The organism is bacterium (assembly GCA_030685015.1).
Taxonomy (GTDB): Bacteria; CAIWAD01; CAIWAD01; order CAIWAD01; family CAIWAD01; genus CAIWAD01.
In genome coordinates this window covers 1-44,369 of record JAUXWS010000050.1, presented here as the reverse complement: position 1 = coordinate 44,369, position 44,369 = coordinate 1, and the positions used below count along the sequence as shown (strand labels likewise).

At 69.9% G+C, this 44,369-nt stretch carries 37 protein-coding genes; 5 read left to right on the top strand and 32 right to left on the bottom strand.

Annotated features, from left to right (window positions below):
- Positions 1–48: 48 nt before the first annotated feature.
- From Q8O14_06855 to Q8O14_06820, 8 genes are all read right to left on the bottom strand, one after another.
- Positions 49–2,769, bottom strand: a complete 2,721-nt coding sequence (locus Q8O14_06855; GenBank protein ID MDP2360456.1) for a zinc-dependent metalloprotease — start codon at positions 2,767–2,769, stop codon at positions 49–51.
- 48 nt (positions 2,770–2,817) lie between these two features.
- Positions 2,818–3,183: a response regulator gene (locus tag Q8O14_06850; protein MDP2360455.1), complete on the bottom strand. Its 366-nt coding sequence runs from the start codon at positions 3,181–3,183 to the stop codon at positions 2,818–2,820.
- Entirely contained in the window at positions 3,158–4,930 is a 1,773-nt protein-coding gene (locus tag Q8O14_06845; protein MDP2360454.1) for a HAMP domain-containing sensor histidine kinase, read from the bottom strand. Before Q8O14_06845 ends, Q8O14_06850 begins: the two co-directional genes overlap by 26 nt.
- Positions 4,931–4,995: 65 nt before the next feature.
- Complete coding sequence (locus Q8O14_06840) at positions 4,996–5,775, bottom strand: hypothetical protein (protein MDP2360453.1); 780 nt, start codon at positions 5,773–5,775, stop codon at positions 4,996–4,998.
- Entirely contained in the window at positions 5,772–7,328 is a 1,557-nt protein-coding gene (locus Q8O14_06835) for an oligosaccharide flippase family protein (protein ID MDP2360452.1), read from the bottom strand. The genes Q8O14_06840 and Q8O14_06835 overlap by 4 nt, the downstream gene beginning before the upstream one ends.
- Positions 7,325–10,036: a hypothetical protein gene (locus tag Q8O14_06830; protein ID MDP2360451.1), complete on the bottom strand. Its 2,712-nt coding sequence runs from the start codon at positions 10,034–10,036 to the stop codon at positions 7,325–7,327. The genes Q8O14_06835 and Q8O14_06830 overlap by 4 nt, the downstream gene beginning before the upstream one ends.
- Positions 10,030–10,491 (bottom strand): type II 3-dehydroquinate dehydratase, encoded by a 462-nt coding sequence (locus tag Q8O14_06825; GenBank protein ID MDP2360450.1) that lies wholly within the window; start codon positions 10,489–10,491, stop codon positions 10,030–10,032. The genes Q8O14_06830 and Q8O14_06825 overlap by 7 nt, the downstream gene beginning before the upstream one ends.
- Entirely contained in the window at positions 10,488–11,582 is a 1,095-nt protein-coding gene (locus Q8O14_06820; GenBank protein MDP2360449.1) for a 3-dehydroquinate synthase family protein, read from the bottom strand. The genes Q8O14_06825 and Q8O14_06820 overlap by 4 nt, the downstream gene beginning before the upstream one ends.
- A 163-nt stretch (positions 11,583–11,745) precedes the next feature.
- On the opposite strand from Q8O14_06820, the gene Q8O14_06815 reads away from it, so the two are divergent.
- Both Q8O14_06815 and rpmB read left to right on the top strand, forming a co-directional pair.
- Positions 11,746–11,976: a hypothetical protein gene (locus Q8O14_06815; GenBank protein ID MDP2360448.1), complete on the top strand. Its 231-nt coding sequence runs from the start codon at positions 11,746–11,748 to the stop codon at positions 11,974–11,976.
- 123 nt (positions 11,977–12,099) lie between these two features.
- A complete protein-coding gene (rpmB, locus tag Q8O14_06810) occupies positions 12,100–12,285 on the top strand; it encodes a 50S ribosomal protein L28 (protein ID MDP2360447.1) in 186 nt (61 codons plus the stop codon).
- A 51-nt stretch (positions 12,286–12,336) separates the two neighbouring features.
- Here the strand turns inward: rpmB and Q8O14_06805 are convergent, their stop codons facing one another.
- Positions 12,337–14,574, bottom strand: coding sequence for an AAA family ATPase (locus tag Q8O14_06805; GenBank protein MDP2360446.1), 2,238 nt, complete (start codon positions 14,572–14,574; stop codon positions 12,337–12,339).
- A 343-nt stretch (positions 14,575–14,917) separates the two neighbouring features.
- On the opposite strand from Q8O14_06805, the gene Q8O14_06800 reads away from it, so the two are divergent.
- Positions 14,918–17,740: a TIGR03960 family B12-binding radical SAM protein gene (locus Q8O14_06800; GenBank protein ID MDP2360445.1), complete on the top strand. Its 2,823-nt coding sequence runs from the start codon at positions 14,918–14,920 to the stop codon at positions 17,738–17,740.
- Positions 17,737–19,275 (top strand): ATP-binding protein, encoded by a 1,539-nt coding sequence (locus Q8O14_06795; GenBank protein MDP2360444.1) that lies wholly within the window; start codon positions 17,737–17,739, stop codon positions 19,273–19,275. The genes Q8O14_06800 and Q8O14_06795 overlap by 4 nt, the downstream gene beginning before the upstream one ends.
- An 11-nt stretch (positions 19,276–19,286) precedes the next feature.
- Here Q8O14_06795 and Q8O14_06790 read toward each other — a convergent pair whose 3' ends face one another.
- From Q8O14_06790 to Q8O14_06685, 22 genes are all read right to left on the bottom strand, one after another.
- Positions 19,287–20,273: an LD-carboxypeptidase gene (locus Q8O14_06790; GenBank protein MDP2360443.1), complete on the bottom strand. Its 987-nt coding sequence runs from the start codon at positions 20,271–20,273 to the stop codon at positions 19,287–19,289.
- On the bottom strand, positions 20,273–21,670 hold the full coding sequence (locus Q8O14_06785; protein MDP2360442.1) for a GWxTD domain-containing protein: 1,398 nt from the start codon (positions 21,668–21,670) through the stop codon (positions 20,273–20,275). Before Q8O14_06785 ends, Q8O14_06790 begins: the two co-directional genes overlap by 1 nt.
- 11 nt (positions 21,671–21,681) lie before the next feature.
- Positions 21,682–23,001 (bottom strand): 30S ribosomal protein S12 methylthiotransferase RimO, encoded by a 1,320-nt coding sequence (gene rimO / locus Q8O14_06780; protein ID MDP2360441.1) that lies wholly within the window; start codon positions 22,999–23,001, stop codon positions 21,682–21,684.
- Positions 22,998–23,933 (bottom strand): signal recognition particle-docking protein FtsY, encoded by a 936-nt coding sequence (gene ftsY / locus Q8O14_06775; GenBank protein MDP2360440.1) that lies wholly within the window; start codon positions 23,931–23,933, stop codon positions 22,998–23,000. The genes rimO and ftsY overlap by 4 nt, the downstream gene beginning before the upstream one ends.
- Positions 23,934–23,937: 4 nt before the next feature.
- The gene (locus Q8O14_06770; protein MDP2360439.1) at positions 23,938–24,858 is read right to left on the bottom strand and encodes an NAD(+)/NADH kinase; all 921 of its coding nucleotides are present in this window, start codon (positions 24,856–24,858) and stop codon (positions 23,938–23,940) included.
- On the bottom strand, positions 24,851–25,102 hold the full coding sequence (gene xseB, locus Q8O14_06765; protein ID MDP2360438.1) for an exodeoxyribonuclease VII small subunit: 252 nt from the start codon (positions 25,100–25,102) through the stop codon (positions 24,851–24,853). The genes Q8O14_06770 and xseB overlap by 8 nt, the downstream gene beginning before the upstream one ends.
- On the bottom strand, positions 25,099–26,484 hold the full coding sequence (xseA, locus tag Q8O14_06760) for an exodeoxyribonuclease VII large subunit (GenBank protein ID MDP2360437.1): 1,386 nt from the start codon (positions 26,482–26,484) through the stop codon (positions 25,099–25,101). The genes xseB and xseA overlap by 4 nt, the downstream gene beginning before the upstream one ends.
- A 211-nt stretch (positions 26,485–26,695) precedes the next feature.
- On the bottom strand, positions 26,696–26,986 hold the full coding sequence (locus Q8O14_06755) for an HU family DNA-binding protein (GenBank protein MDP2360436.1): 291 nt from the start codon (positions 26,984–26,986) through the stop codon (positions 26,696–26,698).
- Positions 26,983–29,244 carry a LysM peptidoglycan-binding domain-containing protein gene (locus tag Q8O14_06750; GenBank protein MDP2360435.1) on the bottom strand — a complete coding sequence of 754 codons (2,262 nt, stop codon included), beginning with the start codon at positions 29,242–29,244 and terminating at the stop codon, positions 26,983–26,985. Before Q8O14_06750 ends, Q8O14_06755 begins: the two co-directional genes overlap by 4 nt.
- Before the next feature lie 243 nt (positions 29,245–29,487).
- The gene (locus Q8O14_06745; protein MDP2360434.1) at positions 29,488–30,222 is read right to left on the bottom strand and encodes a hypothetical protein; all 735 of its coding nucleotides are present in this window, start codon (positions 30,220–30,222) and stop codon (positions 29,488–29,490) included.
- Between the two features lie 354 nt (positions 30,223–30,576).
- On the bottom strand, positions 30,577–31,857 hold the full coding sequence (locus Q8O14_06740; protein MDP2360433.1) for a cystathionine gamma-synthase family protein: 1,281 nt from the start codon (positions 31,855–31,857) through the stop codon (positions 30,577–30,579).
- A 136-nt stretch (positions 31,858–31,993) separates the two neighbouring features.
- Complete coding sequence (locus Q8O14_06735) at positions 31,994–33,040, bottom strand: glycosyltransferase family 9 protein (GenBank protein MDP2360432.1); 1,047 nt, start codon at positions 33,038–33,040, stop codon at positions 31,994–31,996.
- A gap of 191 nt (positions 33,041–33,231) precedes the next feature.
- Positions 33,232–34,113, bottom strand: coding sequence for a lysophospholipid acyltransferase family protein (locus Q8O14_06730; GenBank protein MDP2360431.1), 882 nt, complete (start codon positions 34,111–34,113; stop codon positions 33,232–33,234).
- A complete protein-coding gene (locus tag Q8O14_06725; protein MDP2360430.1) occupies positions 34,113–36,323 on the bottom strand; it encodes an adenylate/guanylate cyclase domain-containing protein in 2,211 nt (736 codons plus the stop codon). The genes Q8O14_06730 and Q8O14_06725 overlap by 1 nt, the downstream gene beginning before the upstream one ends.
- The gene (locus Q8O14_06720; protein ID MDP2360429.1) at positions 36,320–37,732 is read right to left on the bottom strand and encodes a sigma-54 dependent transcriptional regulator; all 1,413 of its coding nucleotides are present in this window, start codon (positions 37,730–37,732) and stop codon (positions 36,320–36,322) included. Before Q8O14_06720 ends, Q8O14_06725 begins: the two co-directional genes overlap by 4 nt.
- A 169-nt stretch (positions 37,733–37,901) precedes the next feature.
- Positions 37,902–39,125, bottom strand: coding sequence for an ATP-binding protein (locus Q8O14_06715; protein ID MDP2360428.1), 1,224 nt, complete (start codon positions 39,123–39,125; stop codon positions 37,902–37,904).
- Positions 39,122–39,589, bottom strand: a complete 468-nt coding sequence (locus tag Q8O14_06710; GenBank protein MDP2360427.1) for a response regulator — start codon at positions 39,587–39,589, stop codon at positions 39,122–39,124. The genes Q8O14_06715 and Q8O14_06710 overlap by 4 nt, the downstream gene beginning before the upstream one ends.
- Positions 39,586–39,855: a hypothetical protein gene (locus Q8O14_06705; protein MDP2360426.1), complete on the bottom strand. Its 270-nt coding sequence runs from the start codon at positions 39,853–39,855 to the stop codon at positions 39,586–39,588. The genes Q8O14_06710 and Q8O14_06705 overlap by 4 nt, the downstream gene beginning before the upstream one ends.
- Positions 39,852–41,312, bottom strand: a complete 1,461-nt coding sequence (gene purF, locus Q8O14_06700) for an amidophosphoribosyltransferase (GenBank protein ID MDP2360425.1) — start codon at positions 41,310–41,312, stop codon at positions 39,852–39,854. The genes Q8O14_06705 and purF overlap by 4 nt, the downstream gene beginning before the upstream one ends.
- Positions 41,309–42,700, bottom strand: a complete 1,392-nt coding sequence (locus Q8O14_06695) for a sodium-dependent transporter (protein MDP2360424.1) — start codon at positions 42,698–42,700, stop codon at positions 41,309–41,311. Before Q8O14_06695 ends, purF begins: the two co-directional genes overlap by 4 nt.
- Before the next feature lie 28 nt (positions 42,701–42,728).
- Positions 42,729–43,244 (bottom strand): DUF5683 domain-containing protein, encoded by a 516-nt coding sequence (locus tag Q8O14_06690; GenBank protein ID MDP2360423.1) that lies wholly within the window; start codon positions 43,242–43,244, stop codon positions 42,729–42,731.
- Entirely contained in the window at positions 43,244–43,636 is a 393-nt protein-coding gene (locus Q8O14_06685) for a RidA family protein (GenBank protein MDP2360422.1), read from the bottom strand. Before Q8O14_06685 ends, Q8O14_06690 begins: the two co-directional genes overlap by 1 nt.
- A gap of 206 nt (positions 43,637–43,842) precedes the next feature.
- Between Q8O14_06685 and Q8O14_06680 the strand changes: the two genes are divergently transcribed.
- A complete protein-coding gene (locus Q8O14_06680; GenBank protein MDP2360421.1) occupies positions 43,843–44,055 on the top strand; it encodes a hypothetical protein in 213 nt (70 codons plus the stop codon).
- 101 nt (positions 44,056–44,156) lie between these two features.
- Here Q8O14_06680 and Q8O14_06675 read toward each other — a convergent pair.
- Positions 44,157–44,369 (bottom strand): group II intron reverse transcriptase/maturase (locus Q8O14_06675; protein ID MDP2360420.1); only part of this gene is annotated, 213 nt, incomplete at its 5' end.

The window sequence follows — 44,369 nt, the reverse complement described above, 5'->3', positions numbered from 1 at the left end:
GGTCGGCTGCATCCGCCCGTGGCAGTGCCGCGCCCCGCGCCGGCCCTGCTAGAGCTTTTCCCGCTCCCGCGCCAGGGCCAGGCTGATGCGCTCGCCCAGGTCCTTCTGGTGCTGCGCCAGCAGGGGATCGGCCACGCCTCTCTGCCAGCCGGCCAACTGCTCGCGGATGCGCTCCAAGTCGGAGCGGGCCAGCAGGCGGGCGTCCGCCGGAAGCTGGGTGAGGCGCTTGTCCAGCAGCAGCTCGGTCAGGAGTCCGACGTGGATGCGCTGCAGGTCGCGCTCCTCGAGCCGCGTGGCCGGCCCGGTCCAGATGCGGTCGCGCACCCCCGTGAAGACCTCGGGCAGGGCGATTCCGGCGCCGGGGCGGCGTGCGTTCAGCTCCGCGGCGCGGGCGAGGCGGGCCGGGCAGAAGAGTTCGCCCAGCAGCAGCTCCCGCTCGCGGGCCAACATGGCACGCAGAGGCATGTCCTGGCGCGGGGTCGAGCGCGAGGCGTCGAAACTCCAGCCGAAGCCGGGTCCGGCCTGGCTGAGGCGCTCATCCGCCTCGGCCCAGGGGGCGGCATCGAGCGCGTTCTCAAGCAACAGTTCCAGCATGGCGTGCTGCTCGGCCGCCGGCCAGGGGCTGAGGGGCACGCCGCCGGCGCCCCAGGGCTGCCGGTTGAGACGCATGGCGCCCAGATAACGGGCGAGGGGTTGCAGACTGCCCCACCAGGTGGAGAAGGCCCGCTCCCAGGCCCGCCGGTAGAGCAGGTGGTCGTCCCCCGTCTTCAGCACCAGGTCCGGCGCCACGGCCATCTGGGCGCGGGCCAGGCGCAACTGGTGCCGCGTCCAGGCCTCCTCGTCGGAGGACAGGTCGAAGACGCGGATGGTGGGGTCCAGGGCGCTGCCCCAGCCGCGCACGTCGTAGGCGTCCTCGTCCGTGCCGTAGCGGAGGGCGGGGTCGCTGGCGCTGCGCTCCAGGAGTGGTCGCAGGGCGAGGGCGTCGGCGGCCGGATCCGCCGCCCCGGTGGGCGTGTAGCCCCACTCGATGGCGTAGAGGTCGTAGGGGCCGAGGGTGCGCGTGTGGTAGTCGCCCTGCCGCTCCGGCTCCACGGCCACGCAGGCGGGGTCGTACTCCATCACCGAGGAGACGAGACCCATGCGCGCCGTCAGGCTGCTGTCCCACAATTGCTCGAAGCCGTGCAGGGCGCTGGCCGCGAAATTGTGGCGCAGACCCAGGGTGTGTCCCACCTCGTGGGCCACCAGGGAGACCAAATATTGCTCGACAATGGGCCAGGGCAGGGGGTCGCCCGCCTTGAGCCGGCCCTGGGCGGCCAGTTGCGCCCCCGCCAGGGCGGCGCTCTCGGTCAGGAAGCGGGCCGCTTGGCAGCCCTGCCGCAGCTCGGGGTCGCGCCAGGCGGCGGCCAGGGCCTCGCCCTCGGCTTGCAGGGCGGCCAGCAGCCCCTCGCCGGCGGCGGGATGCTCCGCCTCCTCCAGCCGCGGCTGCCCATCGGCGCGGTGCCCCAGCGGCGCGATGCCCACCCGCCGCACCATGTCCGCCTCGATCAGGATGTCGGCGTTGAGGATCTCCCCCGTCCAGGGGTTGACCTGGCTGGGGCCCATCGCCCCGAAAGAGGGCTCGGCCGAGGAGATCCAGCGGATGACGTTGTAGCGGATGTCCGCCGGGTCCCACTCGGCGTCGTCGGGCATCTGCTTCACGACAAAGGCGTTCCGGAAGCCGGCCCGCTCGAAGGCCAGGTTCCACAGCTCGGCCCCGCGGCGCACGGCGTCCCGGTAGGCGGGCGGTATGGTGTTCTCCAGCCAATAGACGATGGGCTTGACCGGTTCCGACAAGGCGGTGGCGGGGTCCTGCTTCTCCAGGTGCCAGCGGTTGGCCACGCGGATCATGGGATCCTCCAGCCCGTCGTCGCCCCACAGGCGCCAACCCGTCTCGAAGTAGCCCACCCGCGCATCGGCCAGGCGCGGCTGATAGCTGCTGGCCGGAAGTTCCGACAGGCTGGCCCGCAGCTCCACCTCCAGGAAGCGGGGATCCTCCATCAGGTTCCAGCCGCTCTCCGCTTTCTTGGTGCGGAAGCCCGTGATCGTGCCCAGTTCCAGGTTGGCGGGATAGGCCTGCAGCCGGGTCCAGCGCGCCATGCCGTCGGCCGGGGCGTAGTCGGCGCCCAAGATCCGCTTGAGGCGCTGGGCCGTGCCCAGGGGATCGTCGAAGAACCAATCATCCAGGAGGACCAGGCAGGAGCCCCGCTTCGGTTCAGGCTGGGAGACCAGCTTGAAGGCGGTGAGCGGATGGTCGCTCACCGAGCGCTCCACCATGCGCCCGGCCGCTCCGTCCTCCGTGGCACGGAACATCAGGTTGCGGCGGACGAGCCGCAGGCGCTGGCCGGTCATCTCGAAGCGGACGACCATGTGGCCGGCCGGCATGCCAGCGACCAGGCCGCGGCCGCCCGCGCCCGTCTCCTGGGTGAAGGAGAGCAGGTAGTCCCGGTCCAGCTGAGTGGGCAGCACTTCCAGCCAGCACTGGTCGGTCTTGGGCTTGTGGTATAGCGTGAAGAGGCCGGAAAGGGTGTCCGCCCCCTCCACCACTTCGGCGAAGGGGGGCTTCTCGTCCTTCCCCTTCTTTCCCTTCTCCGGCGCCCCGCCACCCGGGATGCTGACGGTGAAGAAGGCGTCGTAATCGCCGCCCTGCGCGGCCGGATGGGCCTTGACGCAGGCGGCCGGGCCGGCCAGCACGAGGAGGGCCGCCAGCCAAAGCCGGCAGATGGTGGTCATGACATGCCTTTCTGGTAGGGTCTGGCTGCTTGTCGGGGCGGCGGGCGATCAGCGCCGGCCACGCTCGCTCAAGGTTCTCTCAATGGTCCGCTTCAACTCGCCCAGGTCCATGGACTTGACCAGGTAGGCGTCCGCCAGCCAGCTGGAGAAATCCTCCTTGTGGTGCGGAAAGGCGCTGTAGATGATGACGGGGACCTCGTTGTCCTCGGCCACGATGCGCCCCATCGCCTCCAGGCCGTCCATCTCCGGCATGCGGATGTCCATCACGATGAGGTCCGGTCGCACCTGGCGGGCCAGTTCGACGGCCTCGCGCCCGGTGGCGGCGAAATGCAGCTCGTGGCCTTCGGCGGAGAACTCTTCCTGATAGAGCAGTCTCAGCGATTCGTCGTCATCCGCGATCAGGATCCTGGCCATGGCTCCTCCCGTGCAGAGTGGTGATGAACTCCGCGCCCCCCAGCCGGCCAGGCTGGACGAGCCGGATCTCCCCCTCGTGCAGCCGGGCGATGTCCCGGGCCTGGGCCAGGCCCAGGCCCAGGGCGCCGTCGCGCCCGCTGACGAAAGGTTCGAACAATCGGTCAAGCAGGGATGGCGGAACGCCGGGGCCGTCGTCGGCCACGGCGAGCCGCAGTTCGCCCTCGTGGCAGGACAAGCCGACGGCCAGGCGCGTGCAGCGCTGGCCGTTCTCCCGGCGGGGCTCGTTCAGGTCCAGGACGTTCTGCAGCTGGATGTGCAGCAGCTGGTCCAGGCGCAAGACGTCGCCAAAGGCCCAGCAGGGTTCGGCAGGCAGGTCCAGCTCGAGGGTGATGCCCCGCTCGCGGAAACTCTCCTCCAGGCGCTCCGCCAGCTGCTCCACCCGTGAGCGCAGATCCACCCGGTCCCGCCGCAGGATCTGGGGCGCGCCGTAGTCGAGCAGGGCCTCGAGGATGCGCTCGATGCGCCGGCATTCCTTGAGCACCAGCTCGGCGTGCTCCCGCGGCTTGTCCAGGCCCTCCAGCTCGCGAACGAGCAGGCGGGCGAAGCCGCCGATGGACATGAGCGGCGTCTTGATCTCATGGGCCAGGTTGCCCGTGACGCGGCCGACGGCGGCCAGTTTCTCGGCGCTGAGCAGCTGGGCCTGACGGCGGTCCAGCTGGACGTTGGCCTCCTGCAGCTCCTTGACCCGCTCGTCCAGCTCGCGGTTGAGCCGGGCCCGCTCGATGGCGAAGCCCAGGTGGCGCGCGCAGCTGACCAGGGCGTCCAGATGCTCGCTGGTGGGCGGCCGCTGGGTGATGGCATTGTCGACCAAAAGGAAGCCCCGCGTCTCCTCCGGCTGCCCGGCCTCGCCCGAGATGGGGACGCGCACGGGCGCCAGCCAGCTCTCCTGGCTGCCCGTCATCTCCAGCAGGCAGACCGAACCCGGCTCGCGCAGCTCCGGCATGTGCAGGCAGGTGCAGCCCGGACGCTCGAGGGCCTGGCGGAGCTGGGGAGGGGCGGCGGCCAGGTGGAAGCGCAGGCTTTCCACGTGGCGCTGGATGGGCCGGTCCGCATCCTGCTCATCCAGCTGTTGGAAAAGCTCGGAGAGGCTGAGCAGGTTGAGGTCGTGGCGCATCCAGATGCGGGAGGCCTCCTCGCCGCTCAAGGGGCCGACCGCCAGGCGGCCGACGATCTCGTCGCCCTGGCGGTGGAAATAGAAGGCGCGGTTGAATTCCAGCCCCTTGCCGAAGGTGAGGCCGGCCAGGATGATGCGCAGGATGCGGTCCAGGTCGCGGCTCTGCTGCAGGGCGGCCAGCACCTGGTTGAGGATGTCCAGCTGCCGCAGCTGCCGCTCGAGGTCCACCTCGGTGCGGCTCAGTTCGAGGTTCGACTCGTCCAGATTCCGCTCGACCACCAGGACATGCCCCGCCAGTTCGCCCTTGAGGGGCAGGATGTCCAGGTCGATGCCATGCTCGCCGCCGCAGAGATGGGGAGGCAGCCGCAGATGACGGCGCCGGCCGTCGCGCAGGCTGAGGCGGATGGGGCACTCTTCATCGCTCAGCGTGCAGAGGTGGCAGTCGCCGTCATGGATCGCCCCCGGCGTGGGCAGCGGCTTGCCGTCCAGGCCCACCGCGTGGTGGTGTTCATCCACGATGGCCAGCCGCAATGGCAGGCGGACCAGAAGTTCCTCGGATGGCGGCAGCGGCATGGGCGGTACCCGTTGGGACTGTGGCTGCAAGTTATCCAGACTGGTCGGGATGGGCAATGGCCGGCTCAGTCGGGCTCCGCCGGCGGCGGGGCGGCGAGGGCGGGACAGCGGGCCAGCATCCAGGCCAGGGTGAGGGCCAGGGCAAGGAGGGGCAGGCCCCGGGAGAGGCCCAGCAGCATGGCGGCGCTGACCAGGGCCGTGGAGGGCAGGAGGCCGAGCGAGGCGAGGCGCAGGCGGGCCGCCCCGTCCAGGCCCAGGCGGTAGAGGAGGTTGGGCACCAGGGCGAAGAGGCCGGCCAGGCCCAGCTCGGCCGCCAGCAGGGCCAGGCTCAGCACGTAGAGGAAGGGGAGGGAAAGGACGAGGCTGGTCCAGCGCAGACCGCTGGCCAAAGCAAGCAGGTCGCCATGGTCCAAGCGGGACTCGCCCTGGCCCGTCCCGCCCAGGGGAAAAGCCTGGATGCGCCCCTCGGCGCCCTTGACCAGGACCCGGGTGCGCGTGACCATGAGGAGGGCGGCTCTCTCCTCCAGGCGGGTGCGTCCCTCCAGATCGATGATGGCGAACTCATGGCCGCCTCGATCCAGCAGCACGAGGGGCTCGCTCAGGGGCGGCTCCGTCCACAGCTTGCCGTCCCGCAGTCCGAGCAGAGGCAGCTGCTCCACCACGACCGGCGCCTCGGCCAGGAGGCGGTCCAGGACCTTCATCACCATGAGGTTCATGGCCAAGGTCAGGATCAAAGCCGCCAGCAGCACCCGTCCCAGCCCGATGCCGCGCCCCGAGCGCACCTCGTCCACCGCCCTTTGCCGTTGCCAGGACGGCACCACCAGACGCCGCAAGCCCCCAATCATGTGACACCTCCCCCGCCGCGGATGGCCCGGGAGCGATCCCGGCGCTCCTTGATGAACTGTCCCAATCCGGCCCGCCAGGCCAGCAGCAGGAAGACCGCGCCGTGACTGAGGGTGCCCAGCAGGATCATCTCCCAGGGGCCGCGGCCGGCCAGGCGCCCCCCCAGCGCCGCCAATCCGGCCACCAGCGCCAGGCGCGCGATGCGCCAGAGGCGGCCGGGCACGAACACGCGCGTGACGGGCAGTCCCAGGCCCCGCCCCAGCAGCCACCAGAAGACTGCGACTTCGGCGATGGTGGCCAGAACGGTGGCCAAGGCCGGACCCGCCCAGTGCAGGCGCACCAGCCAGAGGGAGAGGGTGGCATTGAGCAGCAGGTCGCCCAGCGCCGTGCCCAGCACCCAGCGCTGCAGGCCCAGCGTGTTGAGCACCTGGCCGTAGAAGATGAGGCGCAGCGGGAAGAGCAGCAGGTAGAGGCGGAAGGGCAGGGCCGATGCCTCGTAGGAGGGGCCCCACAAGGCCACATAGAGCGGGTCGGCCAGCACCATGAGCAGGGTGAAGATGGGGAAGACCAGCCAGGCCACCTTCTCCACGCCCTCGGCCAGCAGGTCGGCCAGTTCCGGCAGCCGGCCCTCGTGCTGCAGGCGCGAGATGTGCGGCAACATGACGACGGACACGCTCCCCACCAGCACGGAGACGAAGGGCACTTCCAGCGCGCCGGCCTGGAAGCGCGCGAAGACGGCCTTGTCGACAAAGAAGGCCGCCACGATGTTCTTGTCCAGGTAAGCCGCCAGGTAGGCCACCAGGGTCGTGGCCGTGATGGGCAGCGCGTAGCCCAGCAGCGGCCTGAGACGCTCCCGGCTGAAGCGGATGGGCCGCCAGGCCAACTCGGGGTGGCTGGCCAGGAGCGCGGCCTGGAATACGGCCCACTTGGCCAGGGCCATCATCCCCAGCAGCCAGCAGGCGGCCCGGATGCCCGCCCCTTCGCGGCCCAGCTCGGGCCAGAGGGCGGCCAGCCGGTCGGCGATCTCGGGCAGAAGCTCGGGTCGGGCGCCCAGGGCGACGGGTCCCAGGGCCAGCAGGAGGAAGAGCGCGGCTTCCAGCGTCAACCAGACGGCCAGCAGACGGAAGCGGCCCAGCAGGTTGAAGACGGACTCCATCCCCGAGCCGGCGACCATCGCCCCGCCGTAGAGGGCGAAAACCTTGAGATGGCCGGCCAGCTCCGGCATGTGGTAGAAGCCGGCGAGGCGGGGCGCGGCCCACCACAGCAGAGCCCCGTAGACCAGGCCCATGACGAGCAGCAGCTGGTGCACGGTGGCCATCAGCCTGGCCTGCTCCTCGGGCCGGGCCCGCGGGAAGAAGTAGAAAAGCACGCTGGGCAGGCTGAGGATGAAGAACATGTAGCTGGTGTTGAACACCAGCCAGATGTTCTGGTATTCCGCCGTGAAGCCAAGCCGCTCGCCGAAGAGCCGCGCCACGCCCAGGTTGACCAGCAGGCGCGCGGCGCTGGCGGCCGAGCGTCCCAGGCTGAGCAGCAGGCTCTGGCGGGTCAGGCTCATGGACGGCGCTGGCGGGGGGACGGGGCCGCTTCCGGCGGCAGTCCGGCCCGGATCCAATCCGTCTCGGCCGCCAGCACGGGGTCGGCCTCCAGGCGCGGCACCAAGCGGCGAGCCAGGAGCCCGTCCCGCCGGGCCAGCAGGCGGACCAGTTCCCGGCGCGCCAGGGAGGGTCGCTCCTCGTCGAAGAGGGCAGCGGCGACGCGCCGGCCGTCCAGCAGGCTGTCCTGGGCCAGACTCTCAAAGGCGCTGATGCGCACGGCCAGGACGCTGTCCCCCAGGGCCGTCAACAGCGCCTCGCGCCCGACCGCCGTGGAGGGCAGCCGGCCCAGTCCCCAGGCCGCCGAGCGGCGCAGCCCGGCGTGGGGCCAGCCCAATCCTTCAAGCAGGGGCTCCGGCGCGCCGCCGCGCTCCGCCAGGCATTCCAGCAGCAGGGCGGCCTGACCCGGCTCCTGCCGCCCGACGCCCTGCCGCCACCAGTCCGCGAAGAGGCTGGCTTCGCCCAAGGTCCGCGTCTCGGACAGAGTCCACAGGGCGAAGCCCCGCTCCGACAGGCGCGCCTCGCGCTCCTCCCCCGCCGTCCCCGGGATTTCCTGCTCCACCGCCTCAACCAGCAAGGGCAGGGCGGCCTCGCCCATGGCCGCCACCAGGTCCTTGAGGGCGTGCCGCTCCCAGCTGATGCGTGAGGCCATCAGGCGCCGCTGGCGGATCAGGCCGGCCAGGTCGGCCGGCCGCTCCTTGAGGGCGGCGCGCGCCAAGTCCCGCTCGCGGGACCATTTGGGCTCCAGGCGGATGGCCCAGACGTAGAGCCGCTCCACGCGGTCGTCGGCACGGAAGAGGGAATCCAGCCCCTTCACCGGCTCAGCGGCGGCTGGAGTCCCGACCGTCGCGGCCGCCGGGGCGCTCCAATCCTGCCCCAGGCCGCGCAGGCTGCCGCTCCAAAGGCTGTCGTTGGCGCCCGGCCCCAGGTAGAGATCCTCTCCTTGGGCGTCAAGGAAGAAACCGATGGACCCGGTGCGGCGACGGGGATCGCCGTAAGCGCGCGGTTTGGCCTGGCCCCGCATGGCGTAGAGGTCCTGACCGGCCAGGTCGGTGAGGAGGCCGCAGCCGTTGGCGCTGCCGGCGCCCTGGCTCAGGTCCCAGGCCACGTAACTGTCGTCGCCGGCCATGTCCAGCAACCAGCCCAGCGCCAGGTCGTGGCCGCAGCCCTGGCTGACGCCGCGGCTCTGGTAGACGTCCAGGCCCGCTTGGTCGAGCAGCAGGCCCGCCGCCAGATGCACCCCCGCCCCCTGGGCGTACTGCCACGCGAGGTAGCGATCGTTGCCGGCGCGGTCGACCAGGGCGCCCAGCGACCACCAATAGGCCGCCCCCTGTCCGTAGATGTCGGCGCTGTAGAGGTCGTTCCCGCCCAGGTCGTGCAAGAGGCCGATGCCGCCGGAGAGGTCGGGACGCTGGCCATAGCCGAAACCCTGGCCCAGGGTCAGGTGGTGGTCCTCGTAGCGGATCTGGTCCACGAAGCGGGGCTGCATCAGGTAGTGGTCGTGCCCGTCCGTATCCTGCAGCAGGCCGAGGCCGGCCAGGTGGCCGAAGCCCTGCCCGTACAGGCTGCTCAGGTACAAGTCGTTGCCGCCGCCGTCCAGCAGCACGCCGATACCCAGGCTGCCCGCCCCCAGGCAGAAGGTGTCGCCGCTGTAGTGATCGTCGCCGCCATGGTCCACGAGCAGGGCCATGCCCCCCAGGGCGGCGCCCAGGGCGGCGAATTCGCCCTCGTAGCGATCATTGCCGGCCAGGTCCAGCAACAGGGAGAGACCGCCCACAGTGGCGGCGGGTCCGATCTCGCCCCGGCAGAGGTAGTGGTCGTCCCCGTCGAGATCGATGAGGAGGCTGACCCCGCCGCGGGTGACGGCCACCGGTCCCTCGTAGCGGTCATCCCCGCCCAGGTCGATGATGATGGGCGGCAGCTCGCCCCGCCAGGTGTTGGGGCCGGCCGCGCCGATCGCCACCCGCTCATCGGCATGGAGCACCGGCCCGAAGCATGGGTGGTCGCGCACCCGTTCCCCCGCCGCGGCCTCCCGGAGCAGGGGCAGATCCCGGTGCAGGCCATCCAGCTCGGCCAGGATCGCCAGGAGCTGGGCCACATCCGGCAGGTCGGCCCGCTCGAGACGCTCCTGGCGCCGGCGGGCCTCCGCCTCGGCCAAGCGCAGCAGGCTGTCCAGTTCGAAAACGCTGCGCTCCCCCAGGTCGGGATCCTCCTGCAGCAGGTCGGACAGGTCCTGCTCCAGGACTTCGACCGCGGCGGCGGAGAGCAGCCGATGCCCGGCCAGCGCGCCCAGCCGCTGGATCCAGGCGTCCCAGTTCCCCCTTTCCGCAAAGGCGGGGGGCGCCGGCGCCGCCAGGGGCCACTTGGCGGAAGGCGATCCCGCCCGCACCACCTCCCCCTGCAGGAGGGCACCCAACCCGGCCAGATCCCCCGTGCTGGACAGGGCCCGGCAGAGGGAGTCGGCCCAATGGTCCAGGCGGCGGCCGGCCATCAGCACCTCGTCCACGCGTCGCAGGCGCAGGCTGTCACGCTCGGCGGGCAGCAGCGGGAAGGCGAGGTCCGCCGGCCGCAAACCGGCCCGCTGCAGGGCCTGGGCGAAGGGGTCTTCTCCGGCGATGGCCGGCGCGGCCACCAGGGCCGGCAGGAGCAGGATGCTCAGCTTTTTCAGCATGCGCCGCCTCCCTTCTCCTGCCGCGAGGATCCATTCCATTGTGACAGCAGGTGCCGGGCCGCCGCGGCATAGCCGGCCGGCCCCATGCCGCAGACGAGGGCGGTGGCGGCGCGGGCCGTGAGCAGGCGCCGGCGGAAACTCTCCCGGGCCGCCACCTGGCTCACATGCACCTCGACAATGGGGATGCGCAGCGCCAGCAGCGCGTCCAGCAGCACGACACTGGTGTGGGAGAGGCCGCCCGGATTGATGATGAGGCCGTCGGCGTGATCGTCGGCCCATTGCAGGCGATCCACCAGCGCCCCCTCGTGGTTGCTCTGGAAGAAGGTCCAGCCGACCTCCGGAAAGGCGCGGATCAGTTCCTGCCCGATCTCATCCAGGCTGTGGCCGCCGTAAATCTCCACCTGGCGCCGGCCCAGGCGGTTGAGGTTGGGTCCATTGACCAGATCCAGTCTCATCTCACCAGATCCTTCCATTGCCGCCATGCCTCGGCCACCGTCTCCCCCGCCACGTCCTGCAGGCGGGCGCGGCCGGGCGTCTCGGGCAGCACCAGCCGCAGACGGCCCTCCCGCACCTTCTTGTCCTGGGTCATGGCTTTCATCAGGTTCGCCACCGACAGCCGGACCAGCTTCCGCGCGGGCAACAAGCCGAGGGAGGCCAGCACCCGCCGCAGGCGCTCCTCCATCTCATCGGCCGCGGCCGGTGGCGCCGCGCCGGTCAAGCGGCTGGCCCGCGCCGCCGCCAGCATGCCGAAGAGCACGGCCTGGCCATGCCCCAGCTCCCCGTCGCCCCGGGCCTCCAGCGCATGGGCGAAACTGTGGCCCAGATTGAGCAGAGCCCGCTCCCCCGCTTCGAACTCGTCCCCTTCCACCAGGGCCGCCTTGACGCGGAGGGCGCGCTTCAGGTGCCCGGCCAGATCCGGGTGGCCGGCGCGCAGGAGGCCGGCCGGATCCTGCTCGAGGCGGCTGGCCCAGCTTCCGTCCGACAACCAGGCGGCCTTGAGCAGCTCCCCGAACCCGCCGGCCCATTCCCGCGCCGGCAGGGTGTCGAGGCAATCCAGGTCGACCACCACCAGACAGGCCGGCCAGAAGGTGCCCACCGCGTTGCGCAGTCCGCCGAAATTGATCGCGGTCTTGCCGCCGAGGCAGGCGTCGACCATCGCCAGCAGGCTGGTGGGGACCAGGATGAGCGGCACGCCCCGCTTCCACAGGGAGGCGGCCAGGCCGCCCAGGTCGCCGATCACGCCGCCGCCGAAGGCCACCAGGGGCGAATGCCGCTCCAGGCCCAGGCTGCCCATCTCGGCGAGCACGGTGAGCAGGTTGGCGCTGTTCTTGCTTGCCTCGCCCGTGGGAAGGACCAGACGGTGCAGGTCGCTTCCCTCCACCAGGTCCTCCAGCTGCCGGGCGCGGGCGCGGGCCACCTGGTTGTCGGTAAGCAGCATGCGCGGCCGGGGTCGTCGGGCCAGATCCGCGGCGAGGATGGGGGCGCCGTCCCGTCCCAACCACAGGCGGGTGTCATGGCGAGCCAGTCGCAGCGTCAGCTCAAACACAGGTCAATCGCATTGAACGGCAGTCCAGTTGGCTTGACAGAGTTCCCGCCCCTTGGCACGGAAAAGGGGTTTTCCAGAATGCGGAACAAGATAGCATGACCCCGTGGGGGCCATCCCCTTGATGGAAAACACTTTGAAACTGGCATCTCAATCGCGTGGGTCGATGACCGGCAAAGCGGAGATGATCGTGGATCTGCTGGACAGGCGTTTGCGGCGGGAGTTGGAGGCCCTTTTCCGGCGGCATGGCATGCAGGACTGGCGCCTGGACCGGGCGGCGGACCATTGGCGGCTGAGCGCCTCGGGCGCGGCGCGGCGCTTGCTGCCCCTGGCCCGACTCCTCCTGCGGCGACGCCTGGCGGCCTGGTCCCGCACCCTGGGTGGCCCGCTTGCCTGACAAGCCTTGCGTTCCCACATCCTCACTGTTATACTGAGCGCTCTTGAACCGGGAAGAGGTCCGGCCGGCGCCGAAAGGATGCGCCTCCGGCCATCCGCCCAGGCAGAACAGCTGAGGTACCCGATGAGCCGAGTTTGCCAGATCTGCGGCAAGGGCCCGATGAGCGGTCACCGCGTCTCCCATGCCAACAATCATACAAAGCGCCGTTTCCTGCCCAATCTGCAGACCGTCCACGCCCGCGTCGACGGGGAGCGCCGCAAGATGCGCATCTGCACCTGTTGCATCCAGGCCGGCAAGGTCGAGAAGTAGCCGGCGCGCACAGTCGATTGGGCGGCGGCCCGGGCGGCCGCCGCTTCCATGTCAGGACCCCACCGGCCGACTCGCCAACCGCACCCTCCCCTCCGCCAGGCTGACCTGGATCCGCATGGGCTTCCCGTTGGAGGCCAGGATCTCCTCATTGACCCGTTCCGCCACCAACTCCTCGAACTTGCGGTCCACGTTGCGGGCACTCACGTCCTGCCTGCTGCCTTGGTGGGCCAGCCACTGGGACACGTCGGGCGAGACATCCAGCTCATGGCCCAGCCGGGCCACCTTGGACTGGAAGGCGGGCACGATCCGCTCCCGCAGGATGCGCAGCAGATCCTCCTCCGCCAGCGGCTGGAAGACGACCAGCTTGTCCACGCCGCGCAGCAGCTCCGGCGTGAAGTAGTCGCGCAGCACGACCTCACTCAGGCGCCCCACCTCAGGGCTCTGGAAGCCGATGCTGCCCTTGTGTTCGAAGCCGACCAGATCGGACAGCAGGACGACGGTGGTCTCGTTGACGGGCATCTGCTGGCCGGCGGCGTCCCGCAGGCTGCCCTCCTCGAAGCTCTTCAGGAAATAGTGCAGCACCTCGCCCGCGGCGAATTCAATGTTCTTGAGGATGAGGACGCGCCGCGGCTCCGCCCGCAGGCGCTCCCACACGGTCTGCAAAGGATAGCCACCCTCGGCGCCGGGCACCCGGCCCACGATCAGTTGCAGGCTCTCCGCCTCCTGGAACTCGCTCATCTCCACGAGGAAGGGCTCGCGGTTGTAGAGGATGCGCGACAGCTCCCCGGCGAAGAGCTGTTTGCCCACGCCGGCTGGCCCGGCAAAGAGGAATACGCCGTCGGGCCGCTCCGGGTTGAGGTCCAGGTCACTCTTGGTGAAGCGGATCGTGCGGCACACCTCCTGGATGGCGGCGTCCTGGCCGATGATGCGCGAACTGAGCAATTCCTCCAGGCGGCTCAGCCGCTCCTGCAGATCGGGGAAATCCGCCTCCTCGCGGCCGGTGATGCGGCCCAGGGCCAGGCGCAGCACGGATTCCCAATTGGGCGGGCAGGAGTCCTCCGACAAGGCAAGGATGGAGAGGGCGACGTCGAGGAGGATGAGCGCCTTCTTGGGGAACTGGCTGGTGCGCACGTGCTCATCGGCCATCTCCACCAGGCGCTCCAGCTGGCCGCGGTCCAGCGGCACCCCGTACTGCTCCTCGAACTTGTCCTTGACCTGCTCAAGGATCAGGAGCACGTCGCCACGGGGCAGGGGCTTGATGTAGAGCGGGGCGAGCAGCTCCTCGAAGACGGGATTGACCTTGATCACCCGGTTGACGAAGTCCACGTCGGTCAGAAGGACAAAGTGCAGCCTCTTGAACTGGAGCAGGCCGAAGAGGCGCTGGAGGAAGTCCTGCATCACCGGCGTGGCGTTGGCGAACCAGTGGTGGAAGCCGTCCAGGACAAGGATGATCTCCGGGTGCTGCTCCAGGAAGCGGCGCAGCACTTCGAAGCGGTTGGCCAGGTCCTGCTGGCTCTGCAGGTCCTTGAGGAAGACCTCGCGGGGAAACTCGAAGAAGCGTTTGCCGGCGAAGATGCGGGGCACGCGGCCGGCGGCCGTCTCCTCGATCAGCCGCCGCAGCACCATGCTCTTGCCCACCCCGGGCTGCCCGTAGATGAGCAGGTTCTGGCGGTAGCGGCGCACCAGCACCTCCATCGCCGCCCGGCAATACTCCGGATAGGGCAGCAATCCCTGCATGGGATCCTCCCCGTAGCGCCGGTTGAGGTCGTGGTCGGGGGAGAACATGGCCCGCAGGAAGTCGGCGGCCCCTTCGGCGCGGCGCACCAGCTCGACGCCCAGCTTCTCCAGCGGGAGGGGGTAGAGCTGGTCCCAGTTGAAGAGCAGCAGCTGCAGGAAGTGGTCGGCCTCCAGCTCCTCCTCGCCCTTCTCGGACTGCCAGCTGGCCAGCACGCTCAGCACCGTGTCGTCCGGGGGCGGCGTGTAGTCCGCCATCGCTTCGCGCAGACCATCAAGGCCGTCCTCTTCCTCCCCTTCCTCGCCGGCATCCGGCGCGGCGACGCGGGCCGCCTCCTGGGCGGCCACGGCGCTGGAGGATTGGCGGAAATGGGCCAGCAGCGCCTCGCGATGCTCATCGCCCTTGAGCAGCCCCTGCCAGGTGTCCAGGATCTTGTCCGGGTCCTGCAGGGAGGCGATCATCAGTTCGGGCAGACCCCAGTCCCCGCGCCCGAACTCGAGCGCCACGGCCGCCGCACGGGTGAACCAGTCCTGGAGTACCGGGCTCAAGTACATCTTGTCTTCTCCCATGGGATGATCGGGCCCAGCAGCCTGTCAGGCTTTGCCGCTTCGAGGTCTTCATCGCCCCACCCGACGCTCGCGTCGAGCCTGCCGGTCCCATTCGACGCAGATTTCTTGCGAGCAACTGCCATTACGCATCGCGAAATCCCCGCCAAATGGCCCTCGACAGGGGCACGAATCCCATCGAAGGTCCAAGCCCGACAGGCTGCCAGTGTGGCCAATCTAGCAAGCCTGCCGCTGGGTGCGTTGCAGGAACAGTCCCCGTTTCGGAGACTGGGGCGGTGCCGCGCCGGCACGACGGCGGCGGCAACAGCCGTCCGACCGCGGAAAGGAACACATGTCCACCAGCCCCCATCCCTGGGCCGCCCTGCTCAGGCGCGTCGAGAAACCCGCCCGCTACTTGGGCGGCGAAGTCTTCTCCGTGGTCAAGGATCCAGCGGACCCCGCCCTCGCCTGTCGCTTCGTGCTCTGCTTCCCCGACCTCTACGACATCGGGATGAGCCACCTGGGCACCAAGATCCTCTATTCGGTGGTCAACCGGGAGGCGGACCTCGCCATGGAGCGCTGTTTCTGTCCCTGGATGGACCTGGAGCAGGAACTGCGCGAGGCGGGCCTGCCCCTCATCAGCCTGGAGAACCGCCTGCCCCTCTCCGCCTTCGACGTGGTCGGCTTCTCCCTGCAGTACGAGATGACCTACACCAACGTGCTGACCATGCTCGACCTGGGCGGCATTCCGCTGCGGTCGGCGGACCGGGCCGAACGCGACCCCCTCGTCATCGCCGGCGGTCCCAGCGCCACCCACCCGGAGGCGATCGCCCCCTTCATCGACGCCTTCGTCATCGGCGACGGCGAGGAGGCCCTGCCCCGCCTGCTGCGGCTGGTCGGCCGGCTGCGCGCCCACGGCCGCCCCCGGCGGGAGATCCTCGTCCGGCTGGCGCGGGCGGGCGGGTGCTACGTGCCCGCCCTCTATGACACGCGCCTGTGCGACAGGTCCGGCCTGCTGGCCGTGGGCCAAGCGCTGGTTGACGGCGTGCCCGCCCGGGTGGGGCGCAACCTGGTGGAGGACATCAATCGCTTCCCCTTCCCCGACGACAGCCCGGTGGCCGTCACCGAGGCCATCTTCGACCGCATGTCGGTGGAGATCGCGCGCGGCTGCACGGAGGGTTGCCGCTTCTGCCAGGCGGGCATGATCTACCGCCCGGTGCGCGAACGCGATCCGGCGGCCGTGATCGAGACGGTGGCCAGCGCCGTGAGCAGGGGCGGCTACGAGGAGGCCAGCCTCACCAGCCTGTCCACGGCGGATTACTCCTGCATCACCCCGCTCATCCGCGGCGTGATGGAGCGCCTCCGCCCGATCAAGGTGGGGCTGGGCATCTCCAGCCTGCGCGCCTACGGCCTCTCCGAGGAGCTGCTGGACGAGATCGCCAGCGTCAAGGCGACGGGCCTCACCTTCGCGCCGGAAGCCGGCACCCAGCGCATGCGGGACGTCATCAACAAGAACATCAGCGAGGCCGACATCCTCGCCACCTGTGAGCGGGTCTTCTCCCGCGGGTGGTCCAAGATGAAGCTCTATTTCATCCTGGGGCTGCCCACGGAGTCGGAGGATGATCTGGCCGGGATCGCGCACATGGGAAGCCAGGCGGTGGAGATCGGCCGCCGCCACCACCGCGCCGTCACGGTCACCGTCTCGGTCAGCAGCCATGTGCCCAAACCGCACACCCCCTTCCAGTGGTGCGCCATGGATTCCCTCGAGGAGATCGAGCGCAAGCAGGACTATCTGCGGCGCGAGGCGCAGGCGCGGGGATTCCGCTTCCGCCGCCACGATCTGCGCGTCAGCCACCTGGAGGCGATCATCGGACGCGGCGACCGGCGGGTGGCCGACCTGGTCGAGGACGCCTGGCGCCGCGGCGCCCGCTTCGATTCCTGGGACGAGCAGCTGGATTGGGAGATCTGGCAGGAGGCCCTGACCGCTTGGGAGGAGAAGCAGGGCCTCGACCGGCGCCTCTTCCTCGACACCCTCCCCCTCGACGCCGCCCTGCCCTGGGACCACATCGACGTCGGGCTGAAGGATGGTTTCCTCGCCGCCGAATACCGGCGCGCCCTGCGTCACCGGCTCAGCCCGCCCTGCGGCAAACCCGTGGGCCTCCAGGTCCACCACACCAACCTGGCCGAGGCCGCGGCCGACCAGCGCCGCCTGGTCTGCTACCACTGCGGCGTGGCCTGCGACCTGGCGCAGATGAGGCGGGAGCGCCTGGACAACCTGGAGCGGCTGGACGCCCGCCAGCCCCTGCGCCGGGAGGGTCCCAACGCCCGCGACGAGGCCCTGGCCCGCATCCGGGCCGGACGCGCTCCCAACGAGTGGGACCAGGGCCGGCCCTGGCGCCTGCGCTTGCGCTTCCAGCGCCTGGCCGAGGGCCGCCTCCTCACGCAATTGGACCTGGTCCGCCTGCTGCCCCAGATCCTGCTCCGGGCCGGCCTGCGCCCCTGGTTCAGCCAGGGCTACAGCCCCCATCCCGTCGTTTCCTTCGCTCCCGCCATCTCCATGGGCGCCGCCTCGCTGGCCGACTACGCCGAAGCCCGCCTGGCGGAGGAGCCGGACCTGGCACAGCTCCTCCCGCGGCTGCAGGCCGCCTCGCCCGGCACCTGGCGACCGGTGGCGGCCGAGTTGGCGGCCCCCGAGGAACCCGTGCTCGCCCAAGTCCTCGCCGCATTCGACTGGCTGCTGCAGCTCCCGGACGAGAGCGACGATCCCGCCCTGCCCGTCGGCGAAGACCTGCTTGTGCATTACCGGCGCCTGCTCGACGGGCGCTTGGACTCGCCCCTCCCCCTCGTCGTGCTGCGCAAGGGAAGAAGCCGCCAGGTCGACCCCGGCCCCCGCCTGCTCGCCGCCCGCATCATCCCTGTGCCCGCCGGTCCCGGCGGGGGCGACCTCGAGGCGGGCCGCCCCGCCCTCGCCCTGCGCATCCGGACAGGCGACGGCGCCACCCTCAAGCCGCACGAGTGGTGCCACTGGTGCCTGGGGCCCGCCCTCAAGCCGGTGGGCGTGCTCCGCGTCGCCGGCTGGCGGGAAGAGAAGGGCGTCTGGACCGAGGTCCTGGCGGATCCCGCCTGGCCGGCGCTTGCCTGGCAGAATCCATTGGCCGCCGGGGTGGCGTCATGAAGGGCCGCGCCCGCTCCCTGGTGCGCGACCTCTTCCTGGCCATGATGCTGGTCAGTCTGGTCGGACTGGTCCTCATCACCTGGCAGGGGTTCCGCCTGACGGGCGAGGTCCTGCGCGAGCAGGCCGCCCTGCACCCCACCTGGTCGCGCTCCGCCGCTTCCGAGGCCACCGTCCCCACCGTGGTGGAGGGACTGCAACGCATCCAGACCAGCCTGCTGGCGACGGCGGCGGGCGCCCTCCTCCTCGCCACCCTCATCGCCGCCTGGCTGGGGCTGCTGCTGCGCCGCGAGCTGGCCGAGCTGCGCCACGGCGCCGACCGCATCGCCGCCGGCCACCTGGACCACCGGCTGCCGGCCGACCGGCACCATGCCGAGCTGGCCGTCCTGGCTGACTCGGTCAACCGCCTGGCCCAGACCCTGTCGCGCCAGATCCGCACGCTGGACCGCCAACGCCTGGAACAGGCCACCCTGCTGGCCGGCATGAGGGAGGGCGTGCTCGCCCTGGATGCCGGCGGCCGGGTGCGCAGCTGCAACCCGGCCGCCCGCCGCCTGCTGGACTTGGGCGAGCATCCGGTGGGCGCGCTCCTGGCCGACCTCTTGCCCGGGCGCGAGGTACTGCTGGCGATCATCCTCCGGGGCTGGGAAGAGGGTGAGAGCGAGGGAGAGTTGCCGCCCGACGGCAGCGGCCGCGAACTACGCGTCTGGACCCTGCCCCTGCGCGGCGCCGGGCGGAACGAGTTGCTGCTCGCCGTGATCAGCGACATGAGCGCGGCCAACGCGGCGGAGCGGCTGCGCCGCGAGTTCGTCGCCAACGTCTCCCACGAGCTGAAGACGCCGGTCACCTCCATTCGCGGCTATGTGGAGACCCTGCTGGACGGCGCTGCGGCCGATGAGGCCACGGCGGATCGTTTCCTGCGCGTCATCGAGCGCCAGGCCGGCCGCCTGGAAGCGATCGTCGACGATCTGCTCGCCCTCTCCCGCATCGAGCGGCAGACCGGCGCCGGACTGCCCCCGCGGGAGCTGGTCGATCTGCGCACCTTGCTGGGGCAGCTGCTGGAGGAGCACGAGCCGCTGGCCCGGGCGGCGGAGATCCGGCTCTGCCTGGAGGTGGCGGCGGAGGTGCCGCCGGCTCTGCCCGTGGTGCGGCCCCTGCTCGAGCGCGCCCTGGGCAACCTGCTGAGCAACGCCGTGCGCTATGGCCGTCCACGCACGGACGTGACGATGCGGGCGCGGCTCGCGGACGGGGAGCGGGGCCGTGGCCTGCTGCTGGAGGTGCAGGACGAGGGACGGGGCATCGCGGCGCAGCACCTGCCCCGCATTTTCGAGCGATTCTACGTCGTGGACAAGGCCCGCTCACGGGAAGTGGGCGGCACGGGTCTGGGCCTCAGCATCGTCAAGCACGCCGTCCAGGCCCAGGGGGGCGAAGTGGGGGTGGAAAGCGTGGTGGAGGCGGGCAGCCGCTTCTGGATCCGCTTGCCCCTGGACCCGCCTGCGGCCAAGTCGGCCGACTGGACGCCCAGCAAGTCCATGGCCTGAGGCGAAGCCCCTCAGCGGACGGCGGTGACAAGGCAGCGCCCCGGCATGGGGAGGGAAAGGCGCGGGGCGCGGTGGCCGAAGGGGAGGCCGGCGAGGACGGGACCCGACACCTGGGCGGCGTAGTGGCGCAACAGCTCCTCCGCCGTGAAGGTGACCTTGGCGGGGTCGGGTTCCGCGCAATCGATGAAGGAACCCAGCAGCAGGGCGCGGGCGCGGCGCAAGGCCCCCTGGTTGGCCAACTGGGCCAGGTGCCGGTCCAGGCGGAAGGGATACTCGCCGTGGTCCTCGAGCAAGAGGCAGGTCTCGCCCAGATAGGGCTCCCAACTTCCGCCGAAGAGGCTGGTCAGCACGCTGAGGTTGCCTCCGGCCAGTGGCCCCTCCGCCGTGCCCGCCTGCCACACGAAAGTCCCATGCAGGCCCAGCACCTGGCGGACGCCGCCCGCTTCCAGCACGACACGGGCGGGACAATCCGCCAACTCCTCCTCCTCCACAAGATTCCAGGCGCCGTCCGCCGCTTGGCGGGCGGCGATGGCCGCGCCCTGTCCGCGCAGGGAGGCCAGCATCAAATCGAGGGACGCCTCGCTGCATGGGTCCAGCGGAGCGCCCAGCTCGGTGGCCACCATGGGGGCGTGCCAGGCGGGCCAGCCCAACCGGCCAACCAGGCAGTTCTGCAGGCTGGTCAGGTCGGAGTAGCCGATGAGAGGCGGGCGTCGCCGTGCCCCGGCCAGCTCGGGACAATCGAGGTGGGACAACAGGCGCAGGCCGCCGAAGCCGCCGCGCGCCGCCCAGACGGCATCGGCCGCTGGATCCAGCAAGGCCCGGACCAGATCGGCGGCGCGCTCCCCGTCGCGGCCGGCCAGATGACCCCAACGCCCACGCAGGGACCGACCCTCCACCACCTCGATGCCCCGCCCGCGGAGGAAATCCAAGCCCGCCTCAAGGCGCGCCTCGTCCACCGGGCCGGCGGGAGCCACCACGTGGATGCGCAGGGCCTTCATCAATCCCCCGGGTTGATGACCAGCTGATAGTCTCCGAAGCCCTGGCGATCCATGAAGATGAACTCGCGGCCGCTCGCCTCGTAGGTCCAACGCTCCCAGGCGGGATAGTCCAGATCCCCCTCATAGCGCTCCACTTGGTCCGGATCGCCGTGGATCATGTAGATGCGCCCGCGGTCGCTGCGCCAACCCGCGAAGCGCGACCAGGAGAAACGGCGGTCGGCGAACTCGGCACGCCGGTAGTACTCGGCCATCAACTCGTTGCTGTCCGTCTCCGGGGTGGGGTCGACCGAGACCCAGAACTCGTCGAAGAGAGCCTTCTTGCGCCCCATGGGCGCCTCCTGCAGTTCCTTGAAGCGGCGGACGGGCAGGACGTAGCGCAGCTGTTCCACCGCCCGGTCCAGGTCCGAGGGATTGACCGGCTCCCCCCGCCACCGCACGGTGAACCGGGCGCTGCGGCGGTGCGGGTCGCCCTGCGGCAGACTCTCGTCGCCCTGCCAGGACAGGTTGGCCGGGCGCTTGCGCCTGCCGCGATCCTTGCGCGGGCTCTTGTCTGCCGCGGGCTCGGTCAGCCTCAGTTCAAGCTGATAGTCTCCGCTGCCCAGCTCGTGCAGCGGCACGCGCAGCAGGTTGTGGGTCACTCCGGCAGGGTAGACGCGCGCCAGGGTGCGGCGGTGGCGCTCCCGGTCGCGACGGTCCAGGATGAGCGAGCTGAGTTCCAGCTCCCGCTCCTTCCGGCTCCACACCTCATAATAGACGACCAGCTCGGGCGGGTGGGCGCCGCCCTTCTCCTCGACGAAGGGCCGCGCGGCGAGGGGATCGGGGTCGAGGCTGTCCGCTTCGGCCAGCAGCCACAGCCCGCTGATGGCGGCCGTCTCGCCGGACAGGTCGCGCACCTGGAACTCCCCCTCCCGCCGCAGGTGGCGGCGGGAGTTGAGATCCTGGAACTCCACCCACCATGTGTAGCGGCCGGGGGGTAGGTCAAGCTGGAAATGGCGCCAGCGGCGGGGTTCCACCCCTTCCAGCCGGCTGCTCTCCAGGGTGAATTCCTCGTGGTGGTAGCGCGAGGCCCGGCTGACCCGCCGCCGGCCCTTGCCCGAGAAGACCTCCAGGCTGATCTCGTACTCCGCCCGGTAGCAACCGCCCGCCTGGCTTCGAAGCGTGTCGTCCGGCGCGGCCGGCAAGGCGCCGGGCGTGTCGCAGCGCCTCAGCTGCAGGTCCTTCAGTTCCAGCAGGCAGGTGAAGACCTGGCGCTCGGCGGGTCCGGCGGCGCCATCCACCTGCTCCAGGAACGTGCTGCGCAGCACGCGGAAGTTCGGCTCCCACTCGCGGTTGGCGAAGATGTCCGGCCGGGCCTGGACGGCGCCAGCCAGCAACAGGAGGCAGATCAGACGGAACATGGCCCTTCCTCTCATGCGCAGGCGGTCTCCGGCAGCGGGCGGGCGAAGAGGTCGTACTCCAGGGCGTCGGTGTACTCCACCGCGAGAAAGGTCCCGGGCTGGTGTCGACCGGCCACCTCCACGCTGTTGTCGATGTCCAGGGCGTCCCGATAGCCGCGCGCCAGGCTGGTGCCCGCCACCGTGTCCACCTCATCCACCAGGACGCGGTCATGGCTTCCCACCAGGACCTGGTTGGCCGCCAGCGAGCGCGCCATCTGCTCCTCCATGATGAGGTCGCGGCGCGCCTCGGCCACTTCGCGGGGGACCTGGTCCCCATGGCGGACGGCCGGCGTCCCCTCCTCGGGGCTCCAGAGGAAGACGCCCAGCCGCTCGAAGGGATGCTCGCGCAGGAAGGCGAGCAGTTCGGCGAAATCCTCCTCGCGCTCGCCCGGGAAACCCGTGATGAGGGAGCTGCGCAGGACCAGGCCCGGCACGCGGGAGCGCAGCATGGCGATCTGGGCCGCGATCGTCTCCGCGTCGCCGCGGCGGGCCATCCGCCGCAGCACGTGGCCGCTGACATGCTCGACCGGGAAATCCAGGTAGGGCAGGACCTGCCGGCAGCCGGCCATGGCGTCGGCGAAGGTCTCGTCCACCAGGGGCGGATGCGAGTAGAAGAGGCGGATCCAGGGGACGCCGCAGTCGTCGATCGCTCTCAGCAGCTGGACGATGTCCGGCCCGCCCAGGTCGCGGCCGTAGCTGGAGATCTCCTGCCCGATCACGTTCAATTCCTGGACCCCGCGGCGGGCCAGGTGCTCGGCCTCGCGCCGCACCTCGTCCAGGGGCCGGGAGCGCATGCGGCCCCGCATGAGGGGGATGCTGCAATAGGTGCAACGCTGGTCGCAGCCGTCGGAGATGCGCAGGTAGGCGCTGTGGGCGGGACTGAGCAGCACGCGGCGCGTGAAGAGGGCCAGGTCGTCGCCGCCCGCGCCGGGCTGGACCGGCCGCAGGCCGGCCTCGCGCAGCAGGGCGCCGAACTCGCCCACGCCGTAGACGCCGTCCAGCTCCGGGATCTCGGCGCGGATCTCGTCCCGGTAGCGCTCGCTCAGGCAGCCCATCACCGCCACGCGGCGCCCCGGCCGCTCCTCCTTGAGGCGGACGGCCTCCATCACGGCGTCGATGCTCTCGCTCTTGGCCGCGTCGATGAAACCACAGGTGTTGACGATGATGAGGTCGGCCGCCGCCCCTTCCTCCACCAACCGCACCGCGTCCCCCATCTGGCCCAGGAGGATCTCCGAGTCCACCAGGTTCTTGGCGCAGCCGACGGTGTGCACATAGACGGCGAGCGCCTTCATCGGCCCTCCTCCGCCAGCGCGCCCAGCCCCTCGAACAGGGCGCGGGCATAGAGGGCCGGGTCGAAGGGCTGCAGGTCGGCCAGGCCCTCCCCCACGCCGATCCAGCGCACGGGAATGCCCAGCTCCTGGTGGATGGCCAGGGCGATGCCCCCGCGCGCCGTGCCGTCCAGCTTGGTGAGGACCAAACCCGTCACGCCGGTGGCCTCGGTGAAGAGGCGGGCCTGGCTCAGGGCGTTCTGGCCGGTGGTGCCGTCCAGCACGAGGAGGACCTCGTGGGGCGCGCCCGGCAGGCGGCGCCCCAGCACGCGGCGGATCTTGTCCAGTTCGGTCATCAGGTTCTTCTTGTTATGCAGGCGGCCCGCCGTGTCCACCAGGACCAGGTCGTGGCCGCGGGCCAGCGCCGCGCTGAGGCCGTCGAAGGCCACAGCGGCGGGATCGGCCCCCGGCGCCGCCTTGATCAAATCCGCCCCGGCCCGGCCCGCCCACACCTCAAGCTGCTCCACGGCGGCGGCCCGGAAGGTGTCGGCCGCCACCAGCAGCACGCGGCGGCCCTGCCCGACGGCCTGGGCGGCCAGCTTGGCCGTGGTCGTCGTCTTGCCACTGCCGTTGACGCCGACCACCAGGACAACCCGCGGCCGCGCGTTCCCCCCCGCGTCGTCGGCCCCTTCCGCCGGCTTGAGCAGGGCCAGCAGCTCCTGCTCAATCAGCTGGTCCAGCGGCGTGTCCGCGTCGGTGCGGATGCGCTCGCGCAGTCCGGCCACCACGCGCTCGGCCGTGTCCGGCCCCAGGTCGGCGCCCAGCAGGATCTCCTCCAGATCGGCCAGCATCTCCCCGTCCACCCGCCGGCCCGTTCCCAGCAGCTCGCGCAGGCGGCCGCCGATCTCCTCGCGGGTGCGGCTCACGGCTTGGCTCAGGCGCCGCAGCAGATTCACGCGCTCACTCCTCCACGTTCCATTTCAGTTTGCCCCGCAGCACGCCGATGAAGCCCGGCCGCGCCCGCTTGAGCAGCCGGGCGACGCGGGGCGAGCGCTCCACCCGGACGACGGATCCCTCGGCCAGGGGCCGGTTGAGCCGGCCGTCGGCGGACAGCAGCATGCGCCCGTGCCGCGAGCGCACCACCGTTTCGATGCGCGAGCCCGGCGCCACGACGATGGGCCTCACACTGACGCTGTGTGGCATGACGGGGGTCAGCACGATCGCCTCCATCATCGGATCGAGGATGGGACCGCCCCCGCCCAGGTTGTAGGCCGTGGAGCCGGTCGGCGTCGCATGGATGAGGCCGTCGCCCGTCACCAGGAAGAGCACCTCGTCGTCGATGCGGGTCATCAGGCGGACCACCCGCCCGGGCAGCCCGCTGCTGATCACCACGTCGTTGAGAGCGTCGGCGACCAGGCTGGCCGCGCCATCCTCGCCGGCCACGAGGGCGCGCAGCATCATGCGCCGCTCCTCGTGCAGTTGCCCGGCGACCAGCTCGCCCAGGCAGCCGGCCAGCTCCTCCGGGGTGGTGGCGGTCAGGTAGCCGCGGGTGCCCAGGTGCAGTCCCAGCACGGGCAGGTCGCGTCGCAGCTCGGCCACGGCGGCCAGGAGGGAGCCGTCCCCCCCCACGCTGAGCATGAGGTCGGCTCCCTCGTCCAGCTCCGATTCCGGACGGACCTCCAGGCAACCCGCCAGATCCTGGTCGCGCAGCCGGGCGCGCTGGACCAGCTCGCGGGCCGCCTGATAGCGCAAGCCGCCGGCGGCCAGGCCCTCCCGCAGCCCGGGCCAGATCTGACGCAGGCCCTCCGGCCGGGCTGTGCCGCGGATGCCCACCACGGCGCCCGCCGGGGGGCGCCAGCCGCCGCCCAGACCCTCAGGCATCGTCGCCGGACCGGAGCAGGTCCGTCTCGCCGTCCCCGGCGCCCGTGGCCTCCTCCTCGCGCAGGACGGTCAGCAGCTCCTCCTCCACGCGCCGCAGCCTCTCCTGGCAGAAGCGATGCAGGTCCATCCCCTCGCGGTAGGCCGTCAGGCTTTCCTCCAGCCCGATCTCACCCTCCTCCAGCCGCTGCACCAGCGCCTCGAGGCGCTCCATGGCCTCTTCGAAGCTGGCAGGCACCTCGTTCATGGGCTCTCCTCCCCGATCTGACGAAGCTCGGCCACGGCGTGGCCGTCATGAAACTCCAGGAGCAGGATATCCCCCGCTTTTCGACCGGTCAGGCCCCGCACGAGGCGGCCCTGCTCATCCCAGACCAGCGCGAAGCCCAGGCGCAAGGCCCAGGCTTTCAGCCGACCGGCCTCAAGCCGCTCCAGGCGTGCGGCCAGCCCGTCCAGCCGCCCACGGCGAACCTCCAGACCGCGCTGCATCTCGCGCGCAAGGTCCCGGCGCCTCTGCTCGAGATCTCCCTCCGCCTGGCGGATGGCACGTCCGGCCAGGGTCGCCAGCCGGCGCGGCCAACCCAGCAAGCGGCCCGCCGCCTCCGCCTGGAGGCGGGCCAGGGCGCCCGGCAGGCGCTCGCCCAGCTCATCCACCCGCTGCCGCGCCTGCAGAAGGCGGCGCTGGGGCTCGGCCAGGGCGCGATGGGTGTGCAGCGCCGCGAGGCGCAGCGCTTGGTTGCGCAAGCGGCCGGCGCAGGCGGCCCGCAGGCGGCCGGCCAGGGATTCCAGCCGCCGCTCCAATTCGCCGGCATCCGGCACGGCCATCTCCGCCGCGGCCGAGGGGGTGGGGGCGCGCAGGTCGGCGGCAAGATCGCTCAGCGTCGTGTCAATTTCATGGCCGACCGCCGAGATGACCGGCACCGGACAAGCGGCGATGGCGCGCACCAGTCCCTCGTCGTTGAAGCCGAAGAGGTCCTCGAAGGAACCGCCCCCCCGACCCACGATGATGAGGTCAAGGCGCAGGTCCGGCCAGGACGACAGGCGCACCAGGCCGCGGGCCAGGACCGGACCGCAGGCCGGCCCCTGCACCGGAACGGGGAGCAGGAAGCAGCGCAGCCCCGGCTGGCGGCGTCGCAGCACCTTGAGCAGGTCCTGCAGGGCCGCGCCGCCTTCGGCCGTGAGCAAGCCGATGCGGCGCGGAAAGGGCGGGAGGGGACGCTTGCGCCCCGTGTCGAACAGGCCTTCGCGGGCCAGCCGCTCGCGCAGGTCAAGGAAGGCCTGCATGAGATCGCCGCGACCCGCCGCCCGCAGGCGCTGCACATCCAGCTGGAGCTGGCCGCGCGGCGCGTAGAAGACCAATCGGACAAGGGCCTCCACCTGCAGGCCGTCGCTCGGCGCCACGACCGCTCCCTCCGCCCGCGACCGCCACATGACGGCGGAGAATTGGGCCTGGGCGTCCTTCAGCGTGAAATAGCGGTGGCCCGACGAGGCATGGAGCTTGAGGCCGCTGATCTCGCCCCGCACCCAGAGGGCGGGCCACTCCTCCTCGAGGCGGACGGTGAATTCACGGGCGAGGCGGGAAAGGCTCCAGACCTGTCCGGCGCCGTCGGGGTTGGGCGGAAGCGGACTCACAAGGCCTCGGAGATGCGTGGGAACTCGGCGCGCGCAGCGGAAGGCCGGCAATGAGAAGCCATGGAGACGCGGAGCGCCCCCATGGCCACCTGGTTCAGCTACCGCCTACTTCTTCTTGTGGCGGTTCTTGCGAAGCCGCTTCTTGCGCTTGTGCGTGGCGATCTTGTGACGCTTGCGCTTCTTTCCGCAGGGCACGCTTGCCTCCTATCCACTATGCCTGGCTTTGACTATCCTGAATGCGTTGTTTGAGCTTCTGGGCCGGTTTGAAGCTGGCCACGCGACGCTCCTCCAGCCAGACCGTCTCTCCCGAGCGGGGGTTGCGGGCCGGGCGGGGACGCCGCTCCTGGATGCTGAAGACGCCGAAGCCGCGCAGCTCGACTCTCCCGCCCTTGCACAGTTCGTCCGAAATTGTGCCAAGGAACTGTTCCAGGACAACCTTGACTTCCTCCCGGGACAGTCCGCAGGCGGCGGTCACCGCCTCGACCAGGGCTTCACGATTCATCCTTCCTCCGATAAGATGATCACCAGGCGGCTGCCGGCGTGGATATCGCTACCACGCAAGTTGTTCCACCGGCGTATGTCGTCCACTTTGACCTTGTAATGCTTGGCCAGACCCCACAGGCTCTCTCCCGACCTGACCACATGGATGACCTGTTGTCCAGATGGGCTTGCCTGCCCGTGGCCGCCGGCGGCGACGGGAATGCGCAAGCGCTGCCCGACCCGGATGGTGGCCTTCCGGCCCAGCTGGTTGGCCTTGATCAGGTCGTTCAACCGAATGCCATGGTGCCGGGCGATGGAACCCGCCGTCTCGCCCGCCTTGACCACGTGGACGCGCTCGGGGCGCGCGTCCCTGGCGGCCACCTGGCTGGTCGAAGACGATCCGGCCGCGCCCACCTCCCGGTCCTGCCTGGATGCGCCGGGATCAGTCAGTCGCAGCTGCTGCCCGGGGTGGATCACCGTGGTTGAAAGCCCGTTCCAGGCCGAAAGATCGGCCACGGAGAGACCATGCCGCCGAGCGATCTGGTCCAGGGTCTCCCCCGACTGGATCTGATGCACGGTGCGCTCGCCGGAGGCGGCCCGCGCTTCAGCCTGCTCGCCCGCGACGGCGCGGCCTCCCGTGTCCGGAGTCCGGCCGGGAATGCGCAGGGATTGCCCCGTCCTCAGCCTGGCCTTCGATCCCAGTCCATTGGCCGCCGCCAGTTCGCCCACCGACATGCCGTAGTGTTTGGCCAAACCGCTGAGCGTCTCGCCCCTGCGCACCCGGTGGGTGAGGGCGGCCCGCCGCTCCCCGCCGCCCTCCCGCGGCGAGGACGCGATCGCCCCTTCTCCGCGGCCGGTGGATTCCAGCGGGATTTGCAAGGTGTGCCCGGCCTTCAACTTGGCTTTTGCGCTCAAGTTGTTGGCGCGGCGCAGATCCTCGCCGCTGACCCCGTAGTGCCGGGCGACGGAACTCACGCTCTCGCCACGCTTCACCTTGTGCCGCACCCATTTCAAATAGACCGACTCGGGCAGCTCCCGCAGTTGGTCCTGGCAGAGGGCGGCCTGTTCCGCCGGCACGTAGACATGCCCGCCGTTGGGGGGCGTGCTGCCCTGCACCAGGTGGTGGTTCCACTGGCGCATCCATTCCTCATCTATGGCGAAGAGGTCGGAGAGGCGGGCCAGGGGAATGGAGCCCTTGATCGGCAAGGGCTCGATCTCCGGAGGCGCGGGCAGCGGCGCCAGGCTGAAGCCATGATCGTCCAGGTCCTGGAAGACCCGGCGGGCCGCCAAGTAGGTGGGCACGTAGTTGCGCGTCTCGTTGGGCATCTTGGGAATGCTCCAGTAGTCACGGGCGCCGCGCGCCACGGCCCGGTCGATGCGGCCGGGTCCCCAGTTGTAGGCGGCCATCGCCAGGTACCAATCGTCATATCGTGCATAGAGCTTGCGCAGGAAGCGGCAGGCCGCGCGCGTGGAGCGCTCCAGGTCCAGCCGCTCGTCCATCCAATAGTCCACCCGCAGATCGAACAGGTGGGCCGTGCCCGTGATGAACTGCCACGGGCCGCGCGCCTTGGCCCGGCTGGTGGCGCTGATCTTGAGGCCGGACTCGATCATGGCGAGATAGATGAGGTCGGCGGGCATGCCCTCCTCCTGGAGGATGCGCAGAATGAGGGGCACCACGTCGGGGTAGCGATCCAGCCAGATCTGGTAGAAGTTGCGGCCGCGGCCATTGACGAAGTACTCCACCATGCCGTCCACTTCGGGGCGGTCGCAGTCCGGAATGTCGGGCAGGGGCTCATGGCGGATGGTGAAGGAATCCTGGCTTTCGAGCACCTCGGCCAGCAGGGAATCCCCCTCCAGATCCGCCGCCTGTTCTCCGAGCATCTCCCGCAAGGCATCCCTCGCCATCGGACCGAAGGCGCGCAAGCTGTCGCTGTGGTACTGGAGTTGGAAATCCAGCGAAGAGTAGCCCTCTTCGAACTTGGGGTCCGGACCCGTCCGCTCCAGGAGGCGGACCATCTCCCGCGTCACCTGGAGCTGGAGCTTCCAGCGCAGGGAGTCCAGTCGGCCATCCTCCCGTCGCAGGTCGAAGAAGAGGGCACGCAGCGAGTCAAGCGCCGTTGCATCGCTCCCGATCTGGGACAGGGCCAGGGCCCTGGAGTAGCGGCCTTGCAGGATGTATTGCTCATCTTCGCTGGACAGGGCCTCCTGCCCAGGACCGGGTTCGCCCTCGAGAGAATGGAAGGCAGGCTTCAGGCAGGAACTGAACAGCAGGACGGCCAAGCCGGCGCCGAACACAACACGCTGCCCCCATCCCCTGCGGACTTCCCACATAGGTTCACGTCTCCCGATCCCGTACCGTTAGATTGACCGCAGGCGGCGGTGCCCGACCGATGGGGCCTACACTGGGCGGCGTTCCGCTGCAAGTCCGGCGAAGTGGCTACGAACTGCGTTTGGAAGCCGGAACTTAGGATGTCGGCCACATTAATCAAAGGTTGAGCGGCCCCCGGGAGCCACTTCCTGGAGTCAGGAGCCCAGTCCCTCATGGACTTCCGCCAGATCCAGCTCGCACAGGCGGTCGGCCCGCAAGCCGGGATGGGGGGCGGAAGCCAGTGTCAGGGCGGCCCGGACCTCCAATCCCTCCGCCGTCAACAGGTCGCGGCAGAGGCTCAGGGTGGAACCAGTTGTACAGACGTCGTCAATGAGGGCCAGGGGACGACCCCGCCAGCCGGAGGTCAGGGGGCGGGCCCGGTACTGGTCCGCCAGATTGCGCCGACGTTCGGCGGCGGTCAAACCCTGCTGCTTGACACCTCCCTGGCGTCGGAGGAGACTGGCCACGGGGCGATGCCAGGTTCGGCCCCACAGCCTGGCCAGCTCCCGCACATGATCCCCGCCGCGCTGGCGACGGCGCAGGGGATCGGCCGGCACGGGCACAAGCAGGCAATCCACCGGCAGGGCGAGGGGGGCTTGCGGCCAGAGCGCGGCCAAATCGGCCAGCAGGCCGCGCGCGTCGCCCTCTTTGATCCCCCGCACCCAGGCGACGGTCGGCCCCTCATACCAAAGCAGGGCGCGGGCAGCCATCTCCCCCAGCCGCCAGGCCGGCGCACCGGCGCGATCCATCGCCTGGCGCAAGCATTCCCGACAGACGCGGTGGGGCAAGGTCAGGGACCAGCGGTGGTCGCTGCGCAGCGGTGTCCGGCACAGGTCGCAGCTGGCCGGAAAGGCCAGAAGAGTGAGGGGATCAAGCAATCTGGGTGTCACGGCCTCCTCCCGCCTTTGGCAGCCTGTCGGACCTGGCCGCTTCGCGGTCTTCATCGCCCCGCCCGACGCAAGCGTCAGGCAGGCCGGTCCCATTCGACGCAAATTTCTTGCGAGCAAATGCCATATCGCGACGCGAAATCCCCGCCGAATGGCCCTCGACATGGGCGCGCGCCTTCGGCGCGAATCCCATCGAAGGTCCAAGCCCGACAGGCTGCTTGGGAGGGCCTAACCACGGCAGAGGCGGCCGGGTGCCCGTTCCAGAGTGGAAAGCCGGCCATGCGGGCGGGCATGGCCGGCTTGTTGGACACCTTCTTGCGCCGATCGCCGTCCCGGCGCCGGCCTGGCTGACTGGCCCTACAGGAGGACGTCGAGGGCGCCCCGCAGATCGGCCTCCACATCCTCGTAGTGTTCAAGTCCAACGGACACGCGGATCATGGAGGGGTGGATTCCGGCCAGCCGGCGCGTCTCCTCGTCCAGATCGGCATGGGTCATTGTCGCCGGATGCTCGATCAGACACTCAGTGCCGCCCAGACTGACCGCCAGCTTGCAGATCTCCACCTGGTCGAGGACGCGGAAGGCCTCCTCCTCGCCGCCCTTCACGTCAAATGCGATGAGGCTGCCCGACCCGCTGCACTGGCGGCGCCAGATGGCGTTCTGCACCTCGTCCAGCTGGCCCGGATAGTAGACGCGCTCCACGGCAGGGTGGGCCTTCAGCATGGCGGCCAGCCGCACGGCGCTCTCCTCCTGCCGCCGCATGCGGATGGCAAGGGTCTCCAGGCTGCGCATCAGCAGCCAGCTGGTGAAGGGGTCGGCCATGGTGCCCAGGATCGTCCGGTGCATGGAGACGGGCTTCAACAGGCGGCTGGCGCCCATGACGGCCCCGGCCACCAGGTCGCTGTGTCCGCCAATGAACTTGGTGGCGCTGTAGACGCTCAGGTCGGCGCCCTTGGTCAAGGGCTGCTGGAAGATCGGCCCCAGAAAGGTGTTGTCCACCATCAGGAGAATCTCGGAGTCGGCGGGCGGTTGGCCGGCCGTCTGGATCACCTGGCGCAGGGCGTCGATGTCGGTCATGGAGATGGTGGGGTTGGAGGGCGTCTCGATGTAGACGAGCCGGATGCGGCCGGCCCGCTCGCGCAGGATGCGCTCCACCTCGCGCGGGGCGTCGGTGCCGGCGCAGACGCGGTGGACGCGGATGTTCCAGCGCTGACAGAGATGCTCGAAGAAGAAGTCGGTGCCGCCGTAGACGGGATTGGTGCTGATGATCTCCTGGCCCGGTTCCACCAGCGCAAGGATGGTGGTGGTGATGGCGGACATGCCGCTGCTGAAGGCCAGGCACATCTCGGCCTGCTCCCAGGTCGCCAGGCGGTTTTCCAGGATCTCGAGATCCGGGTTGTTGAGGCGCGAATAGATGAGGCCCATGGCGGGGTCGCAGGCGGGATCCCGCTCTTTCAGGCCGTAGGCCCACTGGAAATAGCGCTTGCCTTCCTCCGCATTGCGGAAGACGAAGGTGCTGGTGAGAAAAACGGGCGGCTTGACCGAACCCTCCGAAAGGAAGGGATCGTATCCATAGCCCATCATCAGGGTCTCCGGCGCGAAGGGCCGGCCGGTGCGGGCAGAGTGGCGGTGCATGCTCATGGCGTGCTCCCAGTTGGAGGTGATAGGGTGATGGGAGGAGGGCTGGATCAAACCGGCGGCGAAGTGCCGGACTCGGCCCCTTCGCGCAGGGCATGCATGGGACGCGGCGTACCCACGCCTGTGAGGGGAACCCTCGTCATGGCGCCCCCTCGCCCCCCGGTCGGCGCCGGTTGAATTCCTCGACCACCGCCTCCAGCACAAGCTCGGGCCGCAGCTCCTCCAGGCAGGCCAGGGTGCCCAGGGGACAGGCGCGGCGGCCATGGATGCCGCAGGGGATGCACTCCAGCTTCAGTTGGAAGACGCGGTCATGGGGACCGCGCGGTCCGAAACCGAAGGAGGGCACGGTGGAGCCGAAGAGGGCGAAGGTGGGCACGCCGGCGGCCTGGGCCAGATGCAGGGGGGCGCTGTCGTTGACCACGGCCAGGCGGCAGAGGCGCAGGGCCTGGTAGCTCTCGCGCAGGCTCAGGACGCCCGCCAGATTGTGCACTCGGCCGCGGCGGCAGGAATGGACGTGGGCGGCCACCTCCTCGCAGCAGTCATGATCGGCCGGCCCTCCCAGCAGGATGATGTCGGCGGGGGTGGCCTCCATCACCATGTCCGCCAGGCGCCCGAAATGGGAGGCGGGCCAGCGCTTGGTGGCCCAGAGCGAGGCCGGCGCCAGGGCCACGGGCAGGACAAGGCCGCGCTCCTCGAAGAGCTGACGGACGCAGGCCTCTTCCAACACATCCTGATGAAGCGAGGGACGTGTCGGGATCTCGGAGTCCATCGGACCGCCCAGGGCCACGTTGCGCTCCGTCTCATGCAGACGGCGGTCGTCATGGATGAGCTGGGTGAAGGCCAGGCTGCCCACGGCGCTGTCAAAGCCGGACCGTTCAAAGGCGCCGCTCCACCAGGCCAGTGCGCTGCTGCGCAGGCTGCGGTGCGGACAGATGACGCGGTCCACCTGGCTGGCCCGGATCCGCGCCAGGATGCGCCGGAACCCACCCAGGCCGTGATCGCCCCCCCTTTTGTCATAGATGAGCAGCTCGTCCAGTCGGGGATCCCCTTTGAAGAGGGGCGCGCAGGCCGGCGTGGTGAGGAGGCCAAGCCACTCCAGGTCCGAGTCCCGCCGGAGACGGTCCAACAGCGGCGTGGCCAGAATGAGGTCGCCGGGAAAGGCGGTGTGGATCACGAGCGTGCGCATGGTGTCAACAAGCTAACAGACGCGGCCTTGGATCGGAACCACCGCCTCCTCGTGCGGCCTCTGGCCATGCCGGGCGGGACCTGCTGGTGGGACGAACCCCATGCGATTACTCATGCAATGCTATAAATGGTCAGTTGACTTGGTTTTATCACTATTTTGACGAGTATTATTTGCTAGTTCATGTATTCGACTTAAATCGCTGATTTTCCCATGTCCATGGCATCCGGTTGCGTCTTCCAGCGACGATGCATCCAGAACCACTGGGCGGGGTGGGCCCGGATCCTCTCCTCTAATAATAGGGTGTAGCGCGCGGTGAGCGCGGCCACATGCTCGTCGCACAGGGTCCAGTCCGGCTCGACCGGCACGTCCACTAACTCCACCTCGAATCCGCCGGCGGACCGGCGCTGGCAGGAGACGAACATGAGCGGCACGCCCAGGCGCAGGGCATAGACGGCGGCGCCGCGGGGCGTGGAGGCCGGGCGGCCGAAGAAGGGCACGAAGACCCCGTGGCCGCGGGCATCCTGGTCGGACAGGAAAGCGACGAGGCGGCCGCGCCGGAAGTGCCGCAGCACGCCGCGGGAAGCCTCCCGCGTGAAGACGATCTCGATTCCGTGCCCCTGCCGCGCCCGGTTCACCTCGTCGTCCAGCCAGGGGTCGTGGATGCGCTTGACGATGTAGCTGACGGGCACGCCCAGCCCGGCCACGGCGATGCCCATCACCTCCCAGTTCCCGAAATGGCCGCCCACGCCGATCAGGCCCTTGCCCTTGGCCAGCAGTCGGGCGGGCAGGGCGGGGTCGCGGAAGCGGATGTGACGCTCGCGCCAGGCGGCGTCCATGCGGGGCAGCCAAAGCAGCTCGAAGCCCATTGTGGCGAAATGGCGCAGGCAGTCCCGCCGCACGCGCTCCCGCCAGGCTGGCGTCGAGGCGGGGAAGGCCAGGGCCAGGTTCTCCAGGATGAGGCGGCGGCGGAAGGGCAGCAGCCAGCTCCAGACGAAGCCGACGACCGCCCCCAGGACGATCACGGTCCGGTAGGATCGGCGGCGCAACCAAGCCAGAAGCAGGGCGCGCATCATCATTTGTCCAGCATGGTCTGCACGCCGTCCCAGTCGGCGGAGGGAGGATCGGCGGCAAAGGCGCGGCTGCGGGCGGCCAGGACGCGGGCGGGGCCGTCCTCCGCATCGGTGGCGGCCAGGGCCTCGAAGGCGGCGGCGGCGGCGGCGAAGTCGCGGGCCAGGTAGTGGGCGCGGGCGGCGTCCCAGCGTCCGATGCTCTCCAGGTGCGTGGCGGCCCGCGCATCATCGGCGCGGGCGATCAGCTCCCACAATTGGACCGGCTCGCGCCGCCCCTTGACACGGATGGCGTCCAGGCAGCGGCCCAGGAAGGCCCTCTCAAGCCGCGCCCAACTCTCCCCCGACAAAAGGATGGCGCTGCCGTAGAACTTGTTGACGCCCTCCAGGCGGCTGGCCAGGTTCATGGCGTCCCCCATCGCCGTGTAGTCGAAGATCTGGCGGCTGCCCATGTTGCCCACGACCATCAGGCCCGAGTTGATGCCCACCCGCGCCTTCAGCTGCGGCTTGCCGCGCAAGGCCCAGTCCCGGCGCAGGCCGGCCAACCGCTCCTGCATGGCCAAGGCCGCCCGCGCGGCGCGCTGGGCATGGTCGGCGCAGGGCAGGGGCGCGCCGAACTCGGCGATGATGGCGTCGCCCTCATACTTGTCGATGATGCCGCCCTCGTCCGTGACGCACTGTGTCATCTCCGTCAGGTACTCGTTGAGCAGCTCCACCAACTGGGTGGGCGTCAAATGCTCCGAGATGGAGGTGAAGCCCTCCACGTCCGAGAAGAGCGCGCTCATCTCGCGCTCCTCGCCCCCCAACACCAGCTTGTCAGGGTTGCGGATCAACTCCGCCACCACCGCCTCCGGCACATACTGGGCGAACATGCCGCGGATCTGGGCCCGCTCGCGCCGGGCCTGGAGGAACTGCAGCAGAACGCCCGTCATCCAGGCCGCCGCCAGGGACGACAGGGGAGCCACCGTCTCCAGCCAGAGATCGTGCCGGGCGAAGGCCCACTGGCCGGCGGCCAGCCAGGCCACTCCCAGCGCCACCAGGGCGAGCAGGCCGCGCAGGGGACCCATCCGCCCGGTGACCCAGGCGGCGGCCAGGGCGAGCAGGCCCAGGGGCAGGGCGGCCCACCAGCCGGGCAGGGGATTGCGCACCCAGGCGCCGTCCAGCATGGTCTGCACGGCGTGGGCGTGCACCTCCACCCCCGGCACCAGGCGGCGCTGGCCCTGGAAGTTGAAGAAGGGCGTGCGCTTGTTGTCGTGGAGATCGGTGGCGCTGACCCCGACCAAGGCCACTCTCCCCAGGAAGGGATGTGGATCGTCGCCCCACAGCGCGCGGTAGAGCGCGGTGTCGGCCAGGCTCTCCACGTAGTCCGTGTCCTGGTCGGGATCGGCCAGGGTGAAGTCGGCGTCGTCCAGGATGTCGGAGAAGGAGTAGTGGGTCCAGGTGCCGCCCGGCCCATAGAAATTGATGCGGATGGCGTTGGCCCAACCCGGCTCGAGCAGCGGCTGATGGGCGCCCAGCACGAGCCGCTTGCCCCGCCGGGCGCCGAAGGGCGCGCCGTCCCCGCGGCCGGCCAGCGAGTCCAGGCTGAGCAGCAGGCGGGCGCCCAGGCTGGGCAGGGCCTCTCCGCCCAGCGGCGCCGGCAGGAAGAGCGGGTAGAGGCGGCTGACGCCGTCCGGGTCGATCAGGTCATTGACCAGGGCCCAGGGCTGGCCCGCCTCCAGCAATACAGGCAGTGGCCGGTCCAGGCGCTGGTAACCGCTGCGCTCGTAGACCATCTCGCCGGAAAGGATGACCGGGGCGCAGTCGCGCACGGCGGCGGCCAGCTCGGCCAGGCCGGCCTCGTCGCCCGCCGCCTCCTCCGTGAACTGGATGTCGAGCACGATGAGGTCTACGCCCAGGCGCTTCAGATTGCGCAGGGCACGGGCGAAATGGCCGCGGGGAAAGGGCCAGCGCTGGTTGAGATCCTTGTAGCTGCGGTTGTCCACCGTGACCAGCACCAGTGGGCTGTGGTCGACGGGGCGGGGTCCGCGCAGCTGGAAGCGCAGGTCGAGGCTGCGCGCCTCCAGGCCGAAGAGCTGCGTGTCCGCCAGGCGGAGCAGGCAGGCGAGCAGGAAGGCCAGCAGGGCGGCGATCCACCAGCGCCGGGCGCGTGGCGCGCTCTTGTGCCCCAGCGCACCACGGGCGGGGGCCGGGCTGGGCGTCGCGGCGGGCGTCATTCCACGTCCGGCGCCCCTTTGTCGATGATCGCCGAAAGGCCGGGATCGGCGGCGCGGTACTCGTTCAGCTTGTTGCGCAGGGTGCGGATGCTGATGTCCAGCACCTCCGCCGTGCGTGTCCGGTTGTTGCCATAGCGCTTGAGGGTGGCCAGGATGAGCCGCTTCTCCATCTCGTGGACGGTCAGGTCGGCCAGGGGCAGCTCGAAGTCGGCGCCTTCCTCGGTCAGTTGATCGAGGGGCTTGAAGCTGCCGGCGTCGAGGATGGGGGTCGTGGCCATCACCACGGCGCGCTCGATGGTGTTCTCCAGCTCCCGCACGTTGCCCTCCCAGCGACGCGACATGAGGGCGCGCATCCCGCTTTCATCGATGCCGACGATGTGGCGGTTCATGCGCTGGGCGTACTTGCGCAGGAAGTGCTCGGCGAGCAGGGGGATGTCGTCCACCCGCTCCCGCAGGGGCGGCAGCAGGATGGGGATGACGTTGAGGCGGTAGTAGAGGTCGCGGCGGAAGCGCCCCTCCTGCACTTCCGTCTTGATGTCCCGGTTGGTGGAGCTGATCAGGCGCACGTCGACGCTGATGTCCTCGTTGGAGCCCACCCGGTTGAGCACGCCCTCCTGCACGACCCGGAGCAGCTTGCTCTGCAGGTTGAGCGGCATTTCCGAGATCTCGTCCAGGAAGAGGGTTCCGCCGTCGGCCTCCTCGAAGATGCCCTTGCGGTCCCCCACCGATCCGGTGAAGGCCCCCTTGACGTGGCCGAAAAGCTCGCTTTCCAGCAGGGCGTCGGGGATGGCGGCGCAGTTCTTGGCCACGAACTTCTTGTCGGCGCGGTTGCTGTAGTGGTGCAGGGCGCGGGCCACCAGCTCCTTGCCCGTGCCGTTCTCGCCCTGGATGAGGACGGTGGAGCCACTGGGCGCGACGGTTCGGATCGTGTCGAAGATCTGCTTCATGGCGGCGTTGCGGGCGACGATCTTGCCGAACTCCTCGCGCCCCTCCAGCCGTCCGCGCAACATGCGCGTCTCCTGGATCAGGTCGCGATGCTCGAAAGCCTTGCGCAACCGGTGGTCCACCTCCGCCACCATGCACGGCTTCTGGATGTAGTCGAAGGCGCCCAGCTTGATGGCGCGGATGGCGCTGTCCACGCTGCCGAAGGCCGTCATCATGATCACCATCTGCTCCGGCAGGCGGCGACGCAGCTCCTCCAGGAACTCGTAGCCGTCCATCCCGTCCATCTTGATGTCGGTGAGGACGACCTCGGAGGGCTCCTGCTCCAGATGGGCCAGGGCCTCGCGGCCGCCCGGGGCGCAGCGCACCTTGTAGCCCAGCCGCCCCAGACCCTCCTCCAGCAGTTCGCGGATCAGCTTCTCGTCGTCCACGACCAGCACGCTGCGGCCGCCCATTGTCTCGCTCATCACGCCCCTTCCTCCGGACTAAGCATGAGGATCCAGGTGGAAGCAGCGGAGATGGAAGGCCCGGGCAACCCGCCCGGCCCGCCGCGTCCCTCTCCCACTTTCCGCCCTTCCATCCCTCTCCCTGCTCCCTTTCCGCCGCTTCCGACGCCGGGCCCGCCCCACCAGGAGATCAAAGCTCCCGCGAAAGAGGCAGGCGCACGCTGAAACAGGCGCCTTCCCCCGGCCGCGACTGCAGCGACACCTCGCCGCCATGCAGCTCCACGTTCTTGCGCACGATGGCCAGTCCCAGTCCCGTGCCCTTGGCCCGGGTGGTGAAAAAGGGGTTGAACAGCTTGGCGTGGAGGGAATCCGGGATGCCCGGACCTTTGTCCCAGACCTCCACCGTGACGCGCTCCAGGTTGTAGGGCTCCTCCGGCGGGATGACCCGGCACCCCATCCGCCCAGGCCCTCCCTCAAAGCACTGCGCCGCATTCTTGAGCAGGTTGAGAAAGCACTGCCGCATCAGCTCCGGATCCATGCGCACGGGCAGTTCGTGCTGGCCCAGATCGATCTCCAGCTCGATGGGCATGTGCTCCTGCTCCACCTCGATCTGAATGAAGGAGAGCACCTCCCGGAGCAGGCTGCGCAGGTCCAGCACCTGGAGGCGGGGATCCACCGGCCGCGTGTAGGCCAGCAGGTTGGTGGCGACCTTGTTGAGGCCGTTGACCCCCTCGATGATCTTGAGCACATAGCGGTGGGCGTCGCCGCCGGGGGGCAGGGTCTCCTTGAGCAGGGCGGCGAATCCGCCGATGCCGCCCAGCGGATTGCGCAGCTCGTGGGCCACGCTGGCCGCCATCTCCCCCAGGGCGGCCAGCGTTCGGCTGTGCTCCAGGCGGCGCTCCATGTGGATGAGGTGCGTCTGATCGTCCAGGATCTGCAGCACGCCGATGGGATTGCCCACGTCGTCGCGCACCAGGCGGCAGTCAACCCGCAGGCACTGCACGCCGCGCGACCCCTCCAGGTTGAGGGCGTCCAGGCTGACGTGCCGCCCCTCGCCCACCACCTCGTCGACGATGTTCTGCAAGGGTTCGGGCAGCACGGCGGAGGCGAGCAGGGGCAGATCGTCCTGGATGTCCAGCAGGAGGCGGGCCTTGGGGTTGGCCTCGCTCAGGTAGCCGTCCAGCTCGATCATGAGGACGGCGCTGGACATGGATGCGAGGATCTGCCGCAGCTTGCCGGCCAGGCGCTCCATCTGCAGGAGGTTTCCGGTGAGCAGGCGGTCCTTGATCTCCAGCTCGCGGCCCAGTTCCTCCAGGCGCAGCTCCAGCGCCTGGCGATCCGGTGTGCGCCGCTCCTCGTCGGCCGACGGCAGGTGGGCGGGGGCGCCGCCCGGGTGCAGATCGTTGCCGGTCACCTCTTCTCCATTTCCGGCTCATGCCCTGTTCCAGTGGTGGGAAAGTCCAAGGGCCGGCGGGCCAACTCCGCCTCCAGCTGGCGGATCCGCGCCTCCAGGTCCCCCAGGCGCCGCCGCTCGGCCAACACCCGCTCGGCGATGGCGATGAACTCGGCCACCTTGAAGGGTTTGACCAGATAGCCGGCGGCGCCGTGCCGCATGCTGTCCAGGCAGGTCTCCAGCGAGGGGAAGCCTGTCATCACCACCACGGGCAGGCCCCGCTCGCAAAAGCGGCGGATATGGTCGGTGCCGCTGGAGCCGGGCAGATGGATGTCGCTCAAGACCAGGTCCACCTCCCGGCCGGACAGCAGCTGTTCGGCCTGGACGGGCGAGGCGGCGCAGCAGGTCGTCCAGCCGCGGGCGCCCACATGCTCCTCGAGGATGGTGCGGCTGCCGCCGTCATCCTCCACGATCAGCAGCCTCATGCCTCGCCTCCCCCGTCGGCCTCGGTGAAGAATTCAGGGTAGTGGACCCTCAACTCGGGCACGGCGGCGACATGCTCCTTCCAGGCCTGCAGCGCCGCCTCCTCATCCACGCACTTGTGGCAGAGGACGATGGTGTTGTCCTGGGCCAGGCCCATCCAGCCGCGGCCGTAGCAGACCCGGCAGCCGCGGCGACGGACATGGGCCGTGGCGATCTGCTTGGCCGTCTCCAGGTGTTCGTCGGGCAATCGGAATGTCTCCTCGCTCACGAAAGGCTCTCCTCCGGTGGGGGGGTGGCGCCGCCAGGCTGCCTGTCCCGGGCGGGCAGGCGGACTCCGGCGGGCAGCCCGGCGTCAATGATCTCCTCCGGGTAGTCGCCGGAGAAGCAGGCGGTGCAAAAGGAGCCGGGATCCATGCCCGTGGCGGCCAGCATGCCCTCCTGGCTCAGGTAGCTGAGGGAGTCGGCCCCCAGCAGGATGCGCAGGTCCTCCACGTCGCGGCCGCTGGCGGCCAGCTCGTCCTCGTCGGGGAAATCCATCCCATAGAAGCAGGGGTGGCGCACGGGCGGGCTGGCGATGCGCACATGGACGGCGGTGGCGCCCGCCTCCCGCAGCAGGAGGATCAGCTTGCGCATGGTCGTGCCGCGCACCACGCTGTCGTCCACCAGGACCACGCGGCGGTCCCGCAGCACTCCCTCCACGGCATTGAACTTGAGGCGCACGCCGTCCACGCGGCTTTGCTGCCCGGGACGGATGAAGGTGCGGCCGATGTAGTGGTTGCGGATGAGGCCCAGCTCGAACTTGGCCTCGCTGCGCCGGCTGTAACCCAGGGCGGCCGTGTTGGAGGAGTCGGGCACGGGCAGGACGATGTCCGCCTCGTCGGCGGGATGCTCGATGGCCAGGGCCTTGCCCAGCTTCCGCCGCGTCTTGTCCACGTTCTCGCCGAAGATCTTGGAGTCCGGCCGGCTGAAGTAGACGAACTCGAAGATGCAGTGGGCGCGACGCGGACTGGGCGTGACCTGCACGCTGTGGAGCGGACCGCCGTTGACCATGAGCAGCTCGCCGGGCTCCACGTCGCGCAGGGTGCGCGCCCCGATCATGTCGAAGGCGCAGGATTCGCTGGCGAAGACGGGGTGGCCCTCCAGCTGGCCCATGGCCAGGGGACGGAAACCGAGCGGGTCGCGGGCGACGGCCATGCCCTCCGGGCTGAGGAAGACGAGGGAGAAGGCCCCTTTGAGGCGGGAGAGGGCCTCGCGGATGCGCTCCTCCCAGCTGGCGCCGCGGCTGCGCGCCAGAAGATGCAGGATGACCTCCGAGTCCGTCGTCGTCTGGAAGATGGCGCCCTCGGCCTCCAACTCCCGGCGCAGGGCGACGGAATTGGTCAGGTTGCCGTTGTGGGCCATGGCCAGCTCGCCGTCCTTGGTGATGACCTGGATGGGCTGGATGTTGTGGTAGTCGCTGCTGCCCGTCGTCGAGTAGCGCGTGTGGCCGATGGCGGCCGTGCCGGGCAGGCCGGCCACATGCTCGGGCCGGCTGAAGACCTCCCCCACCAGGCCCATGCCGATACGCCGGTGCAGGCGGCCGCCCTCCGTCGAGACGATGCCGCAGGATTCCTGTCCCCGATGCTGGAGGGCGTTGAGACCCAGCACGGCCAGGGAGGCTGCTTGGTCCACGCCATAGATCCCGAAGATGCCACAGTAGCCGCCCAGGCTGCGCATGTAGCTCATGAACCAACCACTCCCAGTTGCTGCAGCAGGCCGATTTTGTGGAGAAGGACGAGCAGGACCATCACCGGGGTCACCCAGCGCAGCAGCAGGACGAAGGCGCCATAGGCGCGGCCGCCCTCCGGCGCCCCGAAGGCCGCCCGCCGCTTGCTGTCGGGCAGGACCCAGCCGGTGTAGAGGGCGATGGCCAGACCGCCCATGGGCAACATCCAGTTGCTGGCCAGGTAGTCCATCGTGTCGAAGAAATTGTGGCCGAAGATCTCCGCCCAGGCGCCGAAGAGGCGCCCGTCGCCGGAGAGGGCGCTGGGGATGCCGAAGGCGCAGATGAGCCCGCCGGCCACCAGGGCGGCGCGCTGCCGCGTCCAGCCCAGGCGGTCGATCAATGTGGCCGACACCACCTCGAGCAGGCTGATGGCGCTGGTGAGGGCGGCGAAGGCGATCAGCGTGAAGAACATGAGCGCGAGCAGGAGACCGCCCGGCAGCTGCGAGAGCAGCATGGGCAGGCTCTTGAAGACCAGGCCCGGACCCGCCGCCGGCGGCAGTCCGAAGGAGAAGAGCACGGGATAGACCATGAGGCAGGCGAGCAGGGCGATGAGGGAATCCAGCACCACCACCTGCACCGAGCTGCGCACCAGGTCGGCCTTCTCGTCCAGATAGGAGCCGTAGGTGAGCATGGCGCCCATGCCCAGGGAAAGGGTGAAGAAGGCGTGTCCCAACGCCTCCAGCACGCTGCGCCGGGTGAGCAGCTCTGGGTGGGGCGTGAAGGTGAAATCGAGGGCCTTGAGGAAACCCTGGTTGGGCAGGAAGACCGAGTAGCCGACCAGCAAGACGATGATGACGAAGAGGGCGGGCATGAGCAGGCGGCAGGCCCGCTCGATGCCCCGGCGCACTCCGCCCATCACCACCCCCACCGTCGCCGTCATGAAGAGCAGGTGCCAGAAAAGGGTGATGTCGCCCGCGGAGTAAAGCTGGTCGAAGACCGCCACGGTCTGCTGCGCGTCCAGGTGGCGGAAGCGGTCCATCAGGGAGAGGAGGATGTAGTTGAGCGCCCAGCCGGCCACCACGCTGTAATAGGAGAGGATGATGAAGCCGGCGCCCACGCCCAGCCATCCCGTGAAGGACCAGGCGGTGGGCCGGCCGCTCAGGTTCTCGAAGGCGCCCACCGGACTCTGGCGGCTGGCCCGCCCCAGCAAGACCTCGGCCACCATGATGGGCAGACCGACCAGGGCCACGCATCCCAGATAGATGAGGACGAAGAGGCCGCCCCCGTTCTCCCCGGTGATGTAGGGGAACTTCCAGATGTTGCCCAGCCCGATGGCGCTGCCCGCCGCGGCCAGGATGAAGCCCAGTCGGCTGCCCCAGACGGGTCGTGCGCCCTGCGCCTCCCGCATGCCATCATCCTCCCGCTTCATTGTCCGCTCAAGGAAGCCGGATGGCCAGTCCCACCCCCGGCGTCCCTGTGGCGAGGACGACCGGTTCCAGCGACCAGCCCGACCCGGATCCCCTCTCCTCCCAGCCGGCGTCGAAGTTGGACATGGAACCGCTGACGTAGGCATCCAGGACGGAGGCCAGCTTGACCCACATCCACCACCAGATGAGCTTGTTGCGGTCCCGCAGGTAGAAGTCCTCCCGGCGCATGGTGAAGTCGATCATGAGGGGGTCGCTCGCCTCCCGGCGCCGCTGCTGCCAGTGACGCCACTCGCGGTGCTGCCCCACGGCGCCCGCCACGATGGAGAGTTCCGCCCCCGAGAAGAACAGGGCTTTCAACCATTGCCCGTTGGTGGCCTGGCCCCAGCCACCCAGGGCGGCGCTGCGCCACATGGCGCGTCGCCCCTGGAGCAGGGACAGGCTGTCCACCTCGGCCGCCCGTGGCGCCTCGGCCGCGGCGAGGAGGGGTATCAGCACGAGGAGTCCCAGCAGCAGCCGCCGCGGCACTAGCGCTCCAGCTCCGCCACCGCCTCCATTTCCACCAGCACGTCGCGGGGCAGGCGGGACACCTCCACGGCGCTGCGGGCGGGGGGCAGCTCGTCGAAGTAAGTGGCGTAGACCTTGTTGATTTTGGCGTAGTCCTGCATGTTTTTCATGTAGATCGTGACCTTGAGCACGCTGCCCATGGACCCGCCGGCCGCTTCGATGATGGCGCGAAGGTTCTCCAGCACCTGGCGGGCTTGCGCCTCCACCGTGTCGCCGACCAGTTCACCCGAGACCGGATTGAGGGCGATCTGCCCGGCTGTGAAGAGCAGGTTGCTTCCGCTGCGGCAAATCGTGCCCTGGCTGTAGGGTCCGATGGCGGCGGGCGCGTGCGGCGTGTTGACTGTGGATTTCACTGGGCCTCCGTGGCATGTGGCGCATTGATGACAGGCAGAAATTACCAATTCCTGCCTGTCTCCCCGCACAGCGGCAGCTTTTTCCCAGGGCGATCCCAGCCAACGGCACTGCGCGCGGCACAACCGGTTTGGAGGTATATTGCGCCGTGGCCTCCTCGACGTGAAGGGAGGCTTGCCGTCAGGCAGAACAGGATCCGAGGTGCAGCATGGCAGAGAAGAAGGTCCGCCCGCGGGAAGGGGAGGTTGAAAACGCCAAGGGCGGGGAGCCGGAGGCCGACAAGGCCAATCCCCGCGAGAACGAGCTGGTTGAGATCATGCAACTGATCGCCTTCCCCGAGCCGGACAAGTATCTGGAGCTGATCAAGCAAATCTGCAATACCCAGAAGATCGACCGGCGGCGGGTGCACAAGATCGACTAGCACCCACCGGTGGACTCGGGTGGATGATCGGCATAGGGGTGCCGGGGAATCCCCGGCACCCCCTGCCACACCACCCGGCCTGCGGGTCCGCACCGGGCGGTTCAAATGCGCCGCGTCGTGTGACGCACTCGCTCCTTCAGCTTGTCCTGGGCTTTCTTGGCCACCCGGCGCTTCACCCCACCGCCGGGTCCCAGCCAGAAGCTGTAGCCCAGCACCTTGCGGCGCATCGCCAGATCCACCGCGCTCTTGGCCTCGTTCACCTTCAGATGGAGCCCCGTGAACAGCTCCCGCAACCAGCCCATCACCTGCTCCCC

Coding starts and splice junctions, on each gene's coding strand:
- Q8O14_06855 (MDP2360456.1), bottom strand. CDS start 2,769: ATGACCACCATCTGCCGGCTTTGGCTGGCGGCCCTCCTCGTGCTGGCC.
- Q8O14_06850 (MDP2360455.1), bottom strand. CDS start 3,183: ATGGCCAGGATCCTGATCGCGGATGACGACGAATCGCTGAGACTGCTC.
- Q8O14_06845 (MDP2360454.1), bottom strand. CDS start 4,930: ATGCCGCTGCCGCCATCCGAGGAACTTCTGGTCCGCCTGCCATTGCGG.
- Q8O14_06840 (MDP2360453.1), bottom strand. CDS start 5,775: ATGATTGGGGGCTTGCGGCGTCTGGTGGTGCCGTCCTGGCAACGGCAA.
- Q8O14_06835 (MDP2360452.1), bottom strand. CDS start 7,328: ATGAGCCTGACCCGCCAGAGCCTGCTGCTCAGCCTGGGACGCTCGGCC.
- Q8O14_06830 (MDP2360451.1), bottom strand. CDS start 10,036: ATGCTGAAAAAGCTGAGCATCCTGCTCCTGCCGGCCCTGGTGGCCGCG.
- Q8O14_06825 (MDP2360450.1), bottom strand. CDS start 10,491: ATGAGACTGGATCTGGTCAATGGACCCAACCTCAACCGCCTGGGCCGG.
- Q8O14_06815 (MDP2360448.1), top strand. CDS start 11,746: ATGACCGGCAAAGCGGAGATGATCGTGGATCTGCTGGACAGGCGTTTG.
- rpmB (MDP2360447.1), top strand. CDS start 12,100: ATGAGCCGAGTTTGCCAGATCTGCGGCAAGGGCCCGATGAGCGGTCAC.
- Q8O14_06805 (MDP2360446.1), bottom strand. CDS start 14,574: ATGTACTTGAGCCCGGTACTCCAGGACTGGTTCACCCGTGCGGCGGCC.
- Q8O14_06800 (MDP2360445.1), top strand. CDS start 14,918: ATGTCCACCAGCCCCCATCCCTGGGCCGCCCTGCTCAGGCGCGTCGAG.
- Q8O14_06795 (MDP2360444.1), top strand. CDS start 17,737: ATGAAGGGCCGCGCCCGCTCCCTGGTGCGCGACCTCTTCCTGGCCATG.
- Q8O14_06790 (MDP2360443.1), bottom strand. CDS start 20,273: ATGAAGGCCCTGCGCATCCACGTGGTGGCTCCCGCCGGCCCGGTGGAC.
- Q8O14_06785 (MDP2360442.1), bottom strand. CDS start 21,670: ATGTTCCGTCTGATCTGCCTCCTGTTGCTGGCTGGCGCCGTCCAGGCC.
- rimO (MDP2360441.1), bottom strand. CDS start 23,001: ATGAAGGCGCTCGCCGTCTATGTGCACACCGTCGGCTGCGCCAAGAAC.
- Q8O14_06770 (MDP2360439.1), bottom strand. CDS start 24,858: ATGCCTGAGGGTCTGGGCGGCGGCTGGCGCCCCCCGGCGGGCGCCGTG.
- xseB (MDP2360438.1), bottom strand. CDS start 25,102: ATGAACGAGGTGCCTGCCAGCTTCGAAGAGGCCATGGAGCGCCTCGAG.
- Q8O14_06755 (MDP2360436.1), bottom strand. CDS start 26,986: ATGAATCGTGAAGCCCTGGTCGAGGCGGTGACCGCCGCCTGCGGACTG.
- Q8O14_06740 (MDP2360433.1), bottom strand. CDS start 31,857: ATGAGCATGCACCGCCACTCTGCCCGCACCGGCCGGCCCTTCGCGCCG.
- Q8O14_06735 (MDP2360432.1), bottom strand. CDS start 33,040: ATGCGCACGCTCGTGATCCACACCGCCTTTCCCGGCGACCTCATTCTG.
- Q8O14_06730 (MDP2360431.1), bottom strand. CDS start 34,113: ATGATGCGCGCCCTGCTTCTGGCTTGGTTGCGCCGCCGATCCTACCGG.
- Q8O14_06725 (MDP2360430.1), bottom strand. CDS start 36,323: ATGACGCCCGCCGCGACGCCCAGCCCGGCCCCCGCCCGTGGTGCGCTG.
- Q8O14_06720 (MDP2360429.1), bottom strand. CDS start 37,732: ATGAGCGAGACAATGGGCGGCCGCAGCGTGCTGGTCGTGGACGACGAG.
- Q8O14_06710 (MDP2360427.1), bottom strand. CDS start 39,589: ATGAGGCTGCTGATCGTGGAGGATGACGGCGGCAGCCGCACCATCCTC.
- purF (MDP2360425.1), bottom strand. CDS start 41,312: ATGAGCTACATGCGCAGCCTGGGCGGCTACTGTGGCATCTTCGGGATC.
- Q8O14_06695 (MDP2360424.1), bottom strand. CDS start 42,700: ATGCGGGAGGCGCAGGGCGCACGACCCGTCTGGGGCAGCCGACTGGGC.
- Q8O14_06680 (MDP2360421.1), top strand. CDS start 43,843: ATGGCAGAGAAGAAGGTCCGCCCGCGGGAAGGGGAGGTTGAAAACGCC.